At 40.1% G+C, this 47315-nt stretch carries 44 protein-coding genes and 1 tRNA gene (1 of these 45 running past the window's edge); 33 read left to right on the top strand and 12 right to left on the bottom strand.

Features of this window, described 5'->3' with window-relative positions; genetic code table 11:
• From ACTCIM_RS06840 to ACTCIM_RS06830, 3 genes are all read left to right on the top strand, one after another.
• On the top strand, window positions 1-308 hold a 308-nt coding region (locus ACTCIM_RS06840; protein WP_472314658.1), incomplete at its 5' end, for a PD-(D/E)XK nuclease domain-containing protein.
• 195 nt (window positions 309-503) lie between these two features.
• A complete protein-coding gene (locus ACTCIM_RS06835) occupies window positions 504-770 on the top strand; it encodes a ComEA family DNA-binding protein (RefSeq protein ID WP_464279236.1) in 267 nt (88 codons plus the stop codon).
• 50 nt (window positions 771-820) lie between these two features.
• Window positions 821-1906, top strand: a complete 1086-nt coding sequence (locus ACTCIM_RS06830) for a glycosyltransferase family 4 protein (RefSeq protein WP_472314655.1) — start codon at window positions 821-823, stop codon at window positions 1904-1906.
• Between the two features lie 14 nt (window positions 1907-1920).
• Here the strand turns inward: ACTCIM_RS06830 and ACTCIM_RS06825 are convergent, their stop codons facing one another.
• Window positions 1921-3492, bottom strand: coding sequence for an ArnT family glycosyltransferase (locus ACTCIM_RS06825; protein WP_472314654.1), 1572 nt, complete (start codon window positions 3490-3492; stop codon window positions 1921-1923).
• The gene (locus ACTCIM_RS06820) at window positions 3462-4052 is read right to left on the bottom strand and encodes a phosphatase PAP2 family protein (protein WP_472314652.1); all 591 of its coding nucleotides are present in this window, start codon (window positions 4050-4052) and stop codon (window positions 3462-3464) included. The genes ACTCIM_RS06825 and ACTCIM_RS06820 overlap by 31 nt, the downstream gene beginning before the upstream one ends.
• 159 nt (window positions 4053-4211) lie before the next feature.
• Between ACTCIM_RS06820 and ACTCIM_RS06815 the strand changes: the two genes are divergently transcribed.
• Window positions 4212-5549: a UDP-glucose dehydrogenase family protein gene (locus tag ACTCIM_RS06815; RefSeq protein WP_472314650.1), complete on the top strand. Its 1338-nt coding sequence runs from the start codon at window positions 4212-4214 to the stop codon at window positions 5547-5549.
• Window positions 5550-5553: 4 nt separating this feature from the next.
• On the opposite strand, the gene ACTCIM_RS06810 is transcribed toward ACTCIM_RS06815, so the two are convergent.
• Window positions 5554-5631 (bottom strand) — tRNA-Pro (locus ACTCIM_RS06810).
• Between the two features lie 58 nt (window positions 5632-5689).
• On the opposite strand from ACTCIM_RS06810, the gene ACTCIM_RS06805 reads away from it, so the two are divergent.
• The 11 genes from ACTCIM_RS06805 (at window position 5690) to dnaA (ending at window position 17611) form a co-directional block, all read left to right on the top strand.
• Window positions 5690-7168: an HD domain-containing phosphohydrolase gene (locus ACTCIM_RS06805; protein ID WP_472314648.1), complete on the top strand. Its 1479-nt coding sequence runs from the start codon at window positions 5690-5692 to the stop codon at window positions 7166-7168.
• A gap of 15 nt (window positions 7169-7183) precedes the next feature.
• On the top strand, window positions 7184-8248 hold the full coding sequence (locus tag ACTCIM_RS06800; RefSeq protein WP_464279242.1) for a protein-glutamate methylesterase/protein-glutamine glutaminase: 1065 nt from the start codon (window positions 7184-7186) through the stop codon (window positions 8246-8248).
• 25 nt (window positions 8249-8273) lie between these two features.
• Window positions 8274-10223, top strand: a complete 1950-nt coding sequence (locus ACTCIM_RS06795) for a HEAT repeat domain-containing protein (protein ID WP_472314646.1) — start codon at window positions 8274-8276, stop codon at window positions 10221-10223.
• 1 nt (window position 10224) lies between these two features.
• Window positions 10225-11103 (top strand): CheR family methyltransferase, encoded by an 879-nt coding sequence (locus tag ACTCIM_RS06790; RefSeq protein ID WP_464279244.1) that lies wholly within the window; start codon window positions 10225-10227, stop codon window positions 11101-11103.
• Window positions 11103-11489, top strand: coding sequence for a PilZ domain-containing protein (locus ACTCIM_RS06785; protein ID WP_464279245.1), 387 nt, complete (start codon window positions 11103-11105; stop codon window positions 11487-11489). Before ACTCIM_RS06790 ends, ACTCIM_RS06785 begins: the two co-directional genes overlap by 1 nt.
• Before the next feature lie 7 nt (window positions 11490-11496).
• Window positions 11497-12252, top strand: coding sequence for a ParA family protein (locus tag ACTCIM_RS06780; protein WP_472314644.1), 756 nt, complete (start codon window positions 11497-11499; stop codon window positions 12250-12252).
• Window positions 12249-12956, top strand: a complete 708-nt coding sequence (locus ACTCIM_RS06775) for a chemotaxis protein CheW (RefSeq protein ID WP_464279246.1) — start codon at window positions 12249-12251, stop codon at window positions 12954-12956. Before ACTCIM_RS06780 ends, ACTCIM_RS06775 begins: the two co-directional genes overlap by 4 nt.
• On the top strand, window positions 12956-13327 hold the full coding sequence (locus ACTCIM_RS06770; RefSeq protein ID WP_472314642.1) for a response regulator: 372 nt from the start codon (window positions 12956-12958) through the stop codon (window positions 13325-13327). The genes ACTCIM_RS06775 and ACTCIM_RS06770 overlap by 1 nt, the downstream gene beginning before the upstream one ends.
• Before the next feature lie 13 nt (window positions 13328-13340).
• Entirely contained in the window at window positions 13341-15257 is a 1917-nt protein-coding gene (locus ACTCIM_RS06765; RefSeq protein ID WP_472314639.1) for a chemotaxis protein CheA, read from the top strand.
• Between the two features lie 73 nt (window positions 15258-15330).
• Entirely contained in the window at window positions 15331-15873 is a 543-nt protein-coding gene (locus tag ACTCIM_RS06760) for a chemotaxis protein CheW (RefSeq protein WP_472314637.1), read from the top strand.
• 406 nt (window positions 15874-16279) lie between these two features.
• Window positions 16280-17611, top strand: a complete 1332-nt coding sequence (gene dnaA, locus ACTCIM_RS06755) for a chromosomal replication initiator protein DnaA (RefSeq protein ID WP_472314635.1) — start codon at window positions 16280-16282, stop codon at window positions 17609-17611.
• 2 nt (window positions 17612-17613) lie between these two features.
• On the opposite strand, the gene ACTCIM_RS06750 is transcribed toward dnaA, so the two are convergent.
• Window positions 17614-18354, bottom strand: coding sequence for a UPF0280 family protein (locus tag ACTCIM_RS06750; protein ID WP_464279248.1), 741 nt, complete (start codon window positions 18352-18354; stop codon window positions 17614-17616).
• Window positions 18351-19358: a glycosyltransferase family 4 protein gene (locus tag ACTCIM_RS06745; protein ID WP_472314634.1), complete on the bottom strand. Its 1008-nt coding sequence runs from the start codon at window positions 19356-19358 to the stop codon at window positions 18351-18353. Before ACTCIM_RS06745 ends, ACTCIM_RS06750 begins: the two co-directional genes overlap by 4 nt.
• 154 nt (window positions 19359-19512) lie before the next feature.
• On the opposite strand from ACTCIM_RS06745, the gene ACTCIM_RS06740 reads away from it, so the two are divergent.
• From ACTCIM_RS06740 to ACTCIM_RS06695, 10 genes are all read left to right on the top strand, one after another.
• Window positions 19513-20847: an HD domain-containing protein gene (locus ACTCIM_RS06740; protein WP_464279250.1), complete on the top strand. Its 1335-nt coding sequence runs from the start codon at window positions 19513-19515 to the stop codon at window positions 20845-20847.
• Entirely contained in the window at window positions 20808-21884 is a 1077-nt protein-coding gene (gene rlmN, locus ACTCIM_RS06735; protein WP_472314660.1) for a dual-specificity RNA methyltransferase RlmN, read from the top strand. Before ACTCIM_RS06740 ends, rlmN begins: the two co-directional genes overlap by 40 nt.
• Window positions 21885-21911: 27 nt before the next feature.
• Entirely contained in the window at window positions 21912-22286 is a 375-nt protein-coding gene (hisI, locus tag ACTCIM_RS06730) for a phosphoribosyl-AMP cyclohydrolase (protein WP_472314632.1), read from the top strand.
• Entirely contained in the window at window positions 22286-23164 is an 879-nt protein-coding gene (gene hisG / locus ACTCIM_RS06725; protein ID WP_464279251.1) for an ATP phosphoribosyltransferase, read from the top strand. Before hisI ends, hisG begins: the two co-directional genes overlap by 1 nt.
• 1 nt (window position 23165) lies before the next feature.
• Window positions 23166-23930: a tetratricopeptide repeat protein gene (locus tag ACTCIM_RS06720; protein WP_464279252.1), complete on the top strand. Its 765-nt coding sequence runs from the start codon at window positions 23166-23168 to the stop codon at window positions 23928-23930.
• Window positions 23875-25254 carry a B12-binding domain-containing radical SAM protein gene (locus ACTCIM_RS06715; protein ID WP_472314629.1) on the top strand — a complete coding sequence of 460 codons (1380 nt, stop codon included), beginning with the start codon at window positions 23875-23877 and terminating at the stop codon, window positions 25252-25254. The genes ACTCIM_RS06720 and ACTCIM_RS06715 overlap by 56 nt, the downstream gene beginning before the upstream one ends.
• Before the next feature lie 47 nt (window positions 25255-25301).
• Window positions 25302-25724, top strand: coding sequence for an archease (locus ACTCIM_RS06710; RefSeq protein ID WP_472314627.1), 423 nt, complete (start codon window positions 25302-25304; stop codon window positions 25722-25724).
• A 10-nt stretch (window positions 25725-25734) separates the two neighbouring features.
• Window positions 25735-27165: an RtcB family protein gene (locus tag ACTCIM_RS06705; RefSeq protein WP_472314625.1), complete on the top strand. Its 1431-nt coding sequence runs from the start codon at window positions 25735-25737 to the stop codon at window positions 27163-27165.
• Window positions 27099-27545, top strand: a complete 447-nt coding sequence (locus ACTCIM_RS06700; RefSeq protein WP_464279256.1) for a DnaJ family domain-containing protein — start codon at window positions 27099-27101, stop codon at window positions 27543-27545. Before ACTCIM_RS06705 ends, ACTCIM_RS06700 begins: the two co-directional genes overlap by 67 nt.
• Window positions 27546-27668: 123 nt before the next feature.
• A complete protein-coding gene (locus ACTCIM_RS06695; protein WP_472314622.1) occupies window positions 27669-28094 on the top strand; it encodes an FKBP-type peptidyl-prolyl cis-trans isomerase in 426 nt (141 codons plus the stop codon).
• Between the two features lie 20 nt (window positions 28095-28114).
• Here ACTCIM_RS06695 and ACTCIM_RS06690 read toward each other — a convergent pair whose 3' ends face one another.
• From ACTCIM_RS06690 to ACTCIM_RS06680, 3 genes are read right to left on the bottom strand one after another with little or no spacing between them, the layout of a single operon-like run.
• Window positions 28115-30256, bottom strand: a complete 2142-nt coding sequence (locus tag ACTCIM_RS06690; RefSeq protein ID WP_472314619.1) for a RelA/SpoT family protein — start codon at window positions 30254-30256, stop codon at window positions 28115-28117.
• Window positions 30257-30808: an AmmeMemoRadiSam system protein A gene (gene amrA / locus ACTCIM_RS06685; RefSeq protein WP_464279259.1), complete on the bottom strand. Its 552-nt coding sequence runs from the start codon at window positions 30806-30808 to the stop codon at window positions 30257-30259. It lies immediately after the preceding gene.
• Window positions 30809-30831: 23 nt separating this feature from the next.
• On the bottom strand, window positions 30832-32967 hold the full coding sequence (locus tag ACTCIM_RS06680) for an STT3 domain-containing protein (RefSeq protein WP_472314617.1): 2136 nt from the start codon (window positions 32965-32967) through the stop codon (window positions 30832-30834).
• Window positions 32968-33061: 94 nt separating this feature from the next.
• Between ACTCIM_RS06680 and ACTCIM_RS06675 the strand changes: the two genes are divergently transcribed.
• Window positions 33062-33886 carry an MBL fold metallo-hydrolase gene (locus ACTCIM_RS06675; protein WP_464279262.1) on the top strand — a complete coding sequence of 275 codons (825 nt, stop codon included), beginning with the start codon at window positions 33062-33064 and terminating at the stop codon, window positions 33884-33886.
• Here the strand turns inward: ACTCIM_RS06675 and ACTCIM_RS06670 are convergent.
• Window positions 33881-34075, bottom strand: coding sequence for a hypothetical protein (locus ACTCIM_RS06670; RefSeq protein ID WP_464279263.1), 195 nt, complete (start codon window positions 34073-34075; stop codon window positions 33881-33883). The two genes, ACTCIM_RS06675 and ACTCIM_RS06670, sit on opposite strands and share 6 nt — an antisense overlap.
• 136 nt (window positions 34076-34211) lie before the next feature.
• On the opposite strand from ACTCIM_RS06670, the gene ACTCIM_RS06665 reads away from it, so the two are divergent.
• Window positions 34212-34790, top strand: coding sequence for a MarC family protein (locus ACTCIM_RS06665; RefSeq protein ID WP_472314614.1), 579 nt, complete (start codon window positions 34212-34214; stop codon window positions 34788-34790).
• 53 nt (window positions 34791-34843) lie between these two features.
• Here ACTCIM_RS06665 and ACTCIM_RS06660 read toward each other — a convergent pair whose 3' ends face one another.
• Together ACTCIM_RS06660 and fdnG are read right to left on the bottom strand one after the other, a co-directional pair.
• The gene (locus tag ACTCIM_RS06660; RefSeq protein ID WP_472314612.1) at window positions 34844-35575 is read right to left on the bottom strand and encodes a 4Fe-4S dicluster domain-containing protein; all 732 of its coding nucleotides are present in this window, start codon (window positions 35573-35575) and stop codon (window positions 34844-34846) included.
• Between the two features lie 11 nt (window positions 35576-35586).
• Window positions 35587-38607 carry a formate dehydrogenase-N subunit alpha gene (gene fdnG / locus ACTCIM_RS06655; RefSeq protein ID WP_472314609.1) on the bottom strand — a complete coding sequence of 1007 codons (3021 nt, stop codon included), beginning with the start codon at window positions 38605-38607 and terminating at the stop codon, window positions 35587-35589.
• 297 nt (window positions 38608-38904) lie between these two features.
• Here fdnG and ACTCIM_RS06650 point away from each other — a divergent pair, with 297 nt between their 5' ends.
• Genes ACTCIM_RS06650 through ACTCIM_RS06640 form a run of 3 tightly spaced genes read left to right on the top strand, consistent with a single transcriptional unit; the run spans window position 38905 to window position 42749 of the window.
• Entirely contained in the window at window positions 38905-40119 is a 1215-nt protein-coding gene (locus ACTCIM_RS06650; protein ID WP_472314607.1) for an ABC transporter substrate-binding protein, read from the top strand.
• On the top strand, window positions 40100-42106 hold the full coding sequence (locus ACTCIM_RS06645; protein WP_472314605.1) for an ATP-binding protein: 2007 nt from the start codon (window positions 40100-40102) through the stop codon (window positions 42104-42106). Before ACTCIM_RS06650 ends, ACTCIM_RS06645 begins: the two co-directional genes overlap by 20 nt.
• Window positions 42075-42749, top strand: a complete 675-nt coding sequence (locus ACTCIM_RS06640) for a response regulator (protein ID WP_472314603.1) — start codon at window positions 42075-42077, stop codon at window positions 42747-42749. The genes ACTCIM_RS06645 and ACTCIM_RS06640 overlap by 32 nt, the downstream gene beginning before the upstream one ends.
• Window positions 42750-42763: 14 nt before the next feature.
• Here ACTCIM_RS06640 and ACTCIM_RS06635 read toward each other — a convergent pair whose 3' ends face one another.
• Window positions 42764-43165, bottom strand: coding sequence for a DUF3783 domain-containing protein (locus ACTCIM_RS06635; RefSeq protein ID WP_464279269.1), 402 nt, complete (start codon window positions 43163-43165; stop codon window positions 42764-42766).
• A 101-nt stretch (window positions 43166-43266) separates the two neighbouring features.
• Here ACTCIM_RS06635 and ACTCIM_RS06630 point away from each other — a divergent pair, with 101 nt between their 5' ends.
• The 3 genes in view from ACTCIM_RS06630 to ACTCIM_RS06620 are tightly spaced (at most 4 nt apart) and all read left to right on the top strand, a layout consistent with a single transcriptional unit that may run on beyond the window.
• Window positions 43267-45507, top strand: coding sequence for a vitamin B12-dependent ribonucleotide reductase (locus tag ACTCIM_RS06630; RefSeq protein WP_472314601.1), 2241 nt, complete (start codon window positions 43267-43269; stop codon window positions 45505-45507).
• A 4-nt stretch (window positions 45508-45511) separates the two neighbouring features.
• On the top strand, window positions 45512-46804 hold the full coding sequence (locus ACTCIM_RS06625) for a GAF domain-containing sensor histidine kinase (protein ID WP_472314599.1): 1293 nt from the start codon (window positions 45512-45514) through the stop codon (window positions 46802-46804).
• Window positions 46794-47315, top strand: the 5' end (the start) of a protein-coding gene (locus ACTCIM_RS06620) for a tetratricopeptide repeat protein (protein WP_472314598.1). The gene runs 693 nt beyond the window's last position; 522 of the gene's 1215 nt are visible here — the first part of the coding sequence; its start codon is at window positions 46794-46796; the stop codon falls past the right edge of the window. The genes ACTCIM_RS06625 and ACTCIM_RS06620 overlap by 11 nt, the downstream gene beginning before the upstream one ends.

Below are 47315 nucleotides of genomic sequence, written 5' to 3'. Positions count from 1 at the left end.
AAAAATCTCTTGTCTCTCTATTTTCCTCAATACCATATACAAATTATACCAAAAACGATTTAAATTTGTATAAAGGTTTTTATGCGAGTATAATATTTACCTATGTTTCCTCGCTGGGTTTTAGGGTTATTGGTGAAGATGTGACCAATAAAGGGAAAGGAGAAGCCTTAAAACAGATAAAAGAAAGAGATTATGCGCAGAAGTATTTAAATAAATCTAAAGAAATTTACCTGGTTGGTATAGAATTTAGCTCCGAGGAAAAGAATATTGTAAATTTTGAATGGGAGGAGTTAGGGATGAGTTGTTGAGCAGTTTAGTGGTTAAGTAGATGAGTGGATTGAGGAAGTGCAAGGTAGTAACTAACAAGAATTAAGCACTATTCTACTATTCCACTCAACTAATATGCCACTTAACTAACACAATACTTGTCAAAACAACTAAAATTTTTTATTTTTCAATTTAACTTTCTCAGGCAGGGGGGATGATTAAAAGGAGAGTAAATTATGAAGAGGATATTATTAAGTATAATAATATTTTTCTTTATGTTTACTTCTTTGGTTTTGGCCAAAGTAAATATAAATACAGCTAGTGAAGAAGAGTTAGCATCTTTACCACATATAGGAACAGTTAAGGCAAAAAATATTGTCAGTTATAGGGAAAGTCAGGGCAAATTTACCTCAGTAGAGGATTTATTAAAGGTAAAGGGGATAGGTCCTAAGATTTTGGAAAAGATTAAGGCAGATATTTGTGTGGGTAAGGACTGCAAATAGAAATTATTTCCCTCCTGCCTGAGAAAAATAACTTTCAGATAGGACAATAAATGGTTAATCTATTGTTAATGAGTTTTTTAATTTCTTTTGTGGTATGTTTTTTTATTATTTTTATTTTTGCTAAAAATAATAATTTTTGTTCTGATTGCTTTGATGGGCCACAAAAATTTCATGATAAACCTACTCCTAGAATTGGTGGAATAGGAATATTTTTGGCTTTTTTAGGCGTGATTTTGTTTATAAACTTTTATAAACATGATAAAAGGTATTTTTTGTTTTTTTTATCAACCTTACCGCTATTTTTATTTGGATTAGCCGAGGATATAACTAAAAAAATTTCTCCGAAGATACGTTTGCTGGCTTCAATCTTTTCAGGAATGCTGGCTTATTTTTTATTAGATGTATATCTTACCAGAATAGATTTGCCCCTTATAGATAGTATTTTCCAATTTAAGATAATTGCTTTAGGTTTTACTCTTTTTGCCATTGCTGGTGTTGCCAATGCTATTAATATTATTGATGGCTATAATGGCCTTGCTGCTGTGGTTTCTATTCTTATTTTACTGGCTTTAGGGTATGTGGGATATAAAGTAAGGGATGAATTTATTTATATTCTCTCCTTTGTGCTCATAGGTGGTATTGCTGGTTTTTTTATCTGGAATTATCCTTTTGGTAAAATCTTTTTAGGAGATGGAGGGGCCTATTTTATCGGCTTTACCATAGCTGTGTTATCTGTGTTACTGGTAAAACGACATCCTCAGGTATCGCCCTGGTTTCCACTTTTAGCAGTAGTTTATCCTGTTTTTGAGACAGTATTTTCTTTTTATAGAAAAAAAATTTTAAGAAGTAAGTCTCCTTTTACACCAGATGGGCTACATTTTCATATGTTAGTTTATAAAAGAGTTGTGCCATTGATTTATAATATTCATCGTAATGAAAGACTCAGGCGCAACTCTGCCACTTCGCCCTTACTCTGGCTTATTTGTTCCTTTGGGATTATCCCGGCCGTAATTTTCTGGCAAAATACTTCAGTTCTTATTTTTTTTAGCATTCTTTTCTGCTGGGTATACGTCTGGTTGTATAGGAGTATCGTAAGATTTAGATTGGGAAGGATGATAAAGAAGTTTATACCTTGACACCCTTTACAATATCACCCTCTCACCAACAATAAATAATCTTGCTCTACAATTTTCTGTTTGTGGACTATTTTTAAACCCTTTAAAACATCCTCATATTTTTGGTAGTATTTTTCAGGCATAATTAAGAGGGTATGAGGGTTTTCTTGTAGTTGTTTTTTTACTTCTTCTATTTCTTTGGTTTCCTTTATATTTTTACCTGCATAGTAAGTATAAATCCCAGAATAGATTTTATAAGCTAGGGGAGTATAGCCCTGTTGGATGTATTTTTTTATGACCAGGGCCTGGTTTTTGGGGCTCATAAGAGGGTCTAAAGAAGGAGCCACTTTTGTAGCGGTAAAGATAAAGATAAAGGGTAAGGTTAGGAGTAGAAAAATAAGACTTTGATAGGGCGTAAAGTTTTTTTTCAAGAGAATAATAGCTAAAACCAGAAACATAAGGCTTAGAAGTGGGAGACCTTGTAGGGTGACTTCTATTACAGGAAAATAATTTATCCAGGGCAAAATAATAGCCAGAAGCAAAAAGAAAAATCCCAGAGGTTTTCTTATGGCCATTTTAGAAGAGATAAAAAAACGCGAGCAAAACAGAAAAAAAGGCGCAAAAAGGGGTAAGAGATAGACTGCAATTTTTATACTTATAAGAGATAAGAGAGTAAAACCAGAAAAGAAAAAAGTTAAAAGAAATTTTTCCCCTTTGCTTAGTTGAAATAGCTTTAACTGGCGCGGAAACAAAAAGAGTAAGGACCAGGGTAAGACTACCAGAGGAAACACCAAGAAATAGTGGTAAAAGGGCTGGGGATGATGCCAGGTGTTAGTAGCTCGCCTATAAATTTGGTCATATAAGATGTTGTGAATAAAATCCTTGCCTTCTACCAGGTAAGCTCCCACCAACCATAGCCCAGCCAGGCCCAAAACTCCCAGTAAAGCAAAACCCAGATGCTTGTTTAAGAGCAGGTTCTTTTTTTTAGTTAAAAGGGCATAGAAAAGAAAAGTGAGCAGGGGAAAGGCAAAACCCAAAGGGCCTTTGGTCAAAAGGGCTAAAAAAGAGCAAAAAAATCCCAGGTAAAGGAAAGGGATTTTTTCTTTTTCTAGGTAAACAAAGAGAAAAATATGGGCAACCAGGATAAAAGTGGCAAAGAGTAAATCCATCCGAAAATAATGAATTAGCCCTAAAAAATAAAAATTGGTTAAAAGCAGAGCGCAGCCAATAAACACTCTTTTGGGATCCTGGAGCACAACTTTACCTAAAAAATAGGTGGCTAAAAGGTACAAAAAACCACTTATTGCTGAGCCCAGGAAAAAAAGTAGCGGTCCCTTTAGGGTGGTTAGCTGGGATAAAAGGTGCAAAAACCAGAAGTAAAGAGGTGGTTTATCTGGATAGGGTACTCCATTTAAATAAAGGACCAGCCATTTTTGGTGTTGGACCAGGTGCTCATAGACATTGGCATAGCGCACTTCATCTGAAAACCAGAGGCTTCTGGTGTGCAGGGTAAAGAGAGTATGTAAAAGGTAAATAAAAATTAAAGGTAGGAGCGGATATCTGGCTAAAAAGTTATTTATTTTTTGGAAGGTGCTAGTTGCTGACATTTTTTTCTCCAGAAATAAAAGGTTAAGATCCCACTACAATTGCCCAAAATAAAACCAGCCATGACATCGGTTAGGTGATGTTGGCCTAAATATATTCTAGAAAAGCCCACAGCAAAAGCAACAACACCAAGTAAAAATTGTTTGCTTTTTTTCTTGCTTTTAAGTGCCAAAGGAAGAGCTGCTCCAAAGATTTCCGTGGTATGCCCGGAAGGAAAGGAATGATAACTGGAGCTAAGAGAGAAAAAGGTAAAATGAGAGCCAAATTCTGGCCTGGCCCTTCCCAGGGAGATTTTTAAGATTCTTACCAGGAGAAAGGAGATAAGAAGTTGAAAACAAAGATAAAAGAGAGCCAGATAGGTAAGTTTAGGCTTTTTTTCTTTTAGGCCCTTAATTAAAAAGTAAAGATAGATGGGATAGAAAAAAAAATTACCCCAATTGGTTAAAAAAAGTACAAAATTGCTAAAACCTGGATGGGTTGTTTTTAAAGAGTGAAAAAAAGGGTAAAGGTTTTTTATTGGAGCAAAAAGATAAAGCCCTATAAGACCTAAACAAAAGGGCAAGCAAAACCACCCAAAAGAGAGTAAATATTTTTTATCCATAAGAAACAAAAACTTGGCATAGGGTATTAAAAAAATCAAGGCTTTGTAGTTGACCTTGGGGATATCCCTTTGTTAAAAGGTGTAAATTGGAATTCTTTTGAAAAGGAGTGAGAATTAACTATGAATGTATGTATCGTAGGTACTGGATATGTAGGTTTGGTCAGTGCAGCCTGTTTTGCTGAAATGGGAAATAATGTCTGCTGCGTGGATATTAACCCTGAGGTGGTGGAAAAGTTAAAACAGGGGATAGTACACATCTATGAACCTGGTCTGGAAGAATTAGTTAAGAGAAATTATGCTCAAAAGCGTTTGTCTTTTACTACCAGTTTAGAAGAAGGGCTTAAAGATAGTTTATTTGTCTTTATTTGTGTCGGCACTCCTCCCAAAGAAGATGGCAGTGCAGATTTATCCTATGTTTATCAGGTGGCAAGAGATATTGGTAAGCTTATGCAGGATTATAAAATTGTGGTGGATAAGTCCACAGTACCAGTTGGCACTGCAGACAAGGTGCGCTCTTTGATTTTAGAAGAGCAAAAGAAAAGAGGGGTTAGTATTGAGTTTGACGTGGTTTCCAATCCTGAATTTTTAAAAGAAGGTGATGCTGTAAATGACTTTATGAAACCTGATAGGGTGATTGTAGGTACTGATAACGTGCGTACTGCAGAGTTACTCAAGGCCTTATATGCTCCTTTTGCCAGGAGTAGAGAAAAGTTAATTGTTATGTCTGTACGCAGTGCAGAGATGACCAAATATGCTGCCAATTGTATGTTGGCTACAAAGATTTCCTTTATCAATGAAATTGCCAATATCTGTGAACTGGTAGGAGCAGATGTGGGTGATGTGCGTCTGGGAATCGGTTCAGATCATAGAATTGGCTATCATTTTATCTATCCAGGCGTTGGTTATGGAGGTTCTTGTTTTCCCAAAGACGTAAAAGCCCTTATTTCTACTGCTATAGAATATGGCTATGACCCCATTTTATTGCAGGCTGTAGATAGGGTAAATGATTTACAGAAAAGAATTTTAGCTTTTAAAATCAAGCAATATTTTGAGCCTCAAGGAGGAGTGCAGGGAAAAACCCTGGCCCTGTGGGGGCTTAGTTTTAAGCCCAATACAGATGATATGCGAGAAGCTCCTGCGCTGGTTTTAATTGACCTGCTGACAAAAGAGGGGATGCGCATCAGGGCCTTTGATCCAGTGGCTGGAGAACGGGCCAAGGAGCTTTTAAAGGACAATAAATATGTAGAAATAGTAGATGATCAATATGCAGCCCTGGAAGAGGCAGATGCCCTGGCTGTTATTACGGAGTGGAATCAGTTTAGAAATCCAGATTTTAACAGGATAAAAAAGGAGTTAAAAGCACCTTTAATCTTTGATGGGCGAAATCTTTATCCGCCTAGACTTATGGGAGAAATGGGATTTGCCTACTTTAGTATTGGTCGCAAAACAGTGGGATAAAAAGTGGTCGGGATGCGGGGATTCGAACCCCGGACTTCAGCGTCCCGAACGCTGCGCTCTAGCCAGGCTGAGCCACATCCCGTAAAGAAAATAATAGTTTTTTTAGCGAGGTAAGACAAGTCTTTTAAAGAGGTCAGAATATGGAATCCAAGTTAAAGTTGCTGGTGGTAGATGATGAGGAAAGTCTCCGGGTTATTTGTCAGGATGCCCTAGAAGATGAAGGCTATGAAGTGTTGACTGCTGAAGATGGACAGGAAGGCCTGGAAATTCTGCGAAAAGATAGCGATATTGCCCTGGTTGTATCTGATTTAAAAATGCCTCGTTTAAATGGGATTGAGTTTTTGCGCCAGGCTAAAAAAGAAGGGCTGGAAGCAGATTTTTTAATTACCACTGGTTTTGGCACCATTGAAGTAGCTGTAGAGTGTATAAAGCTGGGAGCTGCTGATTATTTGCCCAAGCCTTTTAATATCTCTCATCTTTTAATTAAGGTAAAAAAAGTCCTTCAGGAGCGAGAGCGCAGACTAGAACAAAAGAGGCTAAGTAATGTAGTCAGGATTTTAAATTTGAGTAATGCCTTAAATCGTTTGCAAAACCTGGATAGCATTTTAGAGGAGTTTATTTATCACTTGCAGCGCAATTTTAACCCGGACGGCATTATTGTAGGCCTTTATCCTCAAGGCAACTTAAGACCTCGCATTTTAAGAGGGGCTGTAATTAGAAGAAATTACAATTCCTTATTTCTTCTACTTCACAAAATGGAAGAAGCTTTGAAGGCAGGCAAAACCCTCTGGGATAACTCTTTTAGCTTTAAAGATAAACAACAGGTGTTTTCTTTGGTGGTTACTCCTTTAATTGTCCAAAAGGAAAAGGTTGGAGTTACCTTATTATTAAAAGAAGCTGGTAAGGATGAACAACTGCTAAGCACCAAAAAGCAATTGATTAGTATTTTTTGCAATCATGCAGCCAGTAGCTTACAAAATGCCTGGGCTCTGGAAAAGTTAAATAGTTTAAATTTGGATATCATGCACTCTTATGCCAAGGCAGTGGAAGCAAAAGACTACTATACCAAAGGTCATTCAGACAATGTTGCCCGTTATGCCCTTAACTTTGCTCGTTTTCTGAGATTAGAAGAAAGGGAGTGTGAGCTGCTTTATGTAGCTGGCGTCTTACACGATATAGGTAAGATTGGTATCCCGGATAATATTTTAAATAAGCCAGGCAAGTTAACCCAAGAAGAATTTGAGGTAATGAAAAAACATCCTGTAATTGCCAGAGAAATACTGGGAAAAGTGGAATCTTTAAAGGATGTAATCCCTCTGGTCTATCACCACCATGAACGAGTCGATGGTAAAGGCTATCCAGAAGGTTTAAGAGGGGATCAGCTTACCCTGCCCATTAAAATGTTAAGTGTGGTGGATGCCTTTGAAGCCATGACTTCAGATAGGTCTTATCGCAAGGCCTTACCTCTGGATAAGGTGCAGGAAATTATGGATTCAGGTGTGGGGAGTCAGTGGGAAGAGGAGTTGGTGCGCAAGTGGTTTTTCTTGGTAGAAAAAAAAGGTATGGAAGGGGTTAGGGATATTTCTGGCTTTAAGGGAATGTTAAAGCTTATTTTTTAACTTTCAGGTGAGGTTATGCAAAAGATTAAGGTCTTAGTGGTAGATGATTCTGCCTTTATGCGCCGGGCTATTGCCACTATGTTGGGCAAGGATAAGGAAATTGAGGTTGTTGCCACTGCCAGAAATGGGGAAGAAGCCCTGGAATTTATCAAAAAATACAATCCTGATTTGGTTACTTTAGATATTGAAATGCCTGTAATGGATGGCCTCACTGCCCTGGAGAAAATCATGCAGGAATTTCCCAGGCCTGTGATTATGGTAAGTTCCTTGACCACAGAAGGAGCAGAAGCCACCTTAAAGGCCCTTAGTCTGGGGGCTATGGATTTTATTCCCAAGCAGCTTTCCAAGGTAAGCCTGGAAATAGTGAAAATAGAAGAGGAGCTTATTGCCAAGGTCAAAAGTTTGGCCAGGAAAAAGCCCAATTTGGTGCCAACTAAATCTAACTCTTTAAAAAAACTTGCAAAAGTAGAGAAAAAAAGTTTAACTTATAGGGGTAATAATCAAATAAGAGATGTGGTAGCCATTGGCGTTTCCACAGGAGGTCCACCTGTAGTGCAAAGACTTTTAGAGCTTCTTCCTCAAGATTTTCCTGCGTCCATTCTCATTGCCCAGCACATGCCACCTGCCTTTACTGGTCCCTTTGCCAGGCGCTTGAATACCTATTCGTCCTTAGAAGTAAAGGAAGCTGAAGATGAAGAGATCTTAAAGCCAGGCAAGGTGTTGGTTGCACCAGGGGGAAAGCACTTAAAACTTCAACAACGGGTTACTCACCTGGAGGTAAGGGTAAGTGAATTCCCCAGAGATGCTCTGTATAAGCCTTCAGTGGATGTCTTGTTTTCTTCTGTTGCCAGAGCAGTGGGCAAAAGAGGGGTGGGAGTAGTGCTTACTGGAATGGGTAAAGATGGTTTAAAAGGAGCTAAGGAGTTAAAGCAAAAAGAAGCACGGCTTGTTGCTCAGGATGAAACTTCCTGTGTGGTCTATGGTATGCCCAGGGCCATAGTAGAAGAGGGCCTGGCTGATGCAGTCTTAAGTCCAGAAGAAATGCCTGCTAAAATATATGAATATCTTTTTAACCCTTAAAAAATCAAACTAAGGGAAGGTAAAAATGGAATATACAAAAGAACAAATTTTGGCCATGCTCCAGAGTTCTGAACCAGAAGATCAAAGAGAAGGCGCCTTTGAAGCAAGAGATAGGGGATTAAAAGAGGCGGTTCCTTTATTGATTCCCCTTTTACAAAGTGAAAATGTGGGAGTGCAGGAAGCAGCAGACCTGGCCTTGCGTAAGCTAGGGGGAGAAGAAACAGTTAAAGAACTTATACCTCTTTTAAAAGAAGAAAATCCTGCCCTGCGTAACCTGGCTATGGATATTTTAAGGGATTTGGCCGGGCAGGGAATTAAACACTTAGTTCCCCTTTTAAAAGATGAAGATAGAGATATTCGCATTTTTGTAGCTGATATCCTGGGCTGGTCAGAATCCTACCTGGCTCTGGAACCCTTATGTGAGAGTCTTTTAAAGGATAGAGATGTCAATGTGCGCTATCAGGCCGCAGTAAGTTTAGGGCTTATTGGCCATCCTGAAAGTGTAGAGTGTTTGAGCAAGGCCCTGGATGATGAGGAGTGGGTGCAGTTTGCAGTTATTGAGGCTCTGGTAAAGATTAGAGACGAAAATACAGTGGAAACCTTAATTAACAGACTGGATAGCAGTTCTGAACTGGTGGCTTCCATGATTATTGAAGGGATTGGCTCTCTTGGTTTTACCAAAGCAGTGCCTTTGTTGGCTAAAAAGCTTTTCCAGGTTCCCTTTGCTCTGCAACTTAAAATTTTAAAAGCCTTGTATCAGTTACTGGGACGCACCTCTTTTCAACTTTTTCTGGAAAAGGATAAGGGGAAGTATCTGGAACTACTTCTTTTGGCTTTGGAAGATGAGGAAGAAGAGGTTCGAGAGCTGGCAATCATTGGTCTGGCCAAGATTGGTGATGCCAGGGCTACAGCCAAACTTTTGGATCTGGCGGAAGAGCTGGATCTGGAGCATCAGGTAGATACTGTTCATAATGAAGATCTGGCCCACTTATTTGCGGATGCTCTGGTTCATATAGGTATTAATGAAGAGTTGTTAAAAGGCTTGGAAGTGGACTCTCCTTCTCGCAACCTGGTGGGTATTAGGACTTTGAAAGGAATAGGGAGTATAGAAGCAGGGGAAAGGTTAAAAGAGGTTTTTTGGCACAAAGATAGAGATTTACAAAGAGAGATTGCCAGAGCCTTGGAAGAAATGGCCCTGATAGAAAGTAGAGAGTTTTTCCTGGAGGTTTTAGAAAAACATAAGGATGGAGACGTTCTGAAGAGTGCTCTTATCTATCTGGGCAGGATCAGGGATAAGAATGCTATAGAGGTACTTTTTTCCTTTCTGGATCACCAGTGGGATGATGTGAAAGAAACTGCCCTGGAGAGTTTGATTAAAATTGGTGGGGATGAAGTTTTGGAGCGCTTTGCCAGATTTTTTGAAGATGGTAATCCCTTACACAGGCTTATGGCTGTATATGCCTTTGGCCAGCTTAAGGCGTCTGCCTATCAAGATCTGGTAAAAGCAGCTCTGGAAGACGAAGATGTAAATATTCGGAAAATTGCCTTAGAATCTATGGCCAAGATGTGTTCCAACCATAAGGAAGCCTTGCCCGTGGTAGCTGCCAAACTTGAGGATGAAGCTCCAGAAGTGAGGATGACCTTGGTAGAGCTTATGGGCAATTGTGAGCACGATGAAGTCCTTCCTTACCTGTTAAAAGCCCTGGATGATTCAGATGACTGGGTAAAAATAAGGGCTATTGAAGCCCTGGTAAAAAAAGGCAAGGTTACTTTAGAAATTACCAAAAAACTAACAGCTCTAATAGAGTATTCCAATAAAATAGTGGCTGTAAAGGCTATTGAAGCCCTGGGAAAACTTCAAAGCGAAGAAGGGTTTCATGCCTTGCTTGAGGCTTTAGAAATACCTGACTTTGAAATTCAAGAGGCAGTGGAAAAAGCATTGGATCAATATCAGCAGCAATATGAGGTAAAGTAAGATGGGTTCTCTTTTGGCCAAAAGCGTTACTTTACGTAAGGATGTAAAAATAACAGATGAAGAATTTTCCCAGTTAAGGGATTTTATCTATGCCCAAACCGGGATTTATATTGGAGATAATCGAAAATATCTTTTGGAAAATAGATTGGCGAACAGGCTAAGGGACTTAAACTTAAAGACCTTTGGAGAGTATTATTATTTTTTACGCTATGACCCTTCCAGAAAAGATGAGCTAAATAGGCTTTTTGATGTTATTACCACCAATGAAACCAGTTTTTTTAGAAATCCTCCCCAGTTAAAAGTCTTCCAGGATATTATTTTAAAGGAAATTATAGCCGCAAAGATAAGTAAGGGTGATAAAAGTTTACATTTCTGGTCTGCTGGCTGCTCTACAGGCGAAGAGCCCTATACCCTTTCTATTATCTTGCATGAAGTACTTAAACAGGAAATAGATTCCTGGAAGATTAAGATAACAGCCAATGACCTTTCAGCCAGCGTGCTTAAGAGTGCCAAAAGAGGAATTTATACTCCCTATGCGTTGCGGACCACTCCACCCAGCATAACTAAAAGGTATTTTAAAGAGATAGGTAATGAAAAATATCAAGTTTTACCTCAAGTTGCCAAATATGTGGAGTTTGTTCAGTTAAATTTGAGTGATAAGTTCCAGGTAAAGCGTATACCCAAATCAGATGTGGTTTTTTGTAGGAATGTGATAATCTATTTTAGCGAAGAAGTAAAAAAGAATGTTATTTCTTATTTTTATGACAATTTACAGCCTGGTGGATATTTGTTTTTAGGTCATTCAGAATCTTTACACAACCTTTCCAGGTCTTTTAAACCCATACATCATCCTGGAAGTATTGTGTATAAAAAAGAGTGATGTTTGTAGAAAAAAGAAAATACTATCGATTGCAAAGAAAATTTGAGTTAAAGGTTGCTAAATGGAGCTTTCCTTTAAAAAAACAAAAATGGTATGAGATTTACAGTGTAGATATAGGAGCTGGCGGTATAAGGTTTGAGGTGCCTTTTGCGCCAGAGAAGGGAGAGATATTACAATTTAAATTGCTGATTCCAGGTTTAAGAAAGCATTATCCAGGTTTTAGTAAAGTTTTTGCGCTGGATACAGAAGAATTTTTTGGTCTGGGTGAGGTTGTCTGGGTGCAAAAGATAAATGAGAAAAAATTTGAAGTGGGATTACAATTTAGTAATATTTTTGAAGACGACTGGCAGGCTTTAGTGGACTTTTTGCTTAAACATAAGGAGTAAGAGCTTAGTGCCTAAAATCTTGGCCATTGCCAACCAGAAAGGAGGAGTGGGTAAAACCACTACAGCCTTGAGTTTGGGCTCTGCTCTGGCCAAATTAAAGACTAAAGTGTTGGTCATGGACCTGGACCCACATGCCTGTGCTACTGTACACCTTTCTTTTTTTCCGGGTAATTATCAGGAATCTGCTCTGGATATTTTTTTGGTGTCAAAAGAAAAGAAAAGTATTATTTATGAGCGAGAAAACTTGCCTTTTGCCTTTGTTCCCAGCCACATTAAAATGGCAGAAGTGGAAGGTGCTTTAAAGAATATTCCGGGAAGAGGATGGCTTTTAAAAAAGTGGCTGCAAAAAGAGGCCCAAAACTACGACTATGTACTTTTAGATTGTCCTCCTCAAACCGGGGTGATTTTACTAAATGCCCTGGCTGCCTCTAATTTAGTTATAGTGCCAGTACAGACAGACTTTTTGGCCCTGCATGGTTTAAAACTTATTTTTGATACCTTAAAGCTTTTACAAAAGAGTTTAAAAAGAGAGGTGGAATTTAAAGTTTTAGCTACCATGTTCGATATAAGGACTAAGGCCTCCAGAAAAGTTTTGAATTTATTACGCAAAAAATTAAAGGATAAATTGTTTAATACTATTATTCCCATAGATACCAAATTTAGAGAAGCCAGCTCCATGGGGAAAACCATTTTGGAACTTTTCCCAGAAAGTAGAGGTGCTTTACAGTATTTAAACCTGGCTAAAGAAGTGCATAGATTATGAAAACCATAGAAGAATATTTTGAATCCCAGGATTTTTCCTTGGAAGATAAAGAATCTTTGACTGCAGAAGAAAAGGCCTTTTTGGAGAATTTTTTTGCTGAAGATACAGTCAAAGAGGAAGTGATCAAAAAGACCTTACCTGAAAAAGAAGTAGCAACTTCTCCTGGTGCTTTAGCTGCAAAGACTAAGCAGATGGAAGTAAAAAGGGTTGTCTCCAGCCAAAAAACTAGAGTTCCTGGGAAAATAGAAAGTAATAAAACTTTGCCCAAGGAATTTTCTTTAGTGGGATTTTTTTTAGGAGGAGAGGAATTTGCCCTGCCAGTGGAAAAGGTCAAGGAGGTCATTCGTTATACAGAGCCCACCAGGTTTCCAGGAAGTGGCGGGGTGGTTAAAGGCTGGATTAACCTTCGAGGCAGGATTACTCCCATTGTGGATTTAAGTGCTTTTTTGGACTTACCTTTAGGTAAGCCCAGATTTATTCTGGTGTGTGCTCTGGAAGGAATCAATGTGGGTTTTGTTAGTGAAAAGATAGCCTCCATGCATAGAGTGAAAAGAGAAGAAGTGGATTTTGGAGTAGAAAAGGCCTTGGCAAGTGAAAGTAAGCATATTCAGGGTTTATTAAAGAAAGGGGAAAAAATAATTCATATTTTGAATTTAGAGAGTATAAAGGACTTTTTAATTAATTTTAAAAGAGGAGAGGTTTGATGGCACAGAAACATATTCTGGTGATAGATGACTCCAAGACCGTACGCAATTTGGTCTCTTTTATTATTAAAAAAGAAGGCTTTAAAGTAACTTCAGCTGAAGATGGCTTAGATGGACTGGAAAAGCTCTATGCCAACCCGGATATTTCCCTGATTGTCTGTGATGTGAATATGCCCAAAATGGATGGCTTTACCTTTATCAAAACCATAAGGGAACAAGAACAGTATCGGGATCTTCCCATTATTGTTCTGTCCACTGAAGGGCAGGAGACTGATATTCAAAAAGGTTTGGGACTGGGGGCAAATATGTATATGATAAAACCTGCCCAGCCTGAAAAATTAGTCCGTAATATCAAAATGCTTTTGGGATAAAAGAGGTGCTTATATGTCGGATTATAACGATCCGGAAATTTTTGCTGAATTTGTAGTAGAGGCTAGAGAGCATCTAGACTCCATTGAGCCCAGGTTGCTGGATCTGGAAAAAGATCCAGAGGATAAAAGTCTGCTGGATGAAATTTTTCGCTCCATCCACTCTTTAAAAGGCGCTTCTGGTTTTTTGGGTTTAAATAAAATCAATACTCTGGCCCATAGAGGAGAAAATGTCTTAGATGAACTGCGTAAAGGCAAGTTGCAGCTCACTCCAGAAATTATGGACCTTATTTTAGAGACTACAGATGTTTTGCGGACCTTTTTAGATGAACTGGAAGCCAGAGGGACAGAGCCTGATCTGGATATTGAAGGGCTTTTGCAGCGCCTAGATGAAGTAAGAGCTACTCCCATTTGTAAAGAACTTAAAGATAAAAGCAGGGACAAATCTGCTGCTACCTCTTCGCCAGGTTCCTATAAACTCACTGTATTTGGCCCTGAGCACTTATTGGACTTTTTAGAAGAAGCAGAAGAAACAGTTTCGCAATTAAATGGCCATTTGATTCAACTGGAGCAAAATCCTCAGGATGAGGAATTAATAAATAATATCTTTAGGTCCTTTCATAATCTAAAAGGCAATAGTGGTTTAATTGGTTATCAGGAATTAAATAAACTTACACATATTGCAGAAAATCTTTTAAATAGAGTTAGAAACAAAGAATTAGAAGTTTCCTCTGGTCTTGTTGATTTGCTTTTAAAATCTGTAGATGTTATTTCTGAACTTTTAGATAATATAGATAGAGAAAACTCTACTGTAATACAAAAGGATATATCTTTTATTATAACAGAGTTGGAGCAGTTTACAGGAGAAAAAATTGTTAAAGAAACTTCTTCCACTGCAGAGGCTTCAGAGGATGAAGAAGATAGAGAGGTATATTTAAATACTGTAGAACAACAATTTAAAAATATTGATTTTGGATTACAAAGTTTAAGAGAGGATTCTAAAAAAAGAGATATAATAGATGGTTTGTATCGTTCCTTTCTTACCATTCAAAATGCTTCTACTTATATGAACTTAAAGGAAATAAGTGCTTATGCAGAAAGAATTGTAAAGCTTATTGATGATGCCAGGAATAAGGATGTCGACTTTGCTTTGATGTTAGATCTCTTGGGACAGGAAAAGGCCATTTTAGCTGAAATGATAGATAAGGCTTTAGATAGAGAGGAAAAGGAAAAAATAGAAAAACAGGTAGTTAAGGTAGAGGATAAAAAAGATAAAGAGCTAGAGAGAAGAGAAAGTAAAAGTATTCCTAAGACAAATTCAGGTGCTTTAAAGCAGGAAGTTGAGAAGAAAAGTGAAGTTATCAGTACCATCAGGGTAGATCATAATAAACTGGATCAGTTAATGAATCTTATTGGAGAGCTTATAATTAATCGAAACCGTTTTGCACAAATTGCCAGAGAGCTGGAAGAAACAGAAAATATTCCAGAAGTGGTCTTAAAATTAAATGAAAGCGTAGATGCTATGGCCAGGGTTTCTGATGCCCTGCAGGATACCATTATGCAGGTGCGCATGGTCCCGGTGCGCTCTGTGTTTTCTCGCTTTCCCAGGTTGGTAAGGGATTTGAGTCGTAAAAGCAACAAGCCTGTGGAGTTGATTACTGAAGGAGAAGAAACTGAACTGGATAAGAGCGTTATAGAGCTTATTGGCGATCCTCTGGTTCATATCTTGCGCAATTCTGTAGATCATGGTCTGGAAAGTGAAGAGGAAAGAAAAGCTTTGGGTAAGCCTGTCCCAGGAAAGGTCTGGGTTAGGGCCTACCATAAAGGGAATTTTGTGGTCATTGAAGTGGAAGACGATGGACGGGGCATTGACCCTGAAAAGATAAAGCAAAAGGCCATAGAAAAGGGCCTTCTTTCTGTGGAAGAAAGCTGAGACTCTGGATGAGCAGCAAGCCAGGGAACTGATTTTTTTACCAGGATTTTCTACAGCAGAAAAGGTTACGGATGTGTCTGGTCGGGGAGTGGGCATGGATGTGGTGCGCAACAACATTCGGGCCTTAAAAGGAAGTGTCAGTGTTACTTCAGAAGTGGGAAAAGGAACCAAATTTGTTATTAATTTGCCTTTAACCCTGGCTATTATTGATGCCTTGATGGTCAAGGTCTCTGGCGAGACCTTTGCCCTGCCCCTGGATGCTGTAGCTGAGACCACCAAAATATCTGTAAAACATTTAAGCGAAATCAATAAAAGAAAGGCCATAACTTTGCGGGGGGAAGTGCTGGCTTTAATTGAACTGGCCAATATCTTAAAGTTGCCTCCCAATAACTCTCAGCGCGACTTTTTACCCGTAGTGGTTTTGCAGATAGGAGAAAAAAAACTGGGGTTGATTGTAGATGTCCTGTTAGAGCGCCAGGAGATAGTAATTAAGTCCTTAGGAGAGTATCTAGGAGATATCCCGGCTATTTCTGGGGCTACCATTATGGGAGATGGTAATGTGATTTTGATTTTGGACCCCAATGAAATCTATGCCTTAGCCAGTCAAAAGTTGTAAAGAGAAAACAAAGGAAGCCAGAGAAAGGCCAGATTTTGCTCTTGCCTTTCTCTGTGTTTTTTTCTAGGAAGGCCAGTTTTTGTTCCTAAAAAGAAACTAAAAATTATTTATAATGTGCTTAAACAAAAAAAAGAGATTTTTTTAGAAAGAAGAAGAAAATTAGAGTTAGTGGTGTGAATACAAAGGGACAGAAAAATCACAACCTAGGAAGGACAAGGTTTTGAGAAGATTTATCCTTCTCTGGCTAAGTGGCTTTGATTTAACTATTTAAAAGGGAGTTGTTGTTTAAGTTTTTAATAAAATCAATATATTACACTAACAGGCAAGAGTTTTAGGAGAAGATGATTTTTGGCTTTTTTCTTTACTTGCAGATAAAAGGAGTTTACTCTACTACACTGGAACTATGATGAGTACTTGGCAGCGAATTCAACATATTTTACAAAAATGCCTCAAAGAAGGCATTTTTAAGGTGTGGATTAAACCTCTGCAGGGTGAGTTTAAGGACAACAAGCTTGTTTTAATTGCGCGCAATGAGTTTGTAGCTTCCTGGATTAGGGAGAAACTTTTGGAGCAGATAAAACAAGCAGCCTTTGAAGTGTTGGGAGAGGTTCCTGAGATTGAACTTAAGGTCTCCAAGGCCAAGCCAAGTGTACCCTTTTTGGCTCAAGCTGAAGAGAAGAGTCAACTAGCTTTACCTATTGCTCCCAAGGTAAATGTGGAGGGAGTTTTTCGGTATACCTTCCAAGATTTTGTGGTAGGGCCATGTAATGAACTGGCTTTTTTGGCCTCCAGGACCTTTTGTCAGTCTTATATTTCTTCAGACCAGCTCTTTTTATGCTCTGCTCCTGGTTTGGGCAAAACCCATTTGGTGCAGTCCATGGGGTGGGAACTTTTAAAAAATTCTAATAGAAGTAAGGTTAGAATTGCTTATTTGACAGCAGAGGAGTTTTCCTCTCAACTGGTTTTGGCTATTAAATCCAAGCAGGTAGAACAATTTAAGGCTAAGTTCAGGGAACAGATTGATATTTTACTCCTGGAAGATATTCATTTTTTCCAAAATAAGGAAAAACTTCAGGATGAGTTTTTATGTACTATTAAATCTCTTACCAATCAGGGCAAAAAGGTAGTATTTTCCAGTATGTTTTTGCCCAAGGAATTGCAGGGAGTTGATTCCCAGCTTACTTCTCGCCTGTGTCAGGGGTTTATGGCTGTGATTAACAAACCAGACCCTGATACGGTATTGAGAATTTTAGAACATAAATCTAAAAAATTACAGGTAAATATCCCCAAAAATGTGGGAGAATACATTGCCAGTAGAGTGCACAGTGACATTCGGCAACTGGAGAGTTGCTTAAATAATTTGGTTTTAAAGGCCAAGTTGCTAAAGGAAAAAATTAGCCTGGATTTAGCTAAAGAAGTGTTGAAACATTATACTCTGGAAAAGGATAATGTAATTGATTTAGATTATATTTTAAAAAATGTGGCCAGAGTCTATGACCTTTCTTTAGAGGAGCTTTTATCTCAAAGCAGGAAAAAAAGTTATGTTTGGGCTAGAAATACAGCTTATTATCTAGCCCGTAAATATACAGATTTGAGCCTGGAAGAAATTGGGCGTAGGTTTAATCGACGTCATTCTACAGTCTTAAAGGGTATTGCCAAGGTAGAGCGGGAGATTAACAGGCAAACTCCTCTAGGTCGCCAGATTGAAAAGACTCTGGAGCGTATTACTACCATTTAAGCTTAAATCTGTACCAGTTCTATTTCCCCCCAGGCGCCCAAAGAGGAGTCTAGTTGTAGGACCACTCCTCTTATTCCCCTGGCTTTTAATTTTTGAGAGATTTTAAGTACCAGGGGTAAGTCCTGTTTTCTTTTTAACAAGTTGCCCAGAAAAGTAGCGCAGGCATCTGCCTCTGCTCCAGATTGACTTAAAACTCCCACCAGGTCTCCTTGTCCAAAACTAAGAGAGTGTCCAATGGTGCCAGAAGAGGTACAAAAACTACAGGGAAATTGCCCTGAGTGTAGTTTTATACCCAGGGATACTTCATCCCTGGGATTGGGAAGTAAGCCAATGACCCTGTCTTTTGTGGAATAGAGATAAAGGTCTCCCCCATTTTCCACCAGAAAATTAGGAGAAAGAGGAGCAAAGTGTTTGGCCACCATTTCAGCAATGGTGCCAGCTACGCAGGCCATGGGTCCTACCTGGAATTTTTGACTGGCCTTAAGCATTGTTTGAACAATGGGTGGGGCTTTGGGGTCAAAGGGTAAAGGGGTTAGAGAAGTTAAAAACAGAGGATTTAATTCCAGATAACTTTTTAAACTGGCTCTTAATTTTTCCACATAAGCTATTACTTCCAAAGAAAGGTCCTTTTCAGCTACAATAAAAAGGTCACTTTCTTCTATTACCACCTGGAAAGTAACTTCCTGTTTTTTCTGAACGATTTTTCTGTAGGTTCTAAAGGGAGATAAGAATTTGTTGTTCATAGGTATTTTTCAATAACCCTTAAGTAAGCTGGAAAACCAACTTCTAGGTTTTTAGGATAGTTAAGGGGTAAGGTTTGAGCTGAAAGCAATTTTTGAGCAATTTCCCTGCAATCTTTGGGGTTATGGATTATCTGTTGGTCAGGTAAAAAAATAGCACTGCCATTAAACCTGGAAGAAAGTGCCTTTAGTCCACAGGCCATGGCTTCTAAAAGGGCATTGGAACGACTCTCAAGACTGTGTTTTTTAGCCAGGTATAGATACTTTCTGGGATTTCTTCCTCCAGCAACCACCAGGGCGAAGTCTGCAGGAAGGTATTTTAGGGCCTTAATTAAAAAAGCCAGGCCCTTTAGTTGAAAATTGGTAGCTACAGTTAAGACGAGTTTTTTATTGAAAGGTAGCTTAAATTCTTTTCTAAAGGCTTCCTTTTGCGGTTGTACTTTAAATTTCTTTAAATCAGGAAGATTATAAATAACTGTTATCCTTTCAGGATTGAGGTGGGGGTAGGCGGTTAAAAGCCATTCTTTGACCAGGCTGGATACACAAATGATTTCTTTGCTTTGGGAAAGTTGTTTTTGTTCAAGCAAAAAAGTGAGCCAATTACTGGGAGCAAGTCTCCTTCTTAGCATTTTAAAATGTTTATGTAGGCCAGGATAGGCCTCTTTACTTAGTTGCCAGAAAATTTTTAAAGGCCCTCCTCCTATGCGTAAAATATCTTGCTCCAGGGTTTTTCCCAGGCTAAAGTGAAGGGCCTTAGGGAATTGTCTTTTTATGTTTCTAGCTTTTAGGGCAAAGTAGAGCATTTTACTTGCTTTGTTTAAAGGTGGACGCCCTAAGGTTATTACTTTTAGGCCTGCAGGTGGTTTGATTTCTGCCCTGCTACAGACAAAAGTAACTGAAAAATTTTGTTGAAGTAAGTAAATAGCCAGATTAAAGGCAAAACGCTCCACTCCCCCATAAAGACTAAAACGAGGCAGATAGAGAAAAATTTCTTTATTTTTTTTCATAGATTATCCTTAAAATAAGTCCAAGTTTAAATTTATTTTTTTTAAAAGCAAAGCCTTTTCTTAAGAGGAGCAAAGTTAAGTTAAAATCCATAAATTGACAGCCCTTAAGCTAAAAGATAGTTAAAGGAAAAGAACAAACAAAGGAGTCGGCAAAATGCCTCAACCACTAAAAGATGCTATTTCTGTATGTAAAACCATTATGCGTAACGGCTATGAAGCTTATATTGTAAATGTTCCTTTACATGAGCGAGCTTTAAGACAGGAAGAGTTAGAAGAAGTAGATATAGATATCTGCACGGATATGGAACCAAAAGAAATGGAGAAGATTTTTCCTAACTTAAGTCCACCCTTGGCCAAATCCAGTTTTGCCTGTTTAAAAGAAGGGGAAGTTACTTTTCACTTTTATCCTGCAGATACCATTGAAGCTTCTTATACAGAGGCCAGTGTGGCCAAATTAACCCCCAGATTGCTTAAGGAAATGGAAGCCAAGGGGGAGTTACCTTTTTATCTGGCCTGCCCCTATATTCCTCGCTCCAGAGATGTTTTTGAGGGTTTTGAAGACCTGGATACTGGAGTTATTGCCTTAAAAGGGATTCCAGATGAGAACCTTAAAAGGGATTATTTAAAAGCCATAAAGGCCTTACGCTTTGCTGCCAATTATAACTTGCCCATTGAGGATAATACCTGGTTGGCTATTGTGCGTTCAGCCAGGCGAGTTGTTGATTATGTCTCTGTCTCAGATATTATGGATGAATGGCGTAAAGTAGAAGCTGAAAACATGTGGCTCTTTGTCAAGCTACTTTTTGACTCCATGATTTTACATGGCCTTATTCCTGAACTGGCTGCTTTAAGTAGGGTAAAGCAAATTAGAAATCCTGAAGAAGGCGAGGAAAATGTTTTTGAGCATACCCTGGAGGTAATGAAACACTATCCAGAGGAATTGCCCTATGACTGGTATGGGACCCTGGCCTGTCTTTTCCACGATATAGGCAAACTCTACACTGGAGAAGTGGTCAATGGTCAAATCACCTTTTATCAGCATCATCAAGTTGGAGCCAAAATAACTCGCAAGATTTTAAAACGTCTAGGCTTTCCACCCAGGGATATTGATCTGGTTTGTCATCTGGTCAAAAATCACATGCGCTTTCACTTTATGCTTACAGATAAAGGGATTAGACGCTTTAAGAGTCTGGATGAGTATCCCAGACTAATTGAAATGGTTAGAGCTGATCTTAAGGCTAGAAACGGCAGTTATAGAGAATTTAACCACAATTTAAAGATGCTGGAAAGGGCAGATATTAGTGAAGAGTTGCTGGAGCCGCTTTTAAATGGACATCAGATTATGGAATATACAGGCATTAAACCTGGACCTTTGGTTGGGGTTATTCGGGATGCCCTTTTGCAGGCCCAGATTAGAGGGGATGTTTCTTCTTTAGAAGAGGCTGTAGAATTTGTGCGCAATTATGCCAAAAAGGAGAAACTCTCATAACTAAGCCCAATATTTTGTCCTTAACTCTGGCTGAGCTAGAAGAGTGGTGTCTGGCTCAAGGGGAAAGGGGATTTCGAGCCAAGCAGATCTGGAACTGGTTGTGGCAAAAGGGCGTAAGTGATTTTAGTCTCATGACCAACCTTTCCCTGACTTTAAGAAGGAGTTTGGCTGGTTCCTTTTCCCTGGAGTGGCCCACCATTGTGAAGTGGCTTAGAAGTAAGGACCATACCTTTAAGTTCCTTTTGCGCTTAGAGGATGGAGAGTATATTGAAAGTGTGCTTATTCCAGAAAAAGACCATTACACCCTTTGTGTTTCTTCTCAGGTGGGATGTACTTTGGGGTGTAAGTTTTGCCATACTGGAACCATGGGATTTAAGCGCAACCTAAAAGCCTTTGAAATAGCTGGTCAGGCGGTATTGGGCAGGCAGTTTTTGTTGAGGCAGGGCGTGGAAATTCCTTTGCGCAATGTGGTTTATATGGGCATGGGGGAACCCCTTTTGAACTGGGCAGAAGTAAAAAAGAGTCTGGAGATTTTAAGGTCTGAACAGGGCTTGGGGTTTTCTAGAAGGAGGATTACCTTATCCAGTGTGGGTATAAAGGGGATTTTAGAGGAGTTTGGTCAAAGCAAGCTGGCTTTAGTGGCTATTTCCCTGCATGCTCCTACTCAAGAATTAAGGGAAAAGTTGATGCCCAAAGCTGCCAGATGGCCTCTTTCTGAGTTGTTGCAGGCTTTAAAGAGATATCCTTTGGAAAAGAGAGAAAGAATTACCTTTGAGTATCTTTTGCTGAAAGGGATAAATGATACTCCCAAGGATGCTCAGTTGTTGGCAAAGCTTTTAAAGGGCCTAAGGTGTAAAATAAATTTAATAGCCTATAATTCCTGGCCAGGTAGTAAGTATGAGCGCCCAGAAGAGGATAGAATTTTGGCCTTTGAAAAGGTCCTGTGGGCCAATAATTTAACTGCCATTTTAAGGAAAAGTAAGGGCCAGGATATCTTGGCTGCCTGTGGGCAGCTCAGGGCTGCAGAATTAGAATAAGTTTAATTTTCTTTGAGGGAGGGAAGATTGAAACCAGATTTTAGTAAAGGAAATGGTCTTATTCCAGCCATTGTGCAGGACGTAGAAACCAGGGAAGTTTTGATGTTGGCTTATGTCAATGAAGAGGCCTGGGAAAAAACTCTGCAAACCAAAGAGGCTCACTACTATAGTAGAAGCAGAAAAAAAATTTGGCATAAGGGAGAAAGTTCCGGGCATGTGCAGAAAATAAAGGAGATTAGGCTTGATTGCGATCTGGATACTATTTTGTATGTGGTAGAGCAAGTAGGCGGTGCTGCCTGCCATGAAGGCTATAAGAGTTGTTTTTTTCGCAGGGTAAAGGAACAAGGCGAGTTGGAAGTGTGCGCAGAAAAAGTTTTTGATCCCAAGGAGGTGTACAAATAATGAGCAAAAAGATTTTGAAATTAGGCATTCCCAAAGGTTCTTTACAGGAAGCAACTTTTAAACTTTTTGCCAAGGCAGGCTGGAAGATTACTGAGCATCACCGCAACTACTTCCCGGAGATAAACGATCCCGAGTTAGAGTGTTCCCTGTGTAGAGCTCAGGAAATGTCTAAGTATGTGGAAGAAGGGATTTTGGATGCCGGGCTTACAGGTAAGGACTGGATTTTAGAAAACGAATCAGATGTAGTGGTGGTTTCTGACCTTATTTATTCCAAGGTCAGCAATAGGCCGGCTCGCTGGGTTTTGGCCGTGGCTGGAGATTCCCCTTACAAGCGTCCAGAGGATCTGGCTGGAAAGAAAATTGCCACTGAATTAAAGAATTATACCAAAAAATACTTTGAGCAGGCTGGAATTCCTGTGGATGTGGAATTTTCCTGGGGAGCCACTGAAGCCAAGGTGGTAGAAGGACTTTGTGATGCCATTGTAGAAGTTACTGAAACCGGAACCACTATTAAGGCCCATGGTTTACGAATTATTGCAGAAGTGCTGCAGACCAATACCCAGTTTATTGCCAATAAAAAGGCCTGGGAGGATCCCTGGAAAAGGCAAAAAATTGAAATTATCAATACCCTTTTGCAGGGAGCCTTAAGAGCAGAAAAGCTGGTAGCTTTAAAGATGAATGTGCCCAAAGACAAAATGTCCGAGATTATGAGTATTTTGCCCGCCATGACTGCTCCTACAGTGGCTTCTCTCTATAATACAGATTGGTTTTCAGTGGAAATTGTAGTGGAGAAAAGCCAGGTTAGAGATTTAATTCCCTTGTTATTGAGTAAAGGAGCAGAGGCTATTATTGAATATTCTTTAAATAAGGTGATTTAAAATGAAAAAAAAGTGGCTTTTAGGGGTTATCCTTATAGTGTTTTTAGCTGGCTGTGCAGCCAAAACCTCTTCTTTAAACAAGGAAGAGGCTATTCCAGAAACTTTACTCATTCATCTGGAGTTGGCAGAGCGCTATCTTTTAGATAATAATCCCCGCGGAGCCTTGAACAAACTTTTGGAAGTTGAGCCTCAGGCCAGGGGATATTCCCGCTATCATTTTGACTTAGGCCTGGTTTACATGGCCCTGGGAGAGCCAGAACTGGCCCAAAAAAGCATGCTTGCAGCAGTCAAGCTTAAACCCAATTATGGAGAAGCCTGGAACAATCTGGGGCTTATTTATCTTAGATTAAAACGGACTCAGCAGGCCAAGGAATGTTTTCAAAAGGCCCTGGGTTTACTGACCTATAGGACTCCAGAGTTTCCTGCTCTTAACCTGGCCAGGCTATATAGAGAAGAGGGAGATAGGGCTCAAGCCAAGAAGTATGCTAAACTTAGTATCCAAAAAAACTGGCGCTATGTCCCGGCATATCTCTTTTTGGCCCAGCTTTTAAACGAAGAAGACCAGGTGGAAGCAGCAAACCAGGTTTTAGAGGAGGGGGTAGAAGCTCGTCCTGATAACCCAACCATTGTTCTGGAATATGCCAAAAGTTTATTGCGCCTGAGACAAGAGGAGCAAGCCAAGAGATGGTTTAAGGAAATAATAAAAAATCATGCCAAAAGCCAAGAGAGCAAAGTGGCCAGAGATTACCTGGAGTTCTTGCCCTGAGTCTAAATTAAAAGATGCTCCTCGAATTTTGGGTTTAAATCCCTGGATTTATGATTTTGCAGCCTTTAATCTTTGGTCCAGACCAGCAGGACTGTTATGGACCTTAGGGCTGCTGCGCCAGGCAGGAGCCAAGGTTGCCCTTTTAGATTGTCTGGATAAAACCTGGGCAGATTATCCCTGGCCCCAAGCGCAAAAGTGGGGCCAGGGACATTATCCCAAGAAAAAGGTGCCCAAGCCTGTTTTTTTATCTACTGTTCCCAGAAACTTTTCCCGTTATGGCCTGGATTATAAGGCGGTAAAGGTGGCCTTGCAAAAGATTTCTCCGCCTCCGGATATGGTTTTGATTTCTTCTATCATGACCTATTGGTATCCTGGAGTTATTACCCTACTTCATCTGGTCAAGGAGATTTGGCCCAGAATACCTGTGGTTTTGGGAGGTATCTATGCAACCTTATGTACTGAACATGCCCAAAAAACAGGGGCGGATTTGGTTGTAAAGGGAAGAGTAGAAGAACTTAAGAACTGGCAGGCCCTGTGGAAACTTTTGGGTGTATCTCCACCTTCCTTATCTGGTGTAGAAGATTTGCTCCTTCCCTGGGACCTTTATCCAGAAGCGCAGTTTTCTGTGCTTTTAGGCTCCAGGGGATGTCCTTTTGACTGTGATTATTGTGCCAGCAATAAACTTTATGCTGGATTTTGGCAGAGAAGTTTTGAAGTTATTTTAAAAGAGTTTTCTTTAGAATATGAAAAGGGAGTTAGAAACTTTGCCTTTTATGATGATGCCCTGCTGGTAAATCCCGAACACTGGCTTTTTCCCTTTCTTAATTATATAATAGAAAAGAAGTTGGAGGTGAATCTACACACCCCCAATGCCCTGCATTTACGCTACTTAGACCTGCCTACCTGTGAAAAACTTTTTCAGGCAGGGTTAAAAACTGTGCGTTTAGGTTTAGAAAGTGCCAATTTTTCTTCTCGTCTGGATAGAAAGCTTAGTCTGGAACACTGGGAAAGAGGGGTTAGAAATCTTTTGCAAGCAGGGTTTAAAAAAGAGTGGATTAAGGCTTATGTGCTTTTTGGGTTGCCCGGGCAAGAGGAAGGGGAAGTGAAAGAAGCCATTAGGTTTGTGAAAAAATGGGGAATAACTCCTGAACTGGCTTATTTTTCCCCCATTCCAGGGACCAAAATTTTTACCTTGGCCAGACAATGCTCTCCCTTTCCTCTGGCAGAAGAGCCCTTGTTTCAAAACAATTCCCTCTGGCCCTGCGTGCCTGGGGGATTTTCCTGGGAAAAGGCTGGTGAGCTCAAAGCCCTTATCAAGAGTTAAATTTAGCTGGCTTAAAGTCTTTAGCACCCGGTTTAAGGAGAGAAAATTTGGGGTTTGAACTGTTTTCCCATCCAGCTGATATTGGAGTGAGGGCCTGGGGGGATAGCTTAGAAGAAGCCTTAGAAGAAGCTGCCTTAGGCCTGGTAGCAGTGCAAACCGATTTGGACTTGATAGAGCCTAGAGAAGAGAGAAGGCTAGAAGTTGTTTCTCCAGATGAGGAATTTTTACTTTTTGATTTTTTAAATGAAGTGGTGTTTTTTATGGCCAGGGAAAAGATGTTGTTTGGACAAGTAAAAGTCTTTTTGGAGCAGAAAGAGAACCAGTTTTTTTTAGAAGCAAAGATGAAGGGAGAAAAGATAAAACCCGAGAAACACAAGCCAGCTGTGGAAATAAAGGGTGTTTCCTGGCATGAGTTAAAGGTAAAAAGAAAAGGAAAAGGTTATTGGGTACAGTGTGTCTTGGATGTGTAGGAGTTATTTTATGTTGAAAGCTAAATTAAAACAAGTAGATAAATATATTTATGAATATCCGGTAGAAGCCTTGATGCAGGTGCCAGCCAGGATTTTTGCTGACCAGAATATTCTGGCTGATTTAGAAGATAAGGTCATTCACCAGCTTGTAAATGTGGCTAGCTTGCCTGGTATTGTGGGTGCGGCCTTAGCCATGCCTGATGTACATTCAGGTTATGGCTTTCCCATTGGAGGTGTAGCTGCCTTTGACCCTGGGGCAGGAGGAATAATTTCCGGGGGAGGAGTGGGTTTTGATATTGCCTGTGGGGTTAGGACCTTGCGTACTCCTTTAAGCCTAAAAGATTTAAAAGCTAGAGAAGAGTTGCTGGCAGATGAACTCTTTAGGACTATTCCGGCTGGAGTGGGTTCTAGGGGAAAGTTAAAACTCTCCCTAAAAGAAATGGATAAATTATTGTCAGAAGGTGCTAGCTGGGCAGTAAAAAAGGGGTTTGGAGTAGAAGAAGACTTGGAGTTTATAGAAGAAAAGGGTGTGGCCCAAGGAGCCAGGCCAGACTTTGTCTCTGCCAAGGCCAAGCAAAGACAGGAAGCTGAAATGGGTACTTTGGGCTCTGGCAATCACTATCTGGAAGTGCAGGTGGTAAAGGAAATATACGATGTAAAAAAGGCTCAACTAATGGGGCTTAGTTTAAATCAGGTGGTGGTAAGTATTCACTGTGGTTCCAGAGGACTTGGGCATCAAATAGGCACAGATTACATGCGAGAAATGGTTCTGGCAGCGAAAAAAAGTGGCTATTTTTTAGCAGATAGAGAGCTGGCTTTTGCTCCCATTTATTCTAAGCTAGGAGAGCAATATCTGGGGGCGATGCGAGCAGGCATAAACTGTGCTCTGGCTAATAGGCAGATTATTACCCACTGGGTAAGAGAGGTTTTTAAAAGGATTTTTGGCTCTGAAGTTTTACCTTTGCTCTATGATGTGTCTCATAATACCTGTAGAGAAGAGGTACATGAGGTAAAGGGTAAAAAAAGAGTTTTGTTTGTGCACCGTAAAGGAGCAACCCGGGCCTTTGGTCCAGGACATCCGGAACTGCCTTTAAAATATAGACCCATAGGTCAACCTGTACTTATTGGCGGAAGTATGGGCACTTCTTCTTATGTTCTGGTTGGTACTAAAAAGGGGATGGAACTTAGCTTTGGTTCGGCCTGTCACGGAGCAGGAAGAGTTATGAGCCGCAACCAGGCCAAAAAAAGCTTTTCGGGCAGAGAGCTTATTGCCAGCCTAGCCCAGAAGGGAATTGTAATCAGAGGTCATTCTTGGCGAGGTCTGGCAGAAGAGGCGCCTCTGGCCTATAAGGATGTAACTAGGGTGGTTGAGGTTTGCGCCCAGGTGGGATTGGTGGAAAAAGTGGCCAGGTTAGAGCCAGTGGTGGTGGTCAAGGGGTAATGGATATCTTTGTTCAACTGGCAGAAGAAAAGATAAAAAAAGCCCTGGAAAAGGGAGAGCTGGATAATCTGCCTGGCAAGGGTAAGCCTTTGAACCTGGAAGAGGATGCCAACATTCCGGCAGACCTTAAGATTGCCTATAAGATTTTGAAAAATAGTGGCTACTTGCCAGAGGAGGTGAGTACGCAACAGGAAATAACTACAACTTTAGAATTGTTGGAACAAGCTACAGATGAACAGGAAAAATATAGACAATTGCAAAAATTAAACCTGTTAATCACCAAGATAAACCTCCAGAGAAAAAGACCTGTGTATTTAGAATATAACCAGGTTTATTTTGAAAAGGTGATTAATAAAATAAAAGTTAATAAAAGTAAGTAGATAAAAAGAAAAATTAACTTTTCAGAAATTGAGCCTAGACATAAAACTAAAAATGATTAAAAGTTTGGATTAAGTCAAAAGAGCCTGATTTTAAGGCTTAAAAAAATAGGAGGATTTGTTTTTATGGCTAGAATTGCACCCGGCACAGAAGTTTTTGTGCACTACACAGGTAAGTTAACAGATGGTACTGTTTTTGATTCTTCTGAAGGAAGAGAACCTTTATCCTTTGTTATTGGCAGCCAACAGGTTATCCCTGGTTTTGAAGAAGCTGTAGCTGAAATGGAAGTGGGAGAAAAAAAGACAGTGACCATTCCTTGTGCTGAAGCTTATGGTCCCAAAAGGGATGACCTTTTAATTGATATTCCCAATGAGCATATCCCAGCAGATATTCCCAGAGAAGTGGGACAACAGGTTTTGCTCAGACATCCAGAGGGACACGAATTCCCTGCCTATATTGTAGAGGTAAAAGAAGATTCTCTGACCATTGATGCCAATCATCCCCTGGCTGGAGAAGACCTTATTTTTGAGATTGAATTGGTTTCTGCCTAAGTGAAATTAAGGAGAGGATTTTATCCTCTCCTTTTAGACATAGTTAGTCTGCTCACTTCCTTTACTTCAGGTATTTTTTGGAGAGTGGCAATAGCTTTATAGAGCTTGGAAGTGCTTTCCACCATCAAGGTTAAAAGAATTTCTGATTTTCCATCTACATTGGAATAAAAAGAGCCTGAGTCTATATCGATTTCAGTTTCCATAAGAGCCTGGGCTATTTTAGCCAGGACTCCTCTTTTATTGTCACAGAGAATTTTTATCTTTGCCGGAAAGGTATTTTGGACTTCTGTGGCCCAGAATACTTCCAGTTGCCGTTCTGGTTCCATTCTTTTCACATTGGGGCAATCTAGAGTATGAATGGTAACCCCCCGTCCCCGGCTAATATAGCCAATTATGGGGTCTCCTGGTACAGGAGAGCAACACTTGGCAAAACGGATTAAGACATCTCCTATGCCCTTTATTTTTACGCCCAGGGAAGAAGTTTGAACGCTTTCTTCCTTTTCTTTTTTCTCTGAAGGCTCTTCCTTGGGTAGAAAACGATTGAGGATTTGACGAGGGGTTATCTTGGCATAACCTACAGCAGAAAAAAGGTCTTCTTCGCTCTTGAAGGAAAATTCCTGGGCGACCTCTAAAAAGTTGCCTTCTTTTAGGAGTTTTTGAAAGTTAAGACCCATTTTTCTACTTTCTTTTTCCAGCACTTCTTTGCCCAGGGCAATGCTGGTTTCTCTTTCTTCATTGCGAATCCAGTGTTTGATTCTGGTTCTGGCTTTGGCTGTTTTGACGAATTTTAACCAGTCCCTGGAAGGATGCTTGTTGGGGTCAGTGATAATTTCAACAGTATCTCCGTTTTTTAGAGGAGTATTTAACGGTACTAGTTTTCCATTTACCTTGGCTCCTGCGCAGTGATCGCCTACCTGAGAATGAATGAGATAGGCAAAATCTATAGGAGTAGCTCCTTCTGGCAACTCCTTTACTTCTCCTTTGGGGGTAAATACATATACTTCATCCTGGAAAAGATCAAAACGCAGGGAGGCCATGAATTCCTTGGGATCTTTTAATTCTTTTTGCCAATCCAGAATTTGGCGTAACCAGGAAAACTTTTCCACATCCTTTTCACTTATGCGGGTCCCATCTTCTTTATATTTCCAATGGGCAGCTACACCATACTCAGCTATTTTATGCATTTCTTCTGTACGAATTTGGATTTCCACCCGCTCTCCATCTGGACCAATAACTGTGGTGTGAAGGCTTTGATACATGTTGGCCTTGGGCATGGAGATATAATCTTTAAACCTGCCAGGAACAGGTTTCCAAAGGGCGTGAACCAGGCCTAAGACAGCATAACATTCTTTTATAGAAGAAACAATTACCCTAAAGGCAATTATATCGTAAACCTGGTCTAAAGTAAGCCCCTGTGTTTCCATCTTGTGATAGATGCTATAGATATGCTTGATTCTGCCACTTACTCTCCCTTTAATTTTATTTTTGTTTAAAATATCTTCCAGGATTTTACATACCTTATTTATGTATTTATCTCCAGCTACTTCATGGGTTTTTATCCCTTCTTTTATTTGCGTATAAATTTCTGGTTTACTGTATTTTAAACTTAAGTCTTCCAGTTCTACTTTTATTTTATATAAGCCTAAACGATTCGCTAAAGGGGCATAAATTTCTAGGGTTTCTTGAGCAATAAGCTTTTGCTTGATATGTTTTTGGTGTTCCAGAGTGCGCATGTTGTGTAATCTGTCAGCCAGCTTGACCAATACTACCCGAATATCATCAGCCATGGCCAAAATCATTTTGCGAATGTTTTCTGCCTGGGCTTCTTCTTTGGAGGAAAAGTTGATTTTGCTAATTTTAGTTACGCCAGCTACTATTTTGCTTACCTGAGAGCCAAATTGAGACTCTATTTCCTCCAGGGTAGTGGAAGTGTCTTCCACAGTATCGTGAAGCAAACCAGCTGCAATAGTCGGTCCGTCTAAATAAAGTTCTACCAGAATATTGGCTACTTCCAGAGGATGGGAAAGATAGGGCTCGCCACTTAAGCGCATCTGGCCAGCATGGGCAGCTGCAGAAAAGACATAGGCCTTTTGAATAAGGGCAATATCTTTAGCTGGCAGATAGGTTTTGGCTTTTTCAATAATTTCTGTTATTCTAATCATTTAAAATACTTCTGCCTGGAAAATATAAATTTCTGTTTTAGGGTCCAGATAACAGTTGGGTTTAAGGCCAGCTTTAAGGCAGGTCTGTTGTAAAAATTCTTCTCGTCCAAATCCCCATTCTGTAGCCACCTGAGGAAGCAGTAAGCCAGAATGAAAACCCTGACGTAGATATATGCCGTGCTTTCCTGGGATTATTTCTTCCAGATTTTTTACTGGTTCAAGAGGACTTAAAAGGGAAATTTCTATCTCCAGTTCCTCCAGTTCCTCTGGTTGTACTGGAGTGAACCTGGGGTCTTCAAAGGCTGCAGCCTTGGCCATTTCAATAATACTTTGCCATAGAGGCTTTTGACCCACAATCTGTCCTATACAACCCCTTAGGTTCCCCTTTTTTTTAAGAGTAACAAAAACTCCTAACTTTTCTTCCAACTTGGCAGAAGGAGGAGAAGGATAGCTTACAGGTCTGGAGCTAAATTCTTCTAATAAAGCAAGTTTAACCAGTTCCTTGAGATATTTTTTTTCTTCAGCCGTAAGGGTAAAGCTAAAATCCTGCATTTTAATCCTCTCTAAGTAAAAGATTACCTTACTTTATAAATTCGCACCCAGGGAGATTTGTCAATAACCAGTTCAAAGTAGGGTTCAAAAAGTTTAGGGTTTTTTAAGAGCATTTGGACCATTAAAGAATTATAAATGGTGCTATCCATGGCCTTGATATTGTTTAAAAAGCTGTTGAAGATGAGATAAAGCCCCTTGGGCCTATTCCAGGAGAGCTCCCTGGTCCCCTCCTCTCCTATTAAAAGGATTTTTAAAATGGGTAAACTTTTTCCCTTAATATTTAAAGTGCCCTGGTTTAGGTCTAAATGTAATTGGTCTTGCAGGGTTTTAATTTTTCCAGGAGTAGAAGTACCTGTGAGAAGATCCCATTGACCAAAGTAGCTTATCCAGTAACTAAGGTTTAAGTTTTCCCAGGAAAAGACCAGGTATTGCTCTGGCAGGTCAGAAGCAAAGGCAAGCTCTTTTCTTCTTAAGGAGTTGATAAAGGCTTGAGCCTTTTCTGGACCCATTTCATCTAGGTTCTTTAAGACCTTGGCCGGCCAGTAAAGGACTTTGCTCCCGGGGTTTTGAGGTCTGGTTCCATTTTTTTGCATTTCACTTATTTGTTCTTCCACATCACTGATTACGTATTTTATTACCTGGCTGGCCTGCAGAGGAGAAGAAGTGGTATGTACTAGAGCCAGGGGATAAAGATAAGGTCCTTCATGTGCGCCACCATCTCCAAAGCTTTTTCTCTGGGTATAGTATTGAGCAGCATAACCGTAATCCCACCACTGCCAGAACCAGGAATTGGGAGAGGAGATGGTTTTGGCCTCTTTTAGGGCCTGGGCGTAAATCTTGGGCAATACTGGACTGGGGCGCAAGTTTTTCACCAGAGCAGTAACTGGAAAAATAAAGAAAAGGGTTAAGAGCAAGTAGAGGATAAGGGGTTTTATTTTGATTTTTTGAAAAATAAAACCTACTCCCAGGGCAAGGCCCAAGCCTATAATGGGAGGACCATACATGGTAAAACGATTTCCCAGTTTAAAGGACAAAAGGGCTAGCAAAAGCTGGGGAAGAAAAATTAAAAGTAGAGGCCGAAAATAAGCAGTAAGTAAAAACCCCAAAAGCCCTGGGAAAAAGATATAGGGCGTTAAGCCCACTCTGGCTATGAGCTGGCTAAAAGAGACGCTTTGGGCCTCTCTAATACTTTGCATTACTGCGGGAAGCTTTAGAGAATATTTATCACTGACTAGAAAAGGAAATAATTTGGCGTAATTAAAAACAGGTTTAATTAGTTCTAAGATACCTCCCAATTTAAAGCGAAAAAAGAAAATCACCAGGTTTAAAAGAAAATAAAGTAAAAGTAATTTATTCTTTTTTAGGGTAGAGTTAGAGAAATAGAAAAGATAAATAAAGATTAAACTGACAATAAATCCATAAATACCATTTAAGCCCAGGGTAAAGATAAGGATAAATCCTGGTAGAAGCTGTTTAAAGGTTGTTTTAGGAATAAATAGATAGGCAAGCAAAAGAGTAAAAAGTAAGGTGTACATGATAATGGGATAGGCACTGGGATAAAACCAATAGTAAAAACTTAAGATTAAACCAGTAATAAATGGAGCTATAAGAGCGTCTTTAATTTCAAGAGTATCTTTAGCAGGGTTTAACTTTTTATTAAAATAAAGGAAAAAGGGTTTTAACCAAAGGATTAGTCCCCAGCAAAAGCTCAAAGGTAAAAAGAGGGTTAAGATGTCTGTATCACCGTAGCCAAGACGGGTCCGTAAAAGATAGCCACTGCCCAGGATAGTAATACTGCCAGCCAGAAGCCCTGCTTCAACTTGTTCAAAGAGTTTGCAGATAAGGATAACCGGTAGACAGGCCAGAGGAGCTATAATGGCAGGTAGCCAGAAGTTTAAAGTGGCTACCTTTATACCAGTGATAAGGCTTAGGTATTTAAGGAGTAAAGACATGGGATATCCGGTCAATCTTCCCACGTCTATTGCTCCAGCCAGCCAGGCGTACGCATCGTGGGTAGCCATTAAAGGCTCACCATCCAGGTAATAGGCAGGATTATTCCAAAAATTGGCTTCCCAAAGTCTTAGAGAAACTCCTAACAAGTAGGTAATAAGAAAAATAAAACTTAGAAATATAAATTCCTGGCGTTTTTTTAGTTCCATTAAAAACTCCTTTTGCTTGACGAGGACTTGGGCTTAAAACTAATGTAATTGCAGGGACAAAGCAAGCAGAAGAATTTTAATAAGGAGCAGAAAGTTGGAAATAACCTTTTGGGGAGTAAGAGGAGGGATTCCTGTTAGTGGAAAGGACTTTTCTGAATTTGGGGGAGATACCCCTTGTGTCCAAATTTCCCTGGAAGATAAAGAAATTATTATTGACAGTGGAACAGGTATAAGAGAGTTGGGGCAACGCCTACTCGCTAGGCCCAAAAAGGAAGTTTACCTTTTTTATACCCATTTTCACTGGGATCATATTTTAGGACTTCCTTTTTTTGCTCCTTTATATCTTGAGGATTTTCACCTAAAACTTGTTTTGCCCAGGTCTTTAAAGGGTAATTTGCAGACCCTTTTACATCTTTTTTCTTCTCCTTATTTTCCAGTAGATAAAGCCCTGGTTAAAGATAAATTTTCTGTAAGGCAAGTGGGAGATGAATTTCATCTTGGATCTTTGCAGGTATTAACCATTCCTCTCTCTCATCCCAACGGCGGAGTGGGATATAAATTTAGTTTAGCAGAAAAGTCTTTTGTTTACCTTACCGATAATGAGCTTGGATTTAAACATGTAGGGGCAAAAGATTTTGCTGCTTATGTTGATTTTTGTTTAGACGTAGACTTGTTAGTGCATGATGCTGAGTTTTTAAAGTCAGAGTATGAAAAAACTAAAGGTTGGGGGCATTCTTTACTGGAAGATGTTTTGGCTTTAGCTGAAAAGAGTAGACCTAAAATGTTAGCTCTTATGCATCATAACCAGAAAAGGACGGATAAAGACCTTTATAATTTGACTAAAAAACTTGATTTGTGGACTAAAAACCAGGGAATAAATTCCCTGGTTCTAAGACAAGGACAAAAAGTAATATTATAAAAGAGTGTTATTTTTATCTGTAAGATAAGAATAATAATTAAAAAACATTTTTTGTTTTTTAATTTGAGTTAAACCAAAATTTAAGATTTTGAGAAGTGCTTCTTTTACAAACATGCCTAAAGGAGGCAAAGGAATACTTTGTTTAGGGGCAACTTTTTGTTTTGACATAAAAAATACTAATTCTTTCATCAGGTTATTTCTCCTTAATTTGGTTGAAAAAGCTTTAAAGTCAGCAACAGGGGGCGAAATAAGGATTTAATTTTTAGCTGTCAATATTTTTTTAGGTCTTTTTAGCAATTAAATAATCTTGCCAAAGGAGTTATAGATGGAAAGTTTCTGGTTGTGTTTTGTGCCTCTATTTATTGCAGTGGACCCTCTGGGTATTTTACCCCTATTTATGGCTTTGACTCAAGATTTGTCTCTGGAAAAGCTTAGGCAGGTAGCCATCCAGTCTGTGTTTACCGCTTTGGTGGTATCTTTGCTTTTTTTGCTGGGCGGCACTTATATCTTGAGGCTTTTAGGCTTAACTGTGGCGGATTTTATGGTTTCTGGTGGATTACTTTTGCTGATTATGTCCGTAGTAGATTTGATTTCTGTGGAAAAAAAGAAAAAAAGAGTGGAAGCTTCAGATATTGGACCTGTGCCCCTGGGAGTGCCCATTATTGCCGGGCCTGCGCTTTTGACCACTTCTTTGTTGCTCATGAATGAGTATGGTTTCTGGCCCACAGCCATAGGCGTGGCCTTAAATGTGCTTTTGGCTGGTCTGGTCTTCTGGTTTGCCAGAAGTGTGTATAGAATCCTGGGTAAAAATGGAGCCAGGACCATTTCTAAGCTTTCCAGCCTGCTTCTGGCAGCCATTTCGGTTATGATTATTCGTAAGGGGATAATGAGTTATTTTAATTAAAAATCCAGGGAAGGATTAACCTTCCCTGGATTAAGCGGTTGGAGGAGGGTAATCTATCCAAGCCGCATATTGGTTAGGGGTGAAAAGAGCTTGGCCAGCATATCCTTACGGCTGTAGCGTCTGGGGTTATCCAGGCTAGCTATAGCATAGGTATAGTAGGCCTGGGGTTTGGTCTGGAAGAGATAAATCACTCTCACCTCAGACATATCTCCTAGGCTGGCTTCTGGATAGATTTTTTTCACTTCCATCAGGCGTTCCTTAGCGAGTTTTAACATATCTTCGCGACTACCAAAGTTCATGGCGCCAGTGGGACAGGTCTTTACGCAAGCAGGTAGTAATCCATTATGCACCCTGTCTATGCACATGTCACATTTGGAGATGACTTTGCTTTTGGGATCCTGCCTGGGGATGTTGTAAGGACAGGCAGAGCGAATTTCTTCAAAGTCTAGATTTTTGGTCTTTTCAGTATAGATTACTGCTCCAGTTAGAGGATCCTGTAAGATGGCTTCTTCATCTGTCATGTCTGCTACCTGTTTACAAGGTGGCTCTACACAGTGCCTGCACTGTTCAGGAAAAAAGAGCCAGGCCTTTAGTTTGCCCTTTTCCACTACTTCCTGCATTCTGACCAGTTTATAGGTAATAAAGCTAAGGTCTTTGGGGTTCTGGTGACTGCCCCAGTTATGCGTTTCTTCAGCTGGCAATTTATGCCACTGCTTACAGGCGATTTGACAGCCTCTACAGGCTGTGCATCTGGTTAAATCTATGAAAAAGCTTTTTCCTTCCATGGCTTACCTCCTTATTTTTTCCTTACATTGACCATAAAGGCCTTGGTTTCTGGTATGCCAGTGTTGGGATCACCCACAGAAGGAGTGAGCAGGTTGGCAGCATCTCCACCATCTTTAGGATGTACCCAACCAAAATGCCAGGGCAGGCCTACCAGATGAATGGTTTGTCCCATGACCTTAAAGGGTCTTATCCTGGAGGTAACCATGGCCACAGCCTCTACTTTACCTCTAGCATTTTCCACAATCACCTTTTCCCCGTTTTTGATCCCTCTTAACTCAGCCAGTTGCGGACTGATTTCCACAAAGAGTTGAGGTTCAGCTTCCAGTAACCAGGGTTGCCATCTGGTCATAACCCCTGTTTGCCAGTGCTCAGTGACTCGGTAGGTAGTACCCACAAAGGGATAGCGTGGGTCACAGGACTTCAGGCGTTCAAAGTCTGTATCAAAAGTAAGAGCAAGAGGATTGTGCAGTTGTTTAGAGAAAGGATGTTTGGGGAAAGGACACTCTAGAGGTTCATAATGTTCGGGGAAGGGACCATCTACTCTTCCTGGTCCAAAGATCTGTCCAAAACCATGCTTGCGCATGATAAAGGCGTACTTGGTGCCAGGGGCCCAACCACCGTCTGGAACATCTCCTTCCCATTTTTCACCATTCCAGCGGATTACTGGCTTTTGAGGAGCATAGGGTTCACCCTTGAGGTTTACAGATGCCCTGTTGTAAAGAATACGACGATTTACAGGCCAGCACCAGCTCCAGTTGGGATATAAGCCGATTTTGGCCTGCATCTCTGTTTGAGTTTTGTCTCTTCTGGCCGCCATATTGCCCTTTTCAGTATAGGAGCCACAGTAGAGCCAGTTTCCAGAACAGGTGCTACCATCGTCTTTAAGATATGCAAAACTGGGAACTAGAGTGCCAGCTTTAAACTTTTTGCCTTTTACTTCCACATCCTTGAGGAAGTAGCCATTTACTATCTTGGCAATGGCATGGGGGTCGTACTCGCCTTTTTCATTTACCCATTTTTCTGAACTTAAATTGAGTACAGCTTCAGGTAAGGCCCCTCCTTCTTTTTTGTACAATTCCTTTACCTTTTTGACCAGTTCGCAGATGATGTCTCCATCTCCCTTGGTGTTGGGCATGGGCTTTCTGGCTGCATAGCGCCATTGCATCCACCTACCTGAGTTGGTAATGGAGCCTTCTTTTTCCACAGAAACTGCACAGGGCAGGAAGAAGACTTCAGTCTTAACCTTGCCAGGATCCATGCCAGGTCCTTTCCAGAAAGAAGCAGTTTCATTGTCAAAAATATTGACCACTACCATCCAGTCCAGCTTGGAGAGGGCGTTTCTGGCCTTGTTGGAGTTGGCCAGGCCACAGGCTGGATTTTGTCCCCAGGCAAAGAATCCCTTGAATTTGCCTTTTAACATTTCGTCAAAGAGGGCCAGGAAGGAGGCATTTTGACCATCATCCAGTTTGGGCAGCCAAAAATAGGCGTCTTTGGGGTCAGCATCCATGTACATGGCCTTAAGCAAACTTACTGAATATTTGGGATAATTTTGCCACCAGTTGGCACTCTTGGGATCTTTGCTTACTGGGGTGTATTTTTTGTTGTAAGCTTCCAAGGTGGGCAGAGAAGCCCGTGGAGTCTTTAGATAACCAGGCAAAATGTGATAGAGTAAACAGTGGTCAGTGGAGCCCTGTACATTGGACTCGCCCCTTAGAGCATTTACTCCTCCGCCAGCAACCCCAATGTTGCCCAGGAGTAACTGAATCATGGCCATAGCCCTGATGTTTTGTACACCTACACTATGCTGGGTCCAACCCATGGCATACATGATGGTGGCACTCTTATCAGGCTTTCCAGTGGAAGCATAGGCTTTGTAGATTTTAAGCAGGTCTTCTTTGGGAATGCCTGTAACCATGGAGACATTTTTCAGGGTGTAGCGGGAATAATGTTTTTTTAGGAGATTAAAGACACAGCGTTTGTGCTTTAAAGAGGGATCCTTTTTGGGGTTGCCCTGCTCATCCAGTTCAAATTGCCAGTAAGAACGGTCGTATTTGTTGGTTTTGGGGTCAAAACCTGCAAAAAGCCCATCTTTAAAACCATATTTTTTGTTCACAATAAAAGAGGCATTGGTATAATTGACCACATATTCTTTAAAGTAGAGCTTGTTTTCTAAAATGTAATTGATAAGTCCACCTAAGAAGGCAATGTCACTTCCAGACCTGATAGCAGCATAGATATCTGCCTTGGCTGAAGTTCTGGTAAACCTTGGGTCTACATGGATTAAAGTGGCACCCTTTTCCTTGGCCCGCATTACCCATTTAAAGGAAATGGGGTGATTTTCTGCAGCATTGGAACCCATAATCAAAATACAATCACTGTTTTTAATGTCAATCCAGTGATTGGTCATCGCACCGCGTCCAAACGACTCTGCCAGAGCCGCTACAGTGGCGCTGTGTCAGATACGTGCCTGGTGTTCAATATACACCAGGCCAAGGCTGCGCAGAAAAGCCTGATAAATCCAGCATTCCTCATTGTCCAAAGCAGCTGAACCCACAGAGGCCAATCCATCGCAGCGATTTACAGTTTGTCCCTTGCTGTTGACTCTGGCAAAGGTCTTGTCTCGGGTATCTTTAATACGGCGGGCAATGGTGTTTAACATCCATTCCCAGGACTTTTCTTCCCACTTATCACTGTAAGGGGCACGGTATAAGGGGGCTGTGATGCGATTTTTGTTTTCTGCCAGTTGAGAAATGGCAGCACCTTTGGCGCAAAGGGCTCCTTCATTAATGGGATGATCAGGATCGCCTTCTACATTGATAATGCGATTAGAACCATCTTTGGCGGTGTGTACGATAAGTCCACATCCCACAGCACAATAACAACAGATGGAAGTGCTCTCCTTAGCCCAATTCAGCTTTAAAAGCTGAGCTCTGGCTACTGTAGGTTTTAGATTAAAACCTAGCCCTGCAAAGGCAGTGGCTACAGTAGCTGCTGTGGAGAGCTTTAAAAATTCTCTCCTGCCAAGTTTCATAAACCCCTCCTTTTAAATTTAAAGGTTTAAAAACGCATTTACTTAAACTTTTTTTCGTTATATACGGAATTTAAAAAGTTATAAGGGAAGTCAAAAAAGAGGATAAGTTCACAAAAATAAAGGCTTCTTTTTTTTAATGTGTTTATTTTTTTGGAAAAAAAGTTTAAAATTGAGCTGGAAAATTGGATAAAAATCCAACGCATATTTTTGTTTTAATTGTTTAATTTTTTTTAATTTTTCTTAATTTTTTCTAAAAAATGGTGAGTTTAAGTGTTAGAAAAAGATTTTAAGGTTATTATGTCAAAATTGGCATATCTGTTGGTGGGAATTTGGGGGCTGGTTTTAGGGGGAAGTGGCTGTTCCTGGGAACAGCCTCAAAGGGAGAATTGGTGTCAGCAGTGCGGGGTTTATGAAAATAAGGTGGTATTAGGCTCTTCTTTGGCCCTGGGTGGGCATGCTGGCTATCTGGGGACTCAATTTTTAAGAGGGGCTTTAGCTTATTTTAATGAAATTAATGGGAAGGGTGGAGTCTGGAAGCGGAAGATAGAAGTTATTGCCTATGATGATGCCTATGACCCGCCTAAATGTCTTTACAATACCCAAAAACTTATTGTGGAAGACAAGGTCTTTTCTCTGTTTGGTTATGTGGGCACTCCTACTACTTTAAAGGTCTTACCCTTTATTGAAGAAGCCAGAATCCCTTTAGTGGGTATGTTTACAGGTGCTAATGCCCTAAGAGAGCCCTTTAATCCCTGGCTAATCAATATTAGGCCTTCTTATTATGAGGAAACCAGTAAGGCCATTGAGCATATGGTAAAGGATTTGGGTTTAACTAAAATTGCCATTTTTTACCAGTATGATGCCTATGGTTTTGATGGCCTTACTGGTACAGAACTGGCCTTGCAGCACTACCAATTAACCCCGGTTGCTAGAGGTAGTTATATTCGAGGGACCCTAGAGGTGGAAGATGCTTTTGAACGCATTTTTAGTCAGGAGGTAGAAGCAGTAGTTCTGGTAGGTACCTATGAGCCCTGCAGTAAATTTATTCGTCTGGCCACAGCGCAAGGGAAAAGTCCTTTATTTTATGCAGTATCCTTTGTGGGAGCCAATGAGTTAGCTAGGAGGATAGGAGACCTAAAGCAAACAGTGATTATGTCTCAGGTTGTGCCTCCACCAGAATTTTTTCCTTCTACCAAAGAGGGGTATACTTCTCTTTTAAAAAAATATTATCCTGAAGATGAGCCCAACTTTGTAGGTCTGGAAGGATATGTGACTGCCAGGGTAATGGTAGAAGGTTTACGTAGGGCTGGTCCCACCCCCACTCGTAAAAGTCTTATTGCTGGAATTGAATCCATTAAAAATCTGGATTTAGGGCAGGGACTTGTTCTTAATTTTGGACATAAGGACCATCAGGGATTGGATAAGATTTATTTTACTCTGTTAAAGGACAGTAAGTTTAGATTGATTAACAATTGGTCAGAGTTATTACCAGATGTTAAAAAAAATAAATAAAAAACTAGAAACCTTATCTTTAAAAAATAAAATATTTTTGTCCATTATTTTAGTAATTTTTCTAATCAGTGTGGCCATTGCTTTTCTGGCTAGGGCGATTTTGGTTTCCAGTTTAACGGAAGAATTAAAAAAGCGTGGATTTGCCATTGGCCATAGTATTGCTGAAAGGGGAAGTGGGTATATCTTAGATCAAAACTATCCCTTGCTTCTGGCTCTTATTTTTGATGAAGCCAAATTAAAAGAGAGAAGAGATTTAATAGACTATATATTTGTAGTTGATGCAAAGAATGAAGTTATATCCCATACCTTTGTACAACCTTTCCCAGAAGAGTTACAGAAATTTATTGCGCAAAAGAAGGCAGAAAGGGTTAATTTATTAAAAATAGCTGGTAGAGAAGTTTTTGATATTAAGACTCCTGTAAAAGAGGGGATTTATGAGATTGGGAGTGTCCATGTGGGCTTGAATAAAGCTCATGTGGATAGTTTGATTGCCAAATTGCGCGTTACTTTTTTGGGTTTTATTTCCCTGGTGATTGTGTTTATTTTCTGGCTCTCGCACAAGCTGGCTTTGAGTATTACCAGACCAGTGGAAGTACTTACCAATGTGGCTAAGGAGGTAAGTAAAGGTAATTTTGAGGTGGATATGGAAGGTGATGAACGGGTACGAAAAAACTGTCCTGCCTTTAGGGACCATCGTTTTCCTTGTTGGCACTTAGATGAATTGGGAGTAAGTGGAGGTAAAGTAAGTACCAAGAGAAGGTGTAAAACCTGTATTTTTTATCATCAGGAAGCAGGGGATGAGGTCTCTCAACTTGCCTATGCCTTTAGCAATATGATTTGGAGTATCCGTCTTTATCGGCAAAAATTAAAGGAATCAGAGTTAAAGTATCGTTCTCTTTTTGTAAGTGGCCCTGATCCTATTTTTGTGCTTAGTTGGGATGATTTGCGTATTCTGGATGTCAATCCCAGAGCTGGTGAAGTTTATAATTTTGAAGTCAAGGAGATGAGGGGAAAGTCTTTTTTGGAGTTTTGGCCAGAAGCCAGGGATTTTTTAAGTGAAGATTCTCCTCTTTTTAACGAAGGGTATATTTACTTGAGCAAAATAATTCACTACACTAGGGATCAAAAGCCCTTTTTTGTAAATGTGCATGCCTGTCCCATTAGTTATGAACAACAGCAGGCTGTAATCCTTTCCTGTGTGGATATTACGGATATGATTGAAAAAGATGCCCAGATTATTCAGGCCAGTAAAATGAAAGCCCTGGGTGAAATGGCCGCAGGTATGGCCCATGAATTAAACCAGCCTTTAAATGCCATTAAAATGGGAGCGGACTTACTTGCCTATGTCCACACTCACCAGCATACAGAGCTAAGTGAAGAAGAGATTGTTAATGTCGCCAGGGAACTTAGCGTACAGGTGGATAGGGCTTCAGACATTATCAATAACTTGAGGCAGTTTAGCCGCAAATCCACCCTTCTTCCGGAGAGAGTGGATTTAAATAAGGTGGTTGAAGCAGTGCTTACTCTTTTAAAACAGCAGTTTAGTTTAAGTGATATTGAGTTTAAGTTGGACTTAAGTCCTAAGTTACCTTCTATTTTAGGCTATGAAAATAGGTTGCAACAGGTTGTTTTCAATCTTTTAAACAATGCCCGGGACGCTATCTTGGAACGAAGAAAGGAAGAGGATTTCAAAGGAGTTATTCACATCGCCACCTATGAGGAAAGGAAAAGGGTTGTTCTATTTATTGCGGATAACGGAATAGGTTTTAGAGAAGAAGATAAACACAAACTCTTTGAGCCCTTTTTTACCACCAAAGGAAAAGGAAAAGGAATGGGGTTGGGATTGGCTATTGTGAAAAGTATCATTAAGGATCATCGCGGAGAAATTCTTTTAGAAGGTGGGGAGAAGGGGGCAATTTTTAAAATTTATTTACCTTTATTAGAGGTAGTGGAAAATGGAAACAAGGGAAAAGATTTTAGTCATTGATGATGAAGAAAGTACTTTGCGCCTTTTTGACCTTTATCTAAAGATTTTTGGCTATGAAGCCCTGCTGGCCAGTAGTGGAGAGCAAGGCCTAAAACTTTTTCAAGAATATCTTCCAGATATTGTTTTAACGGATTTAAAAATGCCAGGTATTGATGGCATGGTGGTTTTAAGAGAAATTAAAAAAATAAAGCCAGATACAGAGGTTATTGTGATTACCGGTCATGGAGATGTGGAACTGGCAGTAAAGGCTTTGAATCTGGACGCCACTGACTTTTTAAATAAGCCCATTGGTAAGGAAGATATAGAAAAGTCTTTAAAGAGGGCCAAGGAAAGGCTACTTATTGCGCGGGAGCAAAAAAACAATTTTCATTATGAGGTGGAAAGAGAAGAAGCCAGGGTTTACCTAGATGGCTCTGTAGATGGCAATACTTACAGGTTTTTGGAAAATATCTGGACAGAATTAAGTGAACTACCATTAACAAAGGTGAGATTTTACTTTTCTACCAGAGTGAGCATAAATGGTGCTGGGATATCTCTATTTTCTAAAATAGGCAAAGAGGCAAAAGAAAAAAAGATAGCCCTGGAGTTTATCAATTTACCTGCACATTTTAAGCAGGTTTTTCAAAAGATAAACTTAATTTAAATACTTATAAACTTCTAACCTTGAAATTTAGCTCTTTCCTCTAAGAGGTGTTTTAAGAGGTAAGCTAAAGTCCATTCCCAGGAATGAGGAGTGTAAACGGCAAAAAGCGGCTGTCCTAATCCTAGACTTGGCCATTTTTGTAAAAGCAGGTGTAAATCTTTTTCCTTGATTCCCCCTAAAATAACTGCAGGTGGGAGTTTTTCCGTATCTGTAAGGTCCAGGTTTTCTTGGTTTACAATGTCTTTTATGAGTTCACTTTTATGTTTTAAGCCTACCCCTAAAGTTTGGAGCCCAAATTCTTGGAAAAACTGGGAAAGTTGAGGCAATTTAGCAGGAGCAAAACCGCAGACCAGGGCCTTGGCTGGTCCAAAAACTTTCTTTTCTCCCTTGCTTATTTTACTCATTTGGCCTTTCATGGCTTAACTCCTCGTTTTTAGAGTATTTTAAGATTTTCTTGTCCTTGGGTGCAAAGTAAGCTAACTTACCCCGGAAGTAAATCGTGCAAAGGGGTATCTAGATGAAAAAAATCAAAATGCCAAAGGATTTAGTGGAACCACAAGTAAATGAGAATGCCAAAATAGTTCTTTCCAAACGCTATTTAAGAAAGGGGCTGGATGGAGAGCCTGTTGAAGATATTAAGGGCCTTTTCTGGAGAGTGGCTTCAGCCATTGCCCTGGAAGAAGAAAAATATACCAACTCGCCTTACAAAGTAAAAGAATTAGCCCGAATTTTTTATGATTTAATGGTTTCTTTTCGCTTTTTACCTAACTCTCCTACTCTGATGAATGCAGGTACAGACTTGGGACAACTGGCTGCTTGTTTTGTCTTGCCTGTTGGGGATTCCATGGAAGAAATTTTTGATGCCCTTAAGTATGCTGCCCTTATCCATAAGTCTGGTGGAGGGACAGGTTTTTCCTTTTCCAGGCTTAGACCTAAAGACAGCAGAGTGGGCTCTACCGGGGGAGTGGCTTCTGGTCCTCTTTCCTTTATGAAGATTTTCAATACTGCTACAGAGCAGGTAAAACAGGGTGGTACCAGGCGTGGCGCCAATATGGGGATTCTTAGAATAGATCACCCTGATATTTTGGATTTTATTCGGGCCAAAGAAAGGGATGGAGATTTAAACAACTTTAACCTTTCTGTTGGTCTGACTGAAAAGTTTATGCAGGCTGTGGAAGATGATTTGGAGTATGAGCTTGTTGCCCCTCATACAGGAGAGGTCAAAGGCAAACTTAGAGCCAGGGAAGTCTTTTCCCTTTTAGTTCAAAAGGCCTGGGAAAGTGGCGACCCAGGAATTATTTTCCTGGATAGAATTAATCGGGACAACCCCACTCCCAGGCAGGGAGAAATAGAAAGTACAAACCCCTGCGGAGAGCAGCCTTTGCTTCCCTATGAAGCCTGTAATCTGGGCTCTATCAATCTGTCTAAGTTTTATCTTCCAGACAAGCAGGATATTGACTGGGAAGGCTTAAAGGAAACAATACATCTAAGTGTGCGCTTTTTAGACAATGTCATTGATGCTTCTAAGTATCCCCTTGAGCAGATTAGTGAAAAGGTGCGTTTAAATCGAAAAATTGGTCTGGGAGTAATGGGTTGGGCTGATTTGCTTTTTCAGTTAAAAATTCCTTATAATAGTCAAAAGGCCTTGAATCTTGCTGAGAAAATGATGAAATTTATTCAAAGTGAATCCAAAGCTGCTTCTAAGCAATTAGCTTTAGAAAGAGGACCTTTTCCTGCCTATGAGGAATCTGTGTATAAGGAAAAGAACTTAGGCCCCTATCGCAATGCCACTACTACCACTATTGCTCCCACTGGCACCTTGTCCATTATTGCAGGCTGTTCTTCTGGCATAGAGCCTTTATTTGCCCTTTCCTTTGTGCGCAAAGTAATGGATGGAGAAACCCTGGTGGAAGTAAATCCTTACTTTGAAGCTGCAATGAAAGAGGCAGGTAGTTATAGTCCCAAACTTATGGAAGAAGTAGCCAAAAAAGGCTCTATTCAGCATCTGGACTTTATTGATAAAGAACTAAAAGATATTTTTGTTACAGCCATGGATATTGAGCCCGAATATCATTTAAAAATGCAGGCTGCCTTTCAAAAATATACCGATAATGCTGTATCCAAGACTGTAAATTTGCCCAATTCTGCCACTCAAGAAGACATCTGGCATATTTATTGGCTGGCTTATGAACTGGGTTGTAAGGGAGTTACTGTTTATAGGGATGGATGTAAAAGTTCTCAGGTGCTTTGCACAGGGGAAGGAGAAACAAAAAAAGATAAAGGGGAGACAAAGACTTCTCAGGTAAAAGATAGACCAGAGGTTATTTATGGTTTTACCCAGAAGGTGCAAACTGGACTGGGCACCCTTTATTTGACCGTAAATGAAGTGGATGGAAAGCCCTTTGAGGTCTTTGCCACCATAGGTAGGTCTGGCCGCTCCATTACGGCCAAGGCTGAGGCCATTGGCCGTTTAGTTTCCCTTGCCTTGCGTTCTGGCATAGAGGTGAGAGAAATTGTCAAACAGTTAAAAGGCATAGGAGGAGAGCATCCTGTTTTTCAGAAAAAAGGTCTTTTGCTTTCTATCCCTGATGCTGTGGCCTGGGTGCTGGAAAATAGATACCTCAGGGGAGAAAAGATTAATCCTGATGCAAGGGCCAATGATTTAAATAGGCCTACCTGTCCAGAGTGTGGTCAAGAACTTACCTTTCAGGAAGGTTGCTTTTTGTGTACAGAGTGTGGCTATACCAAATGTGGGTAGATAAATGGATTTTAAGGCTGAACTTGGTTTTTTAAGACGAATTATTTATTTTTTAACAGACACCAAGTATTCCTTGAGTGAAAAAATGCAGGCCAGTCTGGTCTTGATTCTGGAGAAAATCAAGGCCAGACAGGGCTCAATTATGTTGAAAACCAGGAAAAAAAACAAAGCCAAAATTGTTGCTTCCACCAATCCTAAAATCTTGAATTTGGAAGTGGACATTGACCCTGAGACCATTTCTGGACATGTATTTACCACTGGAGAAAGTGTTTACTTTAAAGATGTGAAACGCTCTGTGCGTTTTAAGGATAAAATTAGAAAGGGAAGCTATGACACCAGTTCTCTTATGTGTGTGCCCTTGCAGGGAAAGTGGGGAGTGGTGGGAGTTATAAATGTTTCTGACCACAAGGAGCAAAATTTCTTTTACCAGTCTGATTTTAACTTGCTCAAGGATTATGCCTCCTTGCTTTCTCCTTTAATAGAAAATTCCTGTCTTTTTCATCAACTGGAAGAGGAAAAAGAAAAGCTGGAAAGTCTTTCTGAACGACTCAAACTAAAACAAAAGGAACTGGAACTCACTTATACAGAAAGAAGTGAACTGGTGCAGATGGTGGTGCATGATTTTAAAAGTCCTCTGGCTGCCATTATTTCTAACCTGGACCTCTTAAAATACATTGGGCTTAGTGAAGAAATGAAGCCCGTAGTAGAAACAGCCCTGAAAGGGGCCCAGGAGCTCCTGACCATGATTGATGAATTTCTGCAGGTAGCTAGGTTGGATGACTGGAAGAATAAAAAGGTAAAGCTGGGGCCTGTAGCTTTAAAACCCATTGTAGAGCGTATTGTGGAAGAGCTTTCTCCCCTGGCCAGGGAAAAGGAGATAAAAGTTTCCTTACTCAGCCAGGAGGATGTATTGCTTTTTGCAGAAGAAAATTTGCTTCAGCACTTGATTCAAAATCTTTTTTCCAATGCCTTAAAGTACACTCCTGCTCAAGGAGAGGTCAAAATATCCTGGGAAGTGAGACAGTCCAGAAGAAAGTCAGATCGTTTTCCATTCTTTTTGATTTTTTGTGTCCAGGATACAGGACCAGGGGTGCCTGATGAGTTAAAACAAAAGATTTTTGACCGCTTTCAGCGTTTACAAAGGGATAAAAAGATAGAAGGCACAGGAATTGGCTTGTTTATTTGTAATCGTATTGTCAATATGTTGGAAGGCAAGATCTGGGTGGAAGATGCTAAACCCAGGGGAAGTAAGTTTTGCTTTACCTGTTATGTAACAGGAGAGGAAAATGCTGGATAAAAGTTTGCCCGTGTTAGTGGTGGATGACATTCAGGCTGCAAGAGCTACCATTGTCAATATTTTAAAAGTTCTTGGCTTTAAACAAATTTTGGAAGCAGCCAATGGTGAAGAAGCCAGAGAAATTATTTTAGCCCAGGGCAATAAAATGCAACTGGTTATTTCAGATTGGAAGATGCCCTATATGGATGGCCTGGAACTTTTGCGCTGGATAAGAAGAGAGGAAAAGTTTAAACATTTACCTTTTATTTTTGTTACCTCCAAGGGAGAAAAAGAAGATATTGCTCTGGCTTCAGATGAAGGTATTGAAGGCTATTTGTTAAAACCGGTAACTATTGACGCCGTGATTGAGAAGATAGAAGGTTTAAATAACCCCAATAGTCCCTCGGTTATAGTTAAAAAATGTCTGCAAGAAGTGGAAAAGTTGAGTAAAGAAAAAAAATTAGAAGAAGCCCTAAACTTTTTGCAAGACTGTAGTAAGGACTATCCAGAATTATTGGCGCGTTTTAGTTAT

The organism is Desulfonauticus sp. (assembly GCF_055126295.1).
Note: the sequence above shows the minus strand (reverse complement) of the source record. Positions and strands in the feature narration are given on the sequence as shown.

What these genes read in the sequence shown, in the direction of transcription:
- ACTCIM_RS06835 (WP_464279236.1), top strand. Translation starts at nt 504, where the DNA reads ATGAAGAGGATATTATTAAGTATAATAATATTTTTCTTTATGTTTACT.
- ACTCIM_RS06830 (WP_472314655.1), top strand. Translation starts at nt 821, where the DNA reads ATGGTTAATCTATTGTTAATGAGTTTTTTAATTTCTTTTGTGGTATGT.
- ACTCIM_RS06825 (WP_472314654.1), bottom strand. Translation starts at nt 3,492, where the DNA reads ATGTCAGCAACTAGCACCTTCCAAAAAATAAATAACTTTTTAGCCAGA.
- ACTCIM_RS06815 (WP_472314650.1), top strand. Translation starts at nt 4,212, where the DNA reads ATGAATGTATGTATCGTAGGTACTGGATATGTAGGTTTGGTCAGTGCA.
- ACTCIM_RS06805 (WP_472314648.1), top strand. Translation starts at nt 5,690, where the DNA reads ATGGAATCCAAGTTAAAGTTGCTGGTGGTAGATGATGAGGAAAGTCTC.
- ACTCIM_RS06800 (WP_464279242.1), top strand. Translation starts at nt 7,184, where the DNA reads ATGCAAAAGATTAAGGTCTTAGTGGTAGATGATTCTGCCTTTATGCGC.
- ACTCIM_RS06795 (WP_472314646.1), top strand. Translation starts at nt 8,274, where the DNA reads ATGGAATATACAAAAGAACAAATTTTGGCCATGCTCCAGAGTTCTGAA.
- ACTCIM_RS06790 (WP_464279244.1), top strand. Translation starts at nt 10,225, where the DNA reads ATGGGTTCTCTTTTGGCCAAAAGCGTTACTTTACGTAAGGATGTAAAA.
- ACTCIM_RS06785 (WP_464279245.1), top strand. Translation starts at nt 11,103, where the DNA reads ATGTTTGTAGAAAAAAGAAAATACTATCGATTGCAAAGAAAATTTGAG.
- ACTCIM_RS06775 (WP_464279246.1), top strand. Translation starts at nt 12,249, where the DNA reads ATGAAAACCATAGAAGAATATTTTGAATCCCAGGATTTTTCCTTGGAA.
- ACTCIM_RS06770 (WP_472314642.1), top strand. Translation starts at nt 12,956, where the DNA reads ATGGCACAGAAACATATTCTGGTGATAGATGACTCCAAGACCGTACGC.
- ACTCIM_RS06765 (WP_472314639.1), top strand. Translation starts at nt 13,341, where the DNA reads ATGTCGGATTATAACGATCCGGAAATTTTTGCTGAATTTGTAGTAGAG.
- dnaA (WP_472314635.1), top strand. Translation starts at nt 16,280, where the DNA reads ATGAGTACTTGGCAGCGAATTCAACATATTTTACAAAAATGCCTCAAA.
- ACTCIM_RS06750 (WP_464279248.1), bottom strand. Translation starts at nt 18,354, where the DNA reads ATGAACAACAAATTCTTATCTCCCTTTAGAACCTACAGAAAAATCGTT.
- ACTCIM_RS06745 (WP_472314634.1), bottom strand. Translation starts at nt 19,358, where the DNA reads ATGAAAAAAAATAAAGAAATTTTTCTCTATCTGCCTCGTTTTAGTCTT.
- ACTCIM_RS06740 (WP_464279250.1), top strand. Translation starts at nt 19,513, where the DNA reads ATGCCTCAACCACTAAAAGATGCTATTTCTGTATGTAAAACCATTATG.
- hisG (WP_464279251.1), top strand. Translation starts at nt 22,286, where the DNA reads ATGAGCAAAAAGATTTTGAAATTAGGCATTCCCAAAGGTTCTTTACAG.
- ACTCIM_RS06720 (WP_464279252.1), top strand. Translation starts at nt 23,166, where the DNA reads ATGAAAAAAAAGTGGCTTTTAGGGGTTATCCTTATAGTGTTTTTAGCT.
- ACTCIM_RS06715 (WP_472314629.1), top strand. Translation starts at nt 23,875, where the DNA reads ATGCCAAAAGCCAAGAGAGCAAAGTGGCCAGAGATTACCTGGAGTTCT.
- ACTCIM_RS06705 (WP_472314625.1), top strand. Translation starts at nt 25,735, where the DNA reads ATGTTGAAAGCTAAATTAAAACAAGTAGATAAATATATTTATGAATAT.
- ACTCIM_RS06695 (WP_472314622.1), top strand. Translation starts at nt 27,669, where the DNA reads ATGGCTAGAATTGCACCCGGCACAGAAGTTTTTGTGCACTACACAGGT.
- ACTCIM_RS06690 (WP_472314619.1), bottom strand. Translation starts at nt 30,256, where the DNA reads ATGATTAGAATAACAGAAATTATTGAAAAAGCCAAAACCTATCTGCCA.
- amrA (WP_464279259.1), bottom strand. Translation starts at nt 30,808, where the DNA reads ATGCAGGATTTTAGCTTTACCCTTACGGCTGAAGAAAAAAAATATCTC.
- ACTCIM_RS06680 (WP_472314617.1), bottom strand. Translation starts at nt 32,967, where the DNA reads ATGGAACTAAAAAAACGCCAGGAATTTATATTTCTAAGTTTTATTTTT.
- ACTCIM_RS06670 (WP_464279263.1), bottom strand. Translation starts at nt 34,075, where the DNA reads ATGAAAGAATTAGTATTTTTTATGTCAAAACAAAAAGTTGCCCCTAAA.
- ACTCIM_RS06665 (WP_472314614.1), top strand. Translation starts at nt 34,212, where the DNA reads ATGGAAAGTTTCTGGTTGTGTTTTGTGCCTCTATTTATTGCAGTGGAC.
- ACTCIM_RS06660 (WP_472314612.1), bottom strand. Translation starts at nt 35,575, where the DNA reads ATGGAAGGAAAAAGCTTTTTCATAGATTTAACCAGATGCACAGCCTGT.
- ACTCIM_RS06650 (WP_472314607.1), top strand. Translation starts at nt 38,905, where the DNA reads ATGTCAAAATTGGCATATCTGTTGGTGGGAATTTGGGGGCTGGTTTTA.
- ACTCIM_RS06645 (WP_472314605.1), top strand. Translation starts at nt 40,100, where the DNA reads ATGTTAAAAAAAATAAATAAAAAACTAGAAACCTTATCTTTAAAAAAT.
- ACTCIM_RS06640 (WP_472314603.1), top strand. Translation starts at nt 42,075, where the DNA reads ATGGAAACAAGGGAAAAGATTTTAGTCATTGATGATGAAGAAAGTACT.
- ACTCIM_RS06635 (WP_464279269.1), bottom strand. Translation starts at nt 43,165, where the DNA reads ATGAAAGGCCAAATGAGTAAAATAAGCAAGGGAGAAAAGAAAGTTTTT.
- ACTCIM_RS06630 (WP_472314601.1), top strand. Translation starts at nt 43,267, where the DNA reads ATGAAAAAAATCAAAATGCCAAAGGATTTAGTGGAACCACAAGTAAAT.
- ACTCIM_RS06625 (WP_472314599.1), top strand. Translation starts at nt 45,512, where the DNA reads ATGGATTTTAAGGCTGAACTTGGTTTTTTAAGACGAATTATTTATTTT.